Origin of the sequence: Amycolatopsis sp. NPDC049691 (genome assembly GCF_040675005.1) — a bacterium.
Taxonomy (GTDB): domain Bacteria; phylum Actinomycetota; class Actinomycetes; order Mycobacteriales; family Pseudonocardiaceae; genus Amycolatopsis.
Map to the genome: position 1 here is coordinate 444331 of NZ_JBFANX010000002.1, position 57193 is coordinate 501523.

Annotated in this window: 51 protein-coding genes (2 of these 51 running past the window's edge); 32 read left to right on the forward strand and 19 right to left on the reverse strand. The window is 71.4% G+C overall.

Going from position 1 to position 57193, the window contains the following annotated elements:
- The 11 genes from AB0J40_RS06385 to dnaB form a co-directional block, all read left to right on the forward strand.
- Positions 1-707 carry the 3' portion of a hypothetical protein gene (locus AB0J40_RS06385; protein ID WP_364448406.1) on the forward strand. 196 nt of this gene lie to the left of the window's left edge, so 707 of the gene's 903 nt are visible here — the last part of the coding sequence; the start codon falls outside the window, past its left edge; the stop codon is at positions 705-707.
- Between the two features lie 87 nt (positions 708-794).
- Positions 795-1679, forward strand: coding sequence for a hypothetical protein (locus tag AB0J40_RS06390; RefSeq protein ID WP_364448409.1), 885 nt, complete (start codon positions 795-797; stop codon positions 1677-1679).
- Positions 1680-1781: 102 nt separating this feature from the next.
- Positions 1782-2108, forward strand: coding sequence for a 30S ribosomal protein S6 (rpsF, locus tag AB0J40_RS06395; protein WP_200876551.1), 327 nt, complete (start codon positions 1782-1784; stop codon positions 2106-2108).
- A gap of 17 nt (positions 2109-2125) precedes the next feature.
- The gene (locus AB0J40_RS06400; protein WP_364448411.1) at positions 2126-2635 is read left to right on the forward strand and encodes a single-stranded DNA-binding protein; all 510 of its coding nucleotides are present in this window, start codon (positions 2126-2128) and stop codon (positions 2633-2635) included.
- A 43-nt stretch (positions 2636-2678) separates the two neighbouring features.
- The gene (gene rpsR / locus AB0J40_RS06405; RefSeq protein WP_003098744.1) at positions 2679-2927 is read left to right on the forward strand and encodes a 30S ribosomal protein S18; all 249 of its coding nucleotides are present in this window, start codon (positions 2679-2681) and stop codon (positions 2925-2927) included.
- Between the two features lie 15 nt (positions 2928-2942).
- Positions 2943-3401 carry a 50S ribosomal protein L9 gene (gene rplI / locus AB0J40_RS06410; RefSeq protein WP_364448413.1) on the forward strand — a complete coding sequence of 153 codons (459 nt, stop codon included), beginning with the start codon at positions 2943-2945 and terminating at the stop codon, positions 3399-3401.
- Between the two features lie 128 nt (positions 3402-3529).
- Positions 3530-3883, forward strand: coding sequence for a hypothetical protein (locus tag AB0J40_RS06415; protein WP_364448415.1), 354 nt, complete (start codon positions 3530-3532; stop codon positions 3881-3883).
- Complete coding sequence (locus AB0J40_RS06420; RefSeq protein ID WP_364448417.1) at positions 3880-4485, forward strand: DUF3558 domain-containing protein; 606 nt, start codon at positions 3880-3882, stop codon at positions 4483-4485. The genes AB0J40_RS06415 and AB0J40_RS06420 overlap by 4 nt, the downstream gene beginning before the upstream one ends.
- 1 nt (position 4486) lies before the next feature.
- The gene (locus tag AB0J40_RS06425) at positions 4487-5833 is read left to right on the forward strand and encodes a hypothetical protein (protein WP_364448419.1); all 1347 of its coding nucleotides are present in this window, start codon (positions 4487-4489) and stop codon (positions 5831-5833) included.
- Positions 5834-5920: 87 nt separating this feature from the next.
- Complete coding sequence (locus AB0J40_RS06430) at positions 5921-6709, forward strand: ESX secretion-associated protein EspG (RefSeq protein WP_364448421.1); 789 nt, start codon at positions 5921-5923, stop codon at positions 6707-6709.
- A gap of 502 nt (positions 6710-7211) precedes the next feature.
- Positions 7212-8627 (forward strand): replicative DNA helicase, encoded by a 1416-nt coding sequence (gene dnaB / locus AB0J40_RS06435; RefSeq protein WP_364448727.1) that lies wholly within the window; start codon positions 7212-7214, stop codon positions 8625-8627.
- Here dnaB and AB0J40_RS06440 read toward each other — a convergent pair.
- On the reverse strand, positions 8624-9076 hold the full coding sequence (locus tag AB0J40_RS06440) for a MarR family winged helix-turn-helix transcriptional regulator (RefSeq protein ID WP_364448423.1): 453 nt from the start codon (positions 9074-9076) through the stop codon (positions 8624-8626). The two genes, dnaB and AB0J40_RS06440, sit on opposite strands and share 4 nt — an antisense overlap.
- A 66-nt stretch (positions 9077-9142) precedes the next feature.
- Here AB0J40_RS06440 and AB0J40_RS06445 point away from each other — a divergent pair, with 66 nt between their 5' ends.
- Together AB0J40_RS06445 and AB0J40_RS06450 are read left to right on the forward strand one after the other, a co-directional pair.
- Positions 9143-9535: a MarR family transcriptional regulator gene (locus tag AB0J40_RS06445; RefSeq protein ID WP_364448425.1), complete on the forward strand. Its 393-nt coding sequence runs from the start codon at positions 9143-9145 to the stop codon at positions 9533-9535.
- A 64-nt stretch (positions 9536-9599) separates the two neighbouring features.
- Positions 9600-10370 carry a class III extradiol ring-cleavage dioxygenase gene (locus AB0J40_RS06450; protein ID WP_364448426.1) on the forward strand — a complete coding sequence of 257 codons (771 nt, stop codon included), beginning with the start codon at positions 9600-9602 and terminating at the stop codon, positions 10368-10370.
- Positions 10371-10555: 185 nt separating this feature from the next.
- On the opposite strand, the gene AB0J40_RS06455 is transcribed toward AB0J40_RS06450, so the two are convergent.
- Positions 10556-13768 carry a PE-PGRS family protein gene (locus tag AB0J40_RS06455; protein ID WP_364448428.1) on the reverse strand — a complete coding sequence of 1071 codons (3213 nt, stop codon included), beginning with the start codon at positions 13766-13768 and terminating at the stop codon, positions 10556-10558.
- Between the two features lie 207 nt (positions 13769-13975).
- Positions 13976-14944: a hypothetical protein gene (locus AB0J40_RS06460; protein WP_364448431.1), complete on the reverse strand. Its 969-nt coding sequence runs from the start codon at positions 14942-14944 to the stop codon at positions 13976-13978.
- A 236-nt stretch (positions 14945-15180) separates the two neighbouring features.
- Here AB0J40_RS06460 and AB0J40_RS06465 point away from each other — a divergent pair, with 236 nt between their 5' ends.
- From AB0J40_RS06465 to AB0J40_RS06475, 3 genes are read left to right on the forward strand one after another with little or no spacing between them, the layout of a single operon-like run.
- Positions 15181-16380, forward strand: coding sequence for an AI-2E family transporter (locus AB0J40_RS06465; protein ID WP_364448433.1), 1200 nt, complete (start codon positions 15181-15183; stop codon positions 16378-16380).
- On the forward strand, positions 16377-17513 hold the full coding sequence (locus AB0J40_RS06470) for a DUF5931 domain-containing protein (protein WP_364448435.1): 1137 nt from the start codon (positions 16377-16379) through the stop codon (positions 17511-17513). Before AB0J40_RS06465 ends, AB0J40_RS06470 begins: the two co-directional genes overlap by 4 nt.
- Positions 17510-18169 (forward strand): response regulator transcription factor, encoded by a 660-nt coding sequence (locus AB0J40_RS06475; protein WP_364448436.1) that lies wholly within the window; start codon positions 17510-17512, stop codon positions 18167-18169. Before AB0J40_RS06470 ends, AB0J40_RS06475 begins: the two co-directional genes overlap by 4 nt.
- Here the strand turns inward: AB0J40_RS06475 and AB0J40_RS06480 are convergent, their stop codons facing one another.
- Positions 18170-19099: a hypothetical protein gene (locus tag AB0J40_RS06480; protein WP_364448437.1), complete on the reverse strand. Its 930-nt coding sequence runs from the start codon at positions 19097-19099 to the stop codon at positions 18170-18172.
- A 195-nt stretch (positions 19100-19294) separates the two neighbouring features.
- On the opposite strand from AB0J40_RS06480, the gene AB0J40_RS06485 reads away from it, so the two are divergent.
- A complete protein-coding gene (locus AB0J40_RS06485) occupies positions 19295-19960 on the forward strand; it encodes a DUF1707 domain-containing protein (protein ID WP_364448438.1) in 666 nt (221 codons plus the stop codon).
- Between the two features lie 69 nt (positions 19961-20029).
- Here AB0J40_RS06485 and AB0J40_RS06490 read toward each other — a convergent pair whose 3' ends face one another.
- The 10 genes from AB0J40_RS06490 to AB0J40_RS06535 all read right to left on the reverse strand — a co-directional run bounded on the left by AB0J40_RS06490 (position 20030) and on the right by AB0J40_RS06535 (position 30390).
- Complete coding sequence (locus AB0J40_RS06490) at positions 20030-21430, reverse strand: MFS transporter (RefSeq protein ID WP_364448440.1); 1401 nt, start codon at positions 21428-21430, stop codon at positions 20030-20032.
- Positions 21431-21708: 278 nt separating this feature from the next.
- A complete protein-coding gene (ptsP, locus tag AB0J40_RS06495) occupies positions 21709-23337 on the reverse strand; it encodes a phosphoenolpyruvate--protein phosphotransferase (protein WP_364448441.1) in 1629 nt (542 codons plus the stop codon).
- Entirely contained in the window at positions 23330-24067 is a 738-nt protein-coding gene (locus AB0J40_RS06500; RefSeq protein WP_364448443.1) for a hypothetical protein, read from the reverse strand. Before AB0J40_RS06500 ends, ptsP begins: the two co-directional genes overlap by 8 nt.
- A 28-nt stretch (positions 24068-24095) precedes the next feature.
- A complete protein-coding gene (locus AB0J40_RS06505) occupies positions 24096-24965 on the reverse strand; it encodes a ribokinase (protein WP_364448444.1) in 870 nt (289 codons plus the stop codon).
- Between the two features lie 320 nt (positions 24966-25285).
- Positions 25286-26422 (reverse strand): DUF6346 domain-containing protein, encoded by a 1137-nt coding sequence (locus tag AB0J40_RS06510; protein WP_364448445.1) that lies wholly within the window; start codon positions 26420-26422, stop codon positions 25286-25288.
- Between the two features lies 1 nt (position 26423).
- Positions 26424-27488: a hypothetical protein gene (locus AB0J40_RS06515; RefSeq protein ID WP_364448447.1), complete on the reverse strand. Its 1065-nt coding sequence runs from the start codon at positions 27486-27488 to the stop codon at positions 26424-26426.
- Positions 27485-28543, reverse strand: coding sequence for a hypothetical protein (locus AB0J40_RS06520; protein WP_364448448.1), 1059 nt, complete (start codon positions 28541-28543; stop codon positions 27485-27487). The genes AB0J40_RS06515 and AB0J40_RS06520 overlap by 4 nt, the downstream gene beginning before the upstream one ends.
- A gap of 5 nt (positions 28544-28548) precedes the next feature.
- On the reverse strand, positions 28549-29532 hold the full coding sequence (locus AB0J40_RS06525; protein WP_364448449.1) for a hypothetical protein: 984 nt from the start codon (positions 29530-29532) through the stop codon (positions 28549-28551).
- Positions 29525-29848, reverse strand: a complete 324-nt coding sequence (locus tag AB0J40_RS06530) for a hypothetical protein (RefSeq protein WP_364448450.1) — start codon at positions 29846-29848, stop codon at positions 29525-29527. The genes AB0J40_RS06525 and AB0J40_RS06530 overlap by 8 nt, the downstream gene beginning before the upstream one ends.
- 26 nt (positions 29849-29874) lie before the next feature.
- A complete protein-coding gene (locus AB0J40_RS06535; protein ID WP_364448452.1) occupies positions 29875-30390 on the reverse strand; it encodes a YbaB/EbfC family nucleoid-associated protein in 516 nt (171 codons plus the stop codon).
- Positions 30391-30627: 237 nt separating this feature from the next.
- Between AB0J40_RS06535 and AB0J40_RS06540 the strand changes: the two genes are divergently transcribed.
- From AB0J40_RS06540 to AB0J40_RS06560, 5 genes are all read left to right on the forward strand, one after another.
- Entirely contained in the window at positions 30628-32034 is a 1407-nt protein-coding gene (locus tag AB0J40_RS06540; RefSeq protein ID WP_364448454.1) for a hypothetical protein, read from the forward strand.
- Positions 32031-32774, forward strand: coding sequence for an ESX secretion-associated protein EspG (locus tag AB0J40_RS06545; RefSeq protein WP_364448456.1), 744 nt, complete (start codon positions 32031-32033; stop codon positions 32772-32774). Before AB0J40_RS06540 ends, AB0J40_RS06545 begins: the two co-directional genes overlap by 4 nt.
- Positions 32771-33172, forward strand: a complete 402-nt coding sequence (locus tag AB0J40_RS06550; RefSeq protein WP_364448458.1) for a hypothetical protein — start codon at positions 32771-32773, stop codon at positions 33170-33172. The genes AB0J40_RS06545 and AB0J40_RS06550 overlap by 4 nt, the downstream gene beginning before the upstream one ends.
- Positions 33169-33789, forward strand: coding sequence for a DUF3558 domain-containing protein (locus AB0J40_RS06555; protein ID WP_364448459.1), 621 nt, complete (start codon positions 33169-33171; stop codon positions 33787-33789). Before AB0J40_RS06550 ends, AB0J40_RS06555 begins: the two co-directional genes overlap by 4 nt.
- A 71-nt stretch (positions 33790-33860) precedes the next feature.
- Positions 33861-34598: a TetR/AcrR family transcriptional regulator gene (locus AB0J40_RS06560; protein ID WP_364448460.1), complete on the forward strand. Its 738-nt coding sequence runs from the start codon at positions 33861-33863 to the stop codon at positions 34596-34598.
- Here AB0J40_RS06560 and AB0J40_RS06565 read toward each other — a convergent pair.
- The 3 genes from AB0J40_RS06565 to AB0J40_RS06575 form a co-directional block, all read right to left on the reverse strand.
- Positions 34595-35332: an SDR family oxidoreductase gene (locus AB0J40_RS06565; RefSeq protein ID WP_364448461.1), complete on the reverse strand. Its 738-nt coding sequence runs from the start codon at positions 35330-35332 to the stop codon at positions 34595-34597. The genes AB0J40_RS06560 and AB0J40_RS06565 overlap by 4 nt on opposite strands.
- A 90-nt stretch (positions 35333-35422) precedes the next feature.
- The gene (gene leuS / locus AB0J40_RS06570) at positions 35423-38263 is read right to left on the reverse strand and encodes a leucine--tRNA ligase (protein ID WP_364448462.1); all 2841 of its coding nucleotides are present in this window, start codon (positions 38261-38263) and stop codon (positions 35423-35425) included.
- A gap of 153 nt (positions 38264-38416) precedes the next feature.
- Positions 38417-39577, reverse strand: a complete 1161-nt coding sequence (locus AB0J40_RS06575; RefSeq protein ID WP_364448464.1) for an esterase-like activity of phytase family protein — start codon at positions 39575-39577, stop codon at positions 38417-38419.
- A gap of 66 nt (positions 39578-39643) precedes the next feature.
- Between AB0J40_RS06575 and AB0J40_RS06580 the strand changes: the two genes are divergently transcribed.
- Positions 39644-40063 carry an SdpI family protein gene (locus AB0J40_RS06580; protein WP_364448467.1) on the forward strand — a complete coding sequence of 140 codons (420 nt, stop codon included), beginning with the start codon at positions 39644-39646 and terminating at the stop codon, positions 40061-40063.
- On the opposite strand, the gene AB0J40_RS06585 is transcribed toward AB0J40_RS06580, so the two are convergent.
- Positions 40060-40641, reverse strand: a complete 582-nt coding sequence (locus AB0J40_RS06585) for a YqgE/AlgH family protein (RefSeq protein ID WP_364448470.1) — start codon at positions 40639-40641, stop codon at positions 40060-40062. The genes AB0J40_RS06580 and AB0J40_RS06585 overlap by 4 nt on opposite strands.
- A 203-nt stretch (positions 40642-40844) precedes the next feature.
- On the opposite strand from AB0J40_RS06585, the gene AB0J40_RS06590 reads away from it, so the two are divergent.
- From AB0J40_RS06590 to AB0J40_RS06600, 3 genes are all read left to right on the forward strand, one after another.
- A complete protein-coding gene (locus tag AB0J40_RS06590) occupies positions 40845-42137 on the forward strand; it encodes an MFS transporter (RefSeq protein WP_364448473.1) in 1293 nt (430 codons plus the stop codon).
- A 142-nt stretch (positions 42138-42279) separates the two neighbouring features.
- A complete protein-coding gene (locus tag AB0J40_RS06595) occupies positions 42280-42813 on the forward strand; it encodes a YbaB/EbfC family nucleoid-associated protein (RefSeq protein ID WP_364448476.1) in 534 nt (177 codons plus the stop codon).
- Positions 42813-43136, forward strand: coding sequence for a WXG100 family type VII secretion target (locus tag AB0J40_RS06600; RefSeq protein ID WP_364448479.1), 324 nt, complete (start codon positions 42813-42815; stop codon positions 43134-43136). The genes AB0J40_RS06595 and AB0J40_RS06600 overlap by 1 nt, the downstream gene beginning before the upstream one ends.
- A 275-nt stretch (positions 43137-43411) precedes the next feature.
- Here the strand turns inward: AB0J40_RS06600 and AB0J40_RS06605 are convergent, their stop codons facing one another.
- Entirely contained in the window at positions 43412-43705 is a 294-nt protein-coding gene (locus tag AB0J40_RS06605; RefSeq protein WP_364448482.1) for a hypothetical protein, read from the reverse strand.
- Positions 43706-46070: 2365 nt separating this feature from the next.
- Between AB0J40_RS06605 and AB0J40_RS06610 the strand changes: the two genes are divergently transcribed.
- The 6 genes in view from AB0J40_RS06610 to AB0J40_RS06635 are tightly spaced (at most 37 nt apart) and all read left to right on the forward strand, a layout consistent with a single transcriptional unit that may run on beyond the window.
- The gene (locus AB0J40_RS06610) at positions 46071-50183 is read left to right on the forward strand and encodes a toxin glutamine deamidase domain-containing protein (RefSeq protein WP_364448485.1); all 4113 of its coding nucleotides are present in this window, start codon (positions 46071-46073) and stop codon (positions 50181-50183) included.
- Positions 50183-50617, forward strand: a complete 435-nt coding sequence (locus AB0J40_RS06615) for a hypothetical protein (protein ID WP_364448487.1) — start codon at positions 50183-50185, stop codon at positions 50615-50617. The genes AB0J40_RS06610 and AB0J40_RS06615 overlap by 1 nt, the downstream gene beginning before the upstream one ends.
- On the forward strand, positions 50614-52026 hold the full coding sequence (locus AB0J40_RS06620; protein WP_364448490.1) for a TNT domain-containing protein: 1413 nt from the start codon (positions 50614-50616) through the stop codon (positions 52024-52026). Before AB0J40_RS06615 ends, AB0J40_RS06620 begins: the two co-directional genes overlap by 4 nt.
- Positions 52027-54270: an ADP-ribosylglycohydrolase family protein gene (locus tag AB0J40_RS06625; protein WP_364448493.1), complete on the forward strand. Its 2244-nt coding sequence runs from the start codon at positions 52027-52029 to the stop codon at positions 54268-54270.
- A 16-nt stretch (positions 54271-54286) separates the two neighbouring features.
- On the forward strand, positions 54287-57115 hold the full coding sequence (locus AB0J40_RS06630) for an ADP-ribosylglycohydrolase family protein (protein WP_364448499.1): 2829 nt from the start codon (positions 54287-54289) through the stop codon (positions 57113-57115).
- 37 nt (positions 57116-57152) lie between these two features.
- Positions 57153-57193, forward strand: the start of a protein-coding gene (locus AB0J40_RS06635; RefSeq protein ID WP_364448502.1) for a TNT domain-containing protein. Its footprint extends 1867 nt past the window's final position; 41 of the gene's 1908 nt are visible here — the first part of the coding sequence; the start codon lies at positions 57153-57155; its stop codon lies off the right edge, out of view.

Consider the following 57193-nt stretch of genomic DNA (forward strand, 5'->3'; position numbering starts at 1 on the left):
TCGTCGGGCAGGCGACCACCGTGCTGACCAGCGCGGTCGGGGGCCTGCTCAACACGGTCTGCAAGGTCACCGTGAACGTCGTGAACACCGTCGTCTCGCCGGTCCCGGTCGTCGGCGCGCCCGCGGCGAGCGCGATCAACCAGGGCGTCGACGGCGTCAACTCGGCCGCGACCGGCGGCCTCAACACGATCAACGGCGGCGGCAAGCAGTCGTCGCCGCAGCCCGGGGCCGGCGGCAGCCAGCAGCAACCGCCCGCCCAGGGCGGCACCGGCGGCGCACCGCAGGGCGGGACCCCGCAGGGCACCACGCCGATCCCCGAGGCGAACAGCCCGCTCCTGCCCGGCTTCTCCAGCACCCCGGTGTTCGGCGGCTTCCCGTTCACCGTCGGCACCGGCTACGCGCCGATGCGGGACTACAGCGGCATCCCGTTCGCGACGGCCGGGCTGTTCACGCCGTCACCCGCCCTCCGGTACGGCAGCCAGATCCCGGGTTACGCGCCGCAGTACGGGCTCACCGGGCCCGACCAGTCCGCGGCCGGCAACTCCGGCGTCCAGACGGCGGGCCGGGCCGAAGCGCTACCGTCCGCATCCGACGGCTTCACGGACGGGTCGAATCTGCCCCTGTTGATCGCGGTGCTGGCACTCTCCGGAGTCAGCGCGGGCCTCGTGCGGACCTGGGTGCTCCGCCGAATGGCCGCTGCGAATTGACCCGACTGCCGAGTATCTTTCGCGTATCTCCTTCGTTGATCCTGTTGCCTGGAACGACGCCCCCGTAACGCTTTGGAGGACCCGCACGTGCGGAAGATCCTGACCGCCACCGCCATCGCCGCGTTCTTGACCGGCGGCGCATTCCTCGCCACGGGCACGGCTTCCGCCGCCACGACGCTCGCCGGCACCTGCTCCGGCGCGGTGAACGGCAGCATGGGCGACACCGTCGCGATCCAGGGCTCCTCGGTGAAGGAACTGGTCCGCAAGGGCGCGCAGGACTACGTGAACTCCCACCTGTGGACCGCGCTCTCGGTGTGGCCGAACTCCCTCGCCGACACGATCGCCGCCAAGGGCGCGCTGCCCGTCGGCCAGGTCCCGAACGCGGCGGGCGGCACGATCGCGGGCTCCGCGATCGGCGGCGTCGTCGCCACCGCGCTCAAGGGCGCGAACGGACTCGGCGTGCTGGACAGCACCAAGAACGAGGTCCTCAGCTCGATCTCCGCGCACGTCGCACAGGGCTGCGGCCTGACGACGGTCGCCACGAACTACGTCGCACCGGGCCAGCAGGGCACCGGCGGCACCGGCACCGCGCCGGGCGGCACCGCGAACGTCCCCGGCGGCACCTCGGGCAACCTCTCCAACCTGAACCCGGGCACCGCGGGCGGCACGGGCGGCAGCGCGCCCATGCGCGACTACAGCGGCATCCCCACGGCGACCGCCGGCACGGCCGTCGCCCCGGGCGTGCGGTACCCCGCGAACGGGACGCTCCCCGGCGACGCGTCCGCCCCGCAGGCGGGTCAGGGCGACCAGAGCGGCCAGAGCGCCGGCATCCGCGACGCGGGCAACGCGCAGTCGCTCGCCTCGAACAGCGCGTCGAACGACGTCCAGCTGCCGATGCTGCTCGCGGTGATCGTGCTGGCCGGCGTCACGGCGGGGCTCGTCCGCACCTGGGTCCTGCGCCGCGCGAGCTGACCCCGCCGTCGGGGCCCGAAGGCACCCCCAGGTAGCCTTACCTGGACAAACCCTCCTGCCACGGACAGCCCGTGGCCGCGAGCCCATAGGAGGTGAGTGGTTGTGTCACGCCATTACGAGGTAATGGTCATCCTGGACCCCACGCTCGACGAGCGCACGGTCGCCCCCACGCTGGACAACTTCCTCAACGTGATCCGCACTTCGGGCGGTTCCGTGGAGAAGGTCGACGTCTGGGGCCGCCGCCGCCTTTCGTACGAGATCAAGAAGCACGCCGAGGGCATCTACGCGCTGCTCGACCTGAACTCCTCGGCCGACGCGGTCAAGGAGCTCGACCGGCAGCTGTCGCTGCAGGAGACCGTGCTCCGCACCAAGGTCATGCGTCGCGAGGTCAAGCGCGCCGCGGCCAAGCCCGCTGCCGCCAAGGCCTGAGCCCGAGGGGAACCCCGATGGCTGGAGACACCGTCATCACGGTGGTCGGCAACCTGACGTCCGACCCGGAGCTGCGTTTCACCCCGTCCGGTGCGGCGGTCGCGAACTTCACCGTCGCGTCCACCCCGCGCACGCTCGACCGGCAGTCCGGCGAGTGGAAGGACGGCGAGGCGCTGTTCCTGCGCTGCAACATCTGGCGCCAGGCGGCGGAGAACGTCGCCGAGTCCCTGACCCGCGGCGCCCGCGTCGTCGTGCAGGGCCGCCTCAAGCAGCGGTCGTTCGAGACGAAGGAAGGCGAGAAGCGCACCGTCGTCGAGCTCGAGGTCGACGAGATCGGGCCCTCGCTGCGCTACGCCACGGCCAAGGTCAACAAGGTCAGCCGCGGTGGCGGCGGCGGTGGTGACTTCGGCGGCGGCGGTGGCGGCGGCAACCGCGGTGGCGGCGGCGCGCCGGCCGACGACCCGTGGGGCTCGGCCCCGCCGGCCGGCGGCGGTGGCGGCGGCTTCTCGGACGAGCCCCCCTTCTGATCTCGTACACATCCACAAAGATTTGAATTACCAGGAGTAGACAGTGGCCAAGCCACCCATCCGCAAGCCCAAGAAGAAGGTCTGCGTGTTCTGCAAGGCCGAGAAGAAGGGCCGCCCGGAACTGATCGACTACAAGGACACCAACCTGCTGCGGAAGTACATCTCCGACCGCGGCAAGATCCGTGCCCGTCGCGTCACCGGCAACTGCAGCCAGCACCAGCGTGACATCGCCATCGCGGTCAAGAACTCCCGCGAGATGGCGCTGCTGCCCTACACCTCGACCGCGCGCTAAGGGAGGGCAGGAGACATGGCGAAGATCATCCTCACCACGGACGTTGCCAACCTCGGCGGCCCCGGCGACATCGTCGAGGTCAAGGACGGTTACGCACGCAACTACCTGCTCCCGCGGGGCTACGCGATCGTGGCCTCCAAGGGCGCGGAGAAGAACGTCCGCACGATCCAGCGCGCGCAGGAGAGCCGTCGCATCCGCGACCTCGACCACGCGAAGGAGATCAAGGCGACGCTGGAGGGCCTCGGCGCCATCCAGCTCACCGGCAAGGCGGCCGAGGGCTCGAAGAAGCTTTTCGGTTCGATCACCGCCGGCGAGATCGTCGACGCGATCAAGGCGGCCGGTGGCCCGCTGCTCGACAAGCGCGTCATCGAGCTGCGCGAGCACATCAAGACCGTCGGCAAGCACTCGGTCGGCGCCCGGCTGCACCCGGACGTCAAGGTCGACGTGCGCCTCGAGGTCAAGGCCTCGCAGTAAGGCAGTACGCGTGATCAAGGCGGGTCGCTCCCTCGTGGGCGGCCCGCCTTCACGCGTTTCGGGGGAACCCCGGACAGGGGACCGCCGTCGTAGGACAATGGAGCGGGACGCGAAGGGAGCGCACTCGGATGGGTAACGAGGTCAACATGTCCGCGCCGTCCGGCGGAGGGGGATTCACGTTCGACGCCGACAAGATCGACGGCGTGATCAAGAAGTGGCAGGACCTCCAGGCCGACCTCAAGCGCGACTACGACGACGCCAACCTGATGGCGAACGTCAAGGCGCCCGGCAAGGAGTTCGCCAGCGGTGACTGGGAGAAGCTCGCCAACCCGTCCGGCAAGGCGTTCCTCGAGCAGAACTCCAAGATGCAGGAATACGTCAAGAACTACATCGACGCACTGACGGCCGCGAAGCAGAAGATCACCACCAAGGAGTCGGACACGCAGGCCGACCTCTCGAAGACGGGGAACCAGGCCACGTGAACCGACGACTCCTCGCCGTCCCGGCGCTGGTCTTCGCCGTGCTCGCCGTCGCGGGCTGCTCGGGCAAGACCCGCGGCACCGCCAACCCGGCGGCGACCGCCGAGTCGAGCTCGAGCAGCGAGACGTCCCGGTCCGCCGCCGACTCCGCGCCGCGGGTGCCGGAGCCGCTGAACACCGCGAACATCACCGCGGACGCGTGCAACACCATCAACGCGGCCGGCCGCTCCACGCTGAGCCTCGGCGACGGCACGCCGCGCAGCACGGGCAACGGCCCGAGCTGCACCTTCCAGGAAGCCGCCGACCCGGGCAACCAGATCGACGTGACCACGGTGACGGCGAACAAGAACGGGCTCCAGGACGTCTACGACACCAAGGCGAACGACGCCTACTTCGAGGAGTCGCAGGCCTACGGGTACCCGGCCGTCTACGCCGCCGCGCTGGACGACCGCAAGAACGGCAAGTGCGGCCTGTTCGTCGGGGTGACCAACGAGCTGGCGGTCAACATCCTGGTCCAGTACGACCACGGCGCGGGCGCGTCGGACCCGTGCTCGGTCGCGGGGAAGTTCGGCGAAGCGATGATCCAGACCTTGATGGGGGGCTGAGATGCTGGAACTGGTCCTGCTCGGCGGCTTCGCCGCGTACAACATGGCCACCACGCACTCGGACGACCACACGTCGGTGCAGGGTGACCGCAAGATCGACTGCTACGACATCTGGCACCAGATCACCACCGGTCCCGGCACCGGCTCGATCCAGAACGGGCAGGCGGCGGCGAGCCGGCTGAAGGGCGCCTACGCCGACCGGCTCACCACCATCGATGCCCTGGCCAAGGAGATGGACGCGGCCTGGACCGGCGGCGGCTCCGAAGCGGCGCAGAACGCCGGCGCGCACCCGCTGCGCGTGTGGATGGAGGACTCGGGCACCAAGCTCACCGACTCCGACAAGTACCTCGGCGAGCAGAACAACGCGTTCACCACGGTGCACGCGCAGGTGCAGGAGGTCCCGAAGGACCCGCCGAAGAACAACCTGCTCAACGCGATGACGCCGTGGACGACCGACACCGACCGGGCGATCCGCGACTACAACGCCAAGGGCCAGGCCAACGTCGACGCCTTCAACACCTACTACAAGGCGAGCAACGACAACGGCCAGAAGATGCCGACGTACTCCGCGCTGAAGGGGCAGCAGGAGAACGTCAACGTCGACAACGGCAAGGACGGCAAGAAGAAGCCGGGTGACGACGGGAAGGGCACCGGAAACGGGAACGGCAACGGCACTGGGACCGGCACCGGTCCCGGCGGCGTGAACATGCCCGGCCCGGGTGGCGTGCCGTCCTTCCCCGGCCAGCCGAACGTCCCCGGCGGCAGCTTCGACCCGGGCAAGCCGCCGGGCTTCGATCCCACCAAGCCTCCCGGCTTCGACCCGACCAAGCCCCCGGGGTTCGACCCGGCCAACCCGCCGGGCGGCACCTACACGCCGCCGAACTTCAACGACGGCACCCACTCCTCGGGCTACACGCCCCCGAAGATCCCGGGGGCCGGCGGCTTCGGCCCCGGCGGTGCGGGCGGCGCGGGCGACTTCTCGGTCCCCGGCGGTGGCTTCGGCCCCGGCGGGTCGGGCGGGATCGGCGACCCGACGGCCGGCTTCGGCCCGGGCGCCGGCGCGGGCTTCGGGCCCGGCGGCTCGAGCGGCGCGGGGTTGCCGGGTGGCGCGGGCGCGGCCGGCGCGGGCCGGGGCGGCATGGGGGCCGGCGGCGCGATGGGCGCGGGCGGCGCGGCGGCCGGGCGCACGGGTTCCACCGGGATGGGTGGCATGGGCGGCATGGGCCACGGCGCCAAGGGCCAGGGCGGCGGCGACGAGGAACGCACGTCGAAGTACCTGCTCGGCGACGACCCGAACGACATCTTCGGGACCGACGAGCTGACGGCCCCGCCGGTCATCGGCGAGTAGCGCACGCGGGACGGCCGGGCGCGTGCCAAGATGGGCGCGCCCGGCTCCTGAAGCTGCACCGGGTTCGGATTCCTACTGGGGGAAAGCGTGCTGGACAGGCAGGTCACCATCACGACCGGCACCTTGATCAACCTGATCAGGCGCCGGGGCGGCGAGCCGCACACGGTGCTGTCCGAGACGCCGACCTGGTACAGCGACGAGGCCCAGCGCGCCGAGGACGAGCGGGCCAACGCCGAGCTCGCCAAGGCGGGGCTGTTCGGCCCGCGCGGCATGCACCCCGGGTTCGTCGCGACGGTCGAAGCGATCGCGCGGCCACAGCTGGAGTACTACGGCTGGGTCGACGGCGGGTTCCAGGGCAAGCCGGTCAGCTACCGATTGCTGGCCGGCAGCGCCGGCGGTGAGGCGTTCGTGCTGGCCAAGCACGAAGAGCTGGACGTCGTCGTGCTCGAGTCGACCCGGCCGGGTGAGCTGCTCGACGACTTCCTGGGCCAGATCCCGAAACTGGCGCCGGGGCGTGGCACGCCGCTCGCGGTGCCGAAGAGCCAGCTAGAGGGGACCGCCCGCGGGGACGACGGCGGGTTCGCGGTGCTGCGCAACGACCGCCCGGCCGAGGGCTCGCAGGAGGTCGAGGAGCTCCGGCGGATCCTGGCGCTACGCCGAATGGGGAGCGGCAGCCTGTACGTGGCGGCCCGCAGCCGCACCGGCGCCCGGCACCGGATCGAACGCCCGGTGAACTACATCGATACCTCGGAAGGCCGATGGCTGACCGAAGAGGTTCCGGGCCGCGGGGAGAACCGGATCGCCTTCACCCCGGCCGACCAGCGCGTTCTCGCTGACCGGTTACGCAGCGCACAGGGCAGGCTCACCGCGACCTGATCCGCCGGCCGTTCAGCCCTCCGGGTTACCGCTCTACCCTCCGTGATATTCATCCACAGGCTGCGTGACCCAATGGTCTCCGGCTGGTCCACGACACGCCGAACAACGGGTTTCACGCGACACGCCGAACGAGTTTCCGGGAAGTTCTCCACACCTTGTTCACAGGGCTTGACCTGCGGGTTTGTCGAAGCCGATCAACCTTGTCCCCAACTTGTCCACAGCTCTCGCGCCACCTGTGACTGGTTACCCCCATTCATCCCCAGGTTGTCCACAGAAGGGTCCCCATCCTGAATTGCCATCCGCCTTCCGGGGGATCTAGCGTGCCCGCTCGGGCCTGTACTCACGGTGGCGCTAGGCGTGTCTGCGACAGCTGACGGACGTCGTCGCCGATCATCGGGGAGGGGCCCGGGGACGGGTGACGCGGATCGAGCCGCGTGCTTCGAGAGCGAAGATCCGGCATACTCGAACGGGTGTTCGACACGATGAGGAGGTGTCCGGGGCGGTGGCGCTGACCGACGACCGCAGTCCGATGTACGCGGAGTCCGACCCGGGGCCGAGCGACCCCGGTCCCGGGGGTGGCGGTGGCGGGTTCGACCGCCAGCCGCCGCAGGACATCGCGGCCGAGCAGTCCGTGCTCGGCGGCATGCTGCTGTCGAAGGACGCGGTCGCCGACGTCATCGAGGCGCTCGGCCCCGACGACTTCTACCGGCCCGCGCACCAGGCGATCTACGACTGCATCCTCGACCTCTACGGCCGCGGCGAGCCCGCCGACCCGATCACGGTGTCGGCGGAGCTGGAGCGGCGCGGCGAACTGGGCCGCGTCGGCGGCGCGCCCTACCTGCACACGCTGATCGCGACCGTGCCGACCGCGGCGAACGCGGGCTACTACGCGGAGATCGTCGCGGAGAAGGCGGTGCTGCGCCGGCTGGTCGAGGCGGGCACCCGGATCGTGCAGTACGGCTACGGCGCGGCCGCGGCCGACGGCGCGAACATCGACGAGGTGGTCGACCGCGCGCAGGCCGCGATCTACGACGTCACCGAGCGCCGGACCAGCGAGGACTACGTCGCGCTGGAAGAGCTGCTGCAGCCGACGATGGACGAGATCGACGCGATCGCCTCGCGCGGCGGCCAGTCCCAGGGCATCCCGACCGGGTTCACCGACTTCGACGAGCTGACCAACGGGCTGCACCCGGGCCAGATGATCATCGTCGCCGCCCGGCCCGGTGTCGGCAAGTCGACACTGGGCCTGGACTTCGCGCGGTCGGCGTCGATCCGGCACGGCATGACCAGCGTCATCTTCTCGCTGGAGATGAGCCGGACCGAGATCGTCATGCGCATGCTCTCGGCCGAAGCGAAGATCCGCCTCGCCGACATGCGCGGCGGCAAGATGTCCGACGACGACTGGACGCGGCTGGCCCGCCGGATGAGCGAGGTGTCCGAGGCGCCGCTGTTCGTCGACGACTCGCCGAACATGACGATGATGGAGATCCGCGCGAAGGCCCGGCGGCTGAAGCAGCGCAACGACCTCAAGCTCGTCGTCCTCGACTACCTCCAGCTGATGACGTCCGGCAAGCGCGTCGAGTCGCGGCAGCAGGAGGTCTCGGAGTTCTCGCGGCAGATGAAGCTGCTGGCGAAGGAGATCGAGGTCCCGGTGATCGCGATCAGCCAGCTGAACCGTGGTCCGGAACAGCGGACCGACAAGCGCCCGATGCTGTCGGACCTGCGTGAGTCCGGCTCACTGGAGCAGGACGCCGACCTCGTCATCCTGGTCAACCGCCCGGACGCCTGGGAGCGCGACGACCCGCGCGCGGGCGAGGCGGACCTGATCATCGCGAAGCACCGGGCCGGCCCGACGGCGACGATCACGGTCGCCCACCAGCTGCACTACAGCCGGTTCGTCGACCTCTCCCACGACTAGCCGAGCGCGCTGTACCCGCGGACGAAGGCCGTGAGGAGCCTGCCGAAGTTTTGGCGGTCCTCCTCCGGCCAGTCCGCCATGACCTCGGCGAACACCGAGCGCCGGAACGCGTGCAGCTGGTCGAGGTGCGCCTGGCCGGCCTCGGTCGGCACGAGCACCGCACGCCGTCCGTCGCGCTGATCGGCTTCGCGGCGGAGCAGGCCCTGCTCGACCGCGCGCGCCACCAGCCGGCTCGCGCGCGGCTGGTCGACGCCCATCGCCGCGCTCAACGCGGTCACCGTGCCGGCCTCGCCGCGTTCGGTGAGCTCTTCGACGACGTCGAGCAGTTCGTGCACCGGATCGTGCGCGCCCTGGCCGCGCGCCTTGCCGATCCGGCTCAGCGCCCGCCGCTGCTGGCTGCGGCGGATCGCGATCATGGCGCGCTCGACGTCGGCCACCGCGTCGTTCATGGTTGCCCCACCTCCAAACTACATGTACTTTTACATGTAGTTGTTCCCAAGCATTCAGGAGTCTCCATGAAACCCCTCGGCTGGTGGCTGCGCCACCTCCACGAGCTTCTCGAATCCTCCATGGGCCGGATCCTCGACGCGGAGTCGTTGACCCGGCGGCATTGGCAGGTACTCAACACGATCGCCCTCGGCGCCCGCACGCCGGAGGAGGTCGACTCGGTCATGGCGCCGTTCGTCGCCGCGGAGGGGTCGATGGCCCCGAAGGTGGCCGACCTGCGCGAGCGTGGCTGGGTCGCCGGGAACGGCGAGCTCACCGACGCCGGCCGCGAAGCCCACGCGCGCGTCGAGGAGCGCGTCAAAGCCTTCCGGGCGTCGGCGATCGACGGCATCAGCGACGACGACTACCGCACGACGATCCGCACCCTGGAACGTTGCGCGGCGAACCTCGAAGCCGCCTGAGGAATATCCGGAGGCGCGCCGGCGTCGTCTCTAGTAGTTGAACTTTCAAACACTGGAGCCGTCGATGACCCGCACCCCGGTCCTCTACCTCAGCCACGGAGCGCCGCCGCTCGCCGACGACACCACGTGGACCCGCCAGCTCGCCGCCTGGTCGGCCGACCTGCCCAAGCCCCGCGCGATCCTGGTCGTGTCGGCGCACTGGGAGGAGGCCCCGCTGACCATCGCGGCCACGACGACCGTGCCGCTCGTCTACGACTTCTGGGGCTTCCTGGAGCGCTACTACCAGGTGAAGTACGCGGCGCCGGGCGCCCCGGAGCTGGCGGAGAAGGTGCGGAAGCTGCTTCGCTCGACCGAGACGCCGGTGCACGACGCACCAGAGCGCGGCCTCGACCACGGCGCCTACGTGCCGCTGGTGGAGATGTACCCGGACGCCGACGTGCCGGTGCTGCAGGTGTCGATGCCGTCGCTCGACCCGCAGGAGCTGTTCGACCTCGGCCGCAAGCTCGCGCCGCTGCGCGACGAAGGCGTGCTGATCATCGGCAGCGGCTTCTTCACCCACAACCTGAGCGGGATGGCCCGCGCGACCGACGGGACGCCGCCCGCGTGGTCGGCCGAGTTCGACCACTGGGGCGACGAGGTCGTGCGCAGCGGCGACGTCGACGCGCTGCTCGACTTCCGGCACAAGGCGCCGGCCGCGACCCTCGCGCACCCGCGGATCGAGCACTTCGCGCCGCTGTTCGTCTCCCTCGGCGCGACCGCGGAGGAGAAGTCCGGCCGCACGGTGATCGACGGCTTCTGGCACGGGCTGGCGAAGCGGTCCCTGCAGTTCTCCTGACCTTCCCCCGAACACGAACGAGCCCCAGGAACCTGATCGGTTCCTGGGGCTCGCCGTCTCCAGGGAAGGAGCGTTCCATCGGATGTCAGGCGCTCCGTGCGAGGAGACCTCGCGGCGCGGTGGAGCGCCTGCCGGGGGTCGGGGGCCGGGTGGGTTCTGGCTGAACCCCACCCGGCGTCACCGAACTACTTGCGCTTCACCAGCCCCAGCAGCTTCGCGAGGAAACCGGTGGAGTCCAGGCCCGACATCGCCGGGACCTGCGCGGCCGGGGCGGCGCTGTCCAGCACCGGCAGCTTGGCGTTCACCGGCAGGGCCGGGGCGGCCGGCAGCGCCGGGGCAGCCGGCAGGGCCGGGGTCACCGGGAGGGCGACCGGCAGGGCCGGGACGCCACCCAGGGCGGGCAGCGCCGGCAGCGCGACGGGCAGCTTGCCGGTCGGCAGGTCCGCACGCGCGGAGCCGGGCAGGGCACCCAGGGCAGGCACGGCCGGCAGGGCCGGGGCCGCGATCGGCAGGCCCGCGGTCGGCAGGTCCGCCCGCTGGGTGTGGCCCGGCAGGGCACCACCCAGCGCCGACAGCCCGGTCACGGCGGGCAGCGCCGCGGTGTTGGGCAGGGCCGGCTTCGGCATCGCGGCGACGCTGCCGAGGTGCGACAGCTGGGTCAGCCCGGACAGCGGGTTCCCGCCACCGGTCGGCAGGTCGGCGCGCTCACCGAGCGGCGCGGCGGTCGGCAGCGCGGTGGGCAGCGCGGGCAGGCCCTGGGTGGGCAGCCCCGCCGTCGGCAGGCCGCTGGCGAGACCGGTCAGCGAGGGCAGCTCGCTCGCGCCCAGCTCCGAACCTTCGACCGGGTTCGCGATCGCGTCGGCCGCCTCCGCGGCTTCCCCGTCGATGCTCGTCATGTCGGTCGCTTCCGCGGTCGCGACCCCGAGCAGCTCGAGGGGCACGCCGAAGATCTGCACCGGCAGCGCGAACGCGTGGTAGAAGTTGTACCCCGACAGGGCCGACCCGTCACCCGCGGTGACCGGCTCGCCGCCGTTCTCCGTGGTCAGCGAGTTGTCGCCGACCGCGTGCGCCACGCCGCCCACGGTCACCGCGTCGCCGAACAGCTGCGCGATCGCCGTGGCCGGGATGTCGAGGATGTTGCCGGAGATGGCGCCCTCGACACCCGAGGTGGTGTCGTCGCCCGCGTTCTGCACGGACGTCGTGTTGATTCCGGTGCCGGTGGCGACACCCGCCACGCTGACGGCGTCCCCGAAGACCTGCGCGACCGGCAGCGCGTCCGCGCCGACGATGTTGCCGGCCACGGCGCCACCGTCACCGTTGGTGGTGGCGTCGCCGCCCGCCTGCGACATGGTGTCGCTGGTGCCCAGGCCGTGGCCCAGGGCCGCACCCGCGACGCCGTCGCTGAAGACCTGCGCGACACCCGCGATCGGGGCCTTCACGATGTTGCCGGTCAGCGCACCGTCGCGGCCGTCGGTGAGGGCGTCGCCGCCCGCCGAGGAGTCGGTGATGTTGTCGTTCTCACCGGTGCCGATGCCCGCGAGGGCGGCACCGCTGCCGGCGGCCAGCACCGGGAGCGAGACCGGGGCCTCGATGATGTTGCCGGCGCCGGCGCCCGCGGGGCCGTTCGCCGTGACGTCGCCGCCCGCGTTGGACGTCGTGTCGGTCGAGCCCTTGCCGTGGCCCTGGCCGACGAACGCGCCGCCGATGTTGGCGACCTGCACCGGCAGCGACGCCGGCACGGTGCCCAGGTTCGAGCTCAGGAAGCCGTTGTCGTCGTGCGTGCTGCCACCGCCGCCGCCGGAGACGACCTTGGTCTCGTCGGCCGAGCCGGAGCCCTGGCCGATGAACGAGCCGCCCACGCCGAAGACCTCGGCGGGCAGGCCGACCGGCACCTGCACGACGTTGCCCGAGCCGGACGAGTTGTCGCCCTGGGTGCCGTCGTACGCCCCGGCGGTGACCGTCTTGTCCTCGGTCGCCGTGCCGGACGCGTTGCCGATGTGGCTGCCGCCGATGCCGAAGACCTCGGGCGCGCCCGCGGTCTGGGTGTTGACGATGTTGCCGCCGAGGACGGAGCCGTTGCCCTTGGTGTAGCTGCCGTTGCCCGCGTTGGCGTCGGTGGTGTTGTCGTGCGCCGCGTTCGCCTGGCCGATGTAGGTGCCACCGATGCCGAAGGCCTCGACCGGCAGCGCGACCGACGGGTTCAGGACGTTGCCCGAGCCGCTGGCGTTGTCGCCCGCGGTCTTGACGAAGCCACCCGAGTCGACGGTGCTGGAGGAGCTGCCGGCGTCGGGGATGCCCGCCGTGGCGTTGCCGATCCACGAGCCCGCGACACCCGCGACGTTCGCGATCGGGGACAGCGAGACCGCCCCGCCGTTGCCGGACAGGAACGAGTCGTTGCCGGACGTCTCGAGGTAGGTCGGGATGCCCAGGCTGCCTTCGCGGGTGTCCCCGGCGGTGGCGTCGGCCGAGGTGTCGCAGCCGTCGGAGTTCGACAGCGAGCCCCACACGGCGCCCGAGTTGCAGTTGAACTTGACCGGCAGGGCGATCGGCGCGCCGACCACGTTGCCGGAGCCGCTGGCCTGGTCGCCGGAGCTGAACAGCGAGCCGCCGGAGGTCGCGACGGTGTCGGCGGTGTAGCCGTGGCTCTGCCCGTTGCCGAGCAGGTAGGAAGCGGCGTTGCCGGTCACCTGCACCGGGGTGGCGAACTGGCCCGCGACCACGTTGCCGGAGAGGGCCGAGCCGTCGCCGTTCGTGTCGACGTCACCGGTCTCGGTGGTGCTCTGGCTGGCCGACCCACCGGTCACGCGCCCGGTGCCGCCGGCGACACCGCCGCCGTTCCCGGCGATCTGGACGGGGAGCGCCCAGTCGAGGGCGACCGCGTTGCCCGCCAGGCTCGAGTCCTGCCCGGTCGTCGCGATGTCCTGGTTGTGGTCCCAGGTCTGGGTGTGGTTGCCACCCTGGACGGTCGCGTCGCCGAGCACGCCGACCGCGTTGTCCACGATCTGGATCGGGACGACGACGTCGCCGGTGACCTTGTTGCCCTTGAGGTTGTTGTGGCTCGGGGTGAACGCGCCCGCGCCGTCGGCCTTGGTGACACCGCCGAGGGTGCTCTGGCTGATCGGGCTGGCTTCGTCGAGCTGCTGGGCAGCCTGGTTCGCCGCCTGGGTGACCGGCTTGGCGCTCAGCTCCGTCTGCCCGGCGGGCAGGTCCAGCTGGCCGAAGGGGGTGCCGACCGCGTTGTTGGCTTCCTGGATCGGAACCGTCACGTTCAGGTCGAGCGGCGAGGCAGGGGTGTCGGGGTTGACGTTCTCGTCAGCCGAGGCGATGCCGGTACCCAGCATCAGCAACCCACCCGTGACAAGTGCGGTCTGGAGTCCGCGCTTTGCCCACGTCTGCATGGGGTTTTTCTCCTTTATTTCGGGTTCCCTTGCGGGCTTGTGGAGGTGCGCTCGTCGAAAGGGGGATGGCGTCCGAGCCGCACCAGAGGGGGAAGGACTTTCTGCGGGCGCGCGAAGGCGCACCGCCGTGTCACGGGTTTTCGCGGACGCGGGTGCCGTCAGCTGAAGACGGGCATGGGCGCGTCAGCGACCCGTGCAGGGAGGTGTTCAGTCAGGAGTGACGCCGGGCTGCTCGCCCGGGGTGCGCATCGTGGTGCGCAGGCCGGCGCGGCTCATCGCCGCGACGGCGGAATCGACGGCTTCGGTCGTCCAGAACGGGACGCCGAAGTTGGGGCCGTCGACGTGTCCACCGGGGGCAGTGCTGCCACCCGGGGCGGTGGGGACGGACGGCGCGACCGGAAGCTGCGCCGGGGTCAGCGGGGACGGCAGGTCACGGTGCCCGTCGCGGGACTGGCCCGCGGCACCGGTGCCGTCGGCGTGCGCGGCGGCCTTCGCCATCGCGAGGGCGGCGCGCACGGATTCGGGGAGTTCGACGGTCGTGACGGCGGCCGGCCCGGCCACCGGGACGACATCGGGCGTCACCGCCTGCTGCTCGACCGGGGCGATGGCCGGGAGCTCGGTGAGCAGGTCACCGCGGCCGGCCGGGTCGAGCAGCTGCCACACCTGGTGGCCGAAGTCCTGCGCCGGCGCCGGGGCGACGGTCTCCTCGAGGACCTGGCGGGTGTCCTGCGGCTGGCGGGCGATGTGCTCGGCCGCGCCGAGGGTGCGCTCCACCGGGCTCAGCACCGCGTCGTCGGCGAGGTCCGACACCGAGTCGCTGACGCGCTCGGAGACCTCGTGCTCGAGGGTGCGGGCGTCGGTGCGGCAGGGGCGCTGCGGCTCGCTCCACGTCGTCGCGTCCTGGTGGCAGCTCGCCGCGTCGGCGAGACCGCCGGCGGCCTCGCCCGCCAGGTTCGCGGTGCCGTGGTTCACGTCGCCGAGGCTGCCTGCCGTGGCGTCGGTGACCGGGGTGACGGAGGAGGTGCCGACCTCGACGGTGTCCGCGGAGGCGGCCGCGCCGGAGACGAGCCACGCGGCGGCGGTGCCGGCCACGGCACCACCGAGCACGAGCAGCGCACGCGACACGAGCCGGCCGACGCGCTTCGCGCCCTGCCCCTCGTTCGTCGCGTGGTCCACCACTGGTGCGTCTCCTTCGAAACCGGGTGATCGTTCGGCGATTGCCGTTGCGGAAGCGACCTAATCAAATCCGCGACACGGCTCGCATCCTCGACACGACTTGATGCCCCCATCGTGTGAAGAACACAGCGTGCAACCGGGCCTGACACCGGGTGATCACGCCTGGCTGCCGAGCGTGTCGGACTCGGCCCGCGGAAAGCGGCCGAATCGGGCGGTGTTGCCAGTACGGTGATCCGGTGAGCCACGCGCGACGCGAAGACCCGTTCCTGCCGGAGCACGAGGACATCACCGGGCTGATCCCCCGGGGCCTGCGCATCAGCGCGGCGCTGGCGTGGCGGTTCATCGTCGTGATCGCGGCGCTGTACGCCGTGGTGTGGGTGATCGGCTACCTGTCCGTCGTCATCATCCCGCTGTCCATCGCCCTGCTGCTGTCGGCACTGCTCGCGCCCGCGGTGCAGAAGCTGGTCGCGGTGAAGTTCCCGCGCGGGCTGGCGACGGCGATCGTGCTGGTCGCGGGCCTGGCGGTGCTGGGCGGGCTGCTGACGTTCGTCATCACGCAGTTCTCCTCCGGCCTGCCGCAGCTGCAGCAGCAGCTGAACGACAGCCTCAACCAGATCAAGGAGTGGCTGCTCAACGGTCCGCCGCACCTGCGCCAGGAGCAGATCCAGGACTTCATCAACCAGGCGATCGGCTTCATCCAGAACAACCAGGCGTCCATCACGACGACCGCGCTGACGACGGCGAGCACCGTCGGCGAGATCCTCACCGGCTTCCTGCTGACGCTGTTCATCACGATCTTCTTCCTCAGCGGCGGCGACGGCATCTGGACGTTCCTCGTGCGCGCCGTGCCGCGGCGGGTCCGCAACCGGGTCGACGTCGCCGGGCGCCGCGGGTTCGCGTCGTTGGTCAGCTACGTGCGGGCGACGGCCGCGGTGGCCGTGGTCGACGCGGTCGGCATCGGCGTCGGGCTGTGGATCATGGGCGTGCCGCTGGTGATCCCGCTGGCGACGCTGGTGTTCATCGGCGCGTTCATCCCGATCATCGGCGCGGTCATCACCGGCGGTGTCGCGGTGCTGATCGCGCTGGTGACGAACGGGTTCATCGGCGCGGTGATCGTGCTGGCCATCGTGATCGGCGTGATGCAGCTGGAAAGCCACATCCTGCAGCCGCTGCTGCTCGGGCGGGCGGTGAAGCTGCACCCGCTCGCGGTGGTGCTCGCCATCACCGCCGGCCTGGTCGCGGGCGGGATCGCCGGCGCGCTGCTGGCCGTGCCGCTGCTGGCGGTGCTCAACGCCGGCGTCCGGTCGCTGCTGCACGAGACCGACCCGGACCCGGCCGAGGTGGACGTCCTCAAGGACCAGGCCGCGCAGCCGAACGACGCCGAGCCGGGCTCGCCGAAGGCGGAGGTCCCCACGCGCGGCGACGAAGACGAATGACCACCGCGCGGACGCCCGACCCGATCACGCCGATGTGGCGCGGCGTGCTCGCGTTCCGCGTGCTCACCTGGGCGTTCGCCTGCGGCACCGTGATCGTCCAGAGCGGGCACTACCAGCGCGAGTGGCTGGCCTGGACGGTCCTCGGCGTGATGGCCGCGTGGTCGGTGGTGAGCAGCTTCCTCTACTTGCGGGAGCGGACGCGGCCACCGGCGCTGGTCGTCTTCGACCTCGTGCTGACGACCGCGCTGCTGCTGACCTCGCCGTGGGTGCTCAGCGACGCGCAGTTCGCGCTGAACGTCCCGCTCATCACGACGGTGTGGGCGGCCGTCCCGCCGGTCGCCGCGGGCGCGCGCTTCGGCGCGGGCGGCGGGGTGCTGGCCGGACTGGTCGTCGGGGTGGCGACCGGGCTGGCCCGGGAGAAGTTCGACCTCGACGTCGCCCGCGACGGCGTCCTGCTCGCCGCGGCCGGGCTGCTGGTCGGCATGGCCGCGACGATGGGCCGCCGGTCCGCGGCGCGGCTGGAGCAGGCGCTGCGGAAGGAAGCGGCGACTGCCGAACGGGAACGGCTCGCGCGGTCGATCCACGACAGCGTGCTGCAGGTGCTGGCCCGCGTCCGCAAGCGCGGCAACGAGGTCGGCGGCGAAGCGGCCGAGCTGGCGAAGCTGGCCGGCGAGCAGGAAATCGCGCTGCGGTCACTGGTGACGACCGAGCCGCCGGCGCCGAACGACCGCGGCACGGCCAGCCTGCGCGCCGCGCTGCAGCTGCTCGCGACGTCGTCGGTGCAGGTCTCGACCCCGGCGGACGACGTCGAGCTGCCCGCCCACGTCACCGGCGAACTGGTCGCCATCACCCGCGAAGCGCTCTCGAACGTCGAGAAGCACGCGGGCCCCGAAGCGCGGGCGTGGGTGCTGCTGGAGGACCTCGGCGGCGAGGTCGTGGTCAGCATCCGCGACGACGGACCGGGCATTCCGGACGGCGTTCTCGAGCGAGCGGCCGCGGACGGGCACCTCGGCGTGGTGGAATCCATCCGGGGGAGGGTCCGCGACCTCGGCGGGAGCGCGACTCTCGACACCGGGCCCGGCCGGGGCACGGAGTGGGAGGTCAGGGTGCCGAGCACGAGGGGTGCGAGATGAGCGACGAGCCGCGGATCTCCGTGATGGTGGTCGACGACCACCCGATCTGGCGCGACGGGGTGGCCCGCGACCTGACCGAGCACGGCTTCGACGTGAAGGCGACGGCGCCGGACGCCGACGCGGCGCTGCGCATCGCCCGGACCGTCCGGCCGGACGTCGTGCTGATGGACCTGAACCTGGGCAGCACGTCCGGGGTGGACGCGACCCGCGAGATCACCTCGGCGCTGCCGTCGACGAAGGTGCTGGTGCTGTCCGCGAGCGGCGAGCACAAGGACGTCCTGGAAGCGGTGAAGGCCGGCGCGTCCGGCTACCTGGTCAAGTCGGCGTCCGCGGCCGAGCTGGTGGACGCCGTGCACCGGACCGCGGCGGGCGACCCGGTGTTCACGGCGGGCCTGGCCGGGCTGGTGCTCGGGGAGTACCGGCGGATGGCCGACGCGCCCGCGGAAGGCGCCGAGCCGCCGCGGCTCACCGAGCGCGAGACCGACGTTCTGCGCCTGGTCGCGAAGGGACTGACCGCGCGGCAGATCGCCGAGCGGCTCGTGCTGTCGCACCGCACGGTCGAGAACCACGTGCAGTCGACGCTGCGGAAGCTCCAGCTGCACAACCGCGTCGAGCTGGCCCGGTACGCGATCGAGCACGGCCTCGACGAGGAGTAGTCAGGGCAGCACGGCGAAGCCAGACCAGTCGCTCGCCGGCAGCGCCGCCTTGCCCAGCCGCCACTGGGGCTCGCCCGGGTGCCAGGCGGCGAGGACGCCGTCGGCCAGCACGAGGTCGCCGTCTCCGGACCAGTCGAACCCGCCGCCGCGCTTGAGGTGCTCGGTGATGAACGGCATGGCCGCGGCGTGCTCCCAGGTCAGCGTGTCCGGGTGGAGCAGCCACAGGTCGCGGGTCTGCGTGCTGGTGTTGCGGTAGGCGGGGTCGGCGAAGTCGACGGCCCAGACGCTGCCGTCGCGGGACGGGACGACGGTGGGCGTCCGCGCGACCACCGGCCGGCTGAGCTGCTTGCGGCTGCCGTCCCGCAGGTCGACGAGGGTGAGCTCGGTCAGCCCGTCCAGGAGCATCCGGTCACCGGCGACGCCGAAGATGCGCGGCGCCTGCCGGACCGTGCGGCCGGTCTCGGGGTCGATCAGCGCGTCGGTCGATTCGGCGGCGCCGGCGTTGATGGTGATCAGCAGGCCGTGGGCGGTCCCGGCCCGGACCTGGGTGCGGCAGCTGGCGGACTGGCCGTGGCCGAACTCGCCGCCGGAGAGGGAAACGTGCTGCAGGCGGCAGGTGTCGGGCGCGTCCTGCCGGATGAGCCAGACGCTGTCGCCGTCGACGGCGGGGGCCACCGACCAGGCGCGGCCGAGGGAGCGCGGCGGGCTCGCGGGGCCGGTGTAGACGAGGACATCGAAGGGGTCGTCGCTGCCGGCGTCCGTCGGGTAGGCGGTCAGCACGGCGTGCGTGCCGACCCGGACGACGCTCAGCTTCCGGTCGCCGCCCGGGTAGCCGGGCGGGGTGGCCGTGGGGCCGCGGTCGGCGTCGAACAGGGTCGGGCCGGCGGTGGGGACCAGGGCGGTGATGCCGATGCCGCCGGTGGTCGGCACGCCTCGGAGCCCCTCCGGCGGCGCGGTCGGCGTGGGGTTCGGGGCGCTGGTGCTCGGTGGTGGCGGCGGAGACGGATCACCGGTGCACCCGGACAGCAGAACCAGCGCCACGCCGAGGGCGGCGCTGCGGATTACGGGTCCGTTCAGGGTTTTCCCCCGATCTCCCTGGTGAAATCCGGTTCTACCATCGGGGGCATGGGCGAGGAAGAGACCGCGGCGGCGGAACCGGTGACCGAAACCAAGCCGTTGAGCGAGCGCGATCTTCGGGTGTCCGACGACGAGCGCGAGCACGTCGTCGGGGTGCTGCAGAAGGCGATCGGCCGGGGGATGATCGACCTCGACGAGTTCACCGAGCGCACCGACCGCGCGCTGGCGTCGCGGACCCGGGGCGAGCTCAACGCCGTGCTGGCCGACCTCGCCGGGCTCTACCACCCGGCGGCCGCGATGGCCGCCGCGCCGTCGTACGCGCCCCCTCCGGCGAGCTACGGCGGCTACTCGCCGGGGCGTCGCATCGAGCTCAACGCGAAGTACTCGTCGCTGGTCCGCAGCGGGCCGTGGGTCGTGCCGCCCGAGATGGTCGTGCGCAACAAGTACGGCTCGACGAAGCTCGACTTCACCGAGGCCCAGGTGCAGTCGCCGGTGGTGCACATCGAGCTGGACGCCAAGTGGGGTTCGGTCGAGGTGATCATCCCGGAGCACGCGGCGGTCGACGTCAACTCGATCACCGACGTCAAGTTCGGCTCGCTCGAGGACAAGACGCACAGCAACGGGCACATGGGGAACCCGCGGTTCGTGCTGAGCGGCCGGGTCCACGGCGGTTCGCTGGTCATCCGGCACCCGCGGCGCGGGTTGTTCGGCTAGCCGGGGCCCCTCTGCCCCCGGCGTCAAGAAGGCCTCCCCACCCAGGCATCGGGTGGGGAGGCCTTCGCTTTACGCGGCCCGGAGGTTCTTCGCGACGAAGCCGACGAGGACGGCGAACGCGACGGCGGCGAGCCCGGCGACGACGTGCAGGCCGGCGGCGAAGCCGTACCCGCGGACGACGGCGTTGCCCAGCGTCCCGACGGTCGCGATGCCGATGGCGTAGCCGAACTCGTTGACGGTCTGCGCCAGCGACGCGGCGGCGCCCGCCTTGCGTTCCGGGACCGAGCCGACGACGAGATCGGTCCCGAGCGCGACCATCGGCCCGACGCCCAGCGACGTCACGGCGAACCCGAGCGCGGGCCACGCCGGCCCGGCGGCGGGGTCGGCGAGCGCGAGGATCGCCATGCCGGCCGCGGCGAGAGCGACGCCGCCGGCGATCAGGACGTTCGCCTTGACCCGGCGAGCGAGGTGCGGCGCGGCGAGGAAGCTGACGGTGGAGGCGGCCATCCCGGGCAGCAGCCCGAGCGCGGCCCCCACCGGCGAGAGGTGCTGTGCGACCTGCAGGAACTGCGCGGTGAACAGCATCGTGGTGCCGCCGAGCATGCTGAACACGAGCATCCCGCCGAGCGTGGTCCGGAAGGCCTTCGCGGCGAAGAGGCTGAAGTCGACGAGCGGGTCCTTCAGGGCGCGTTGCCGCTTGTAGAAGACGTATCCGACGGCCAGGCCGGTGATGAGGGCGGCCGTGGGAACGGGATGGAAGCCGTCGCGGGCGAGCTCCTTGACGCCGTAGACGGCGGGCAGGATGGCGGCGAGCGAGAGGGCGACGCTGGGGACGTCGAGCCGGCCGGCCTGCTCGTCGCGGTACTCGGGCAGCAGCTTCGGGCCGATGACCAGCAGCAGGACCATGGCGGGAACGCCGAGCAGGAAGACCGAGCCCCACCAGAAGTGCTCGAGCAGCAGCCCGCCGACCATCGGCCCGATGATGGCGCCGACGGTGAAGCAGCCGGCCCAGATCCCGATGGCTTGAGCGCGTTGCTGCGGGTTCTTGAAGAGGGTCCCGATGAGGGAGAGGGTCGAGGGGGCGAGGGTGGCACCGGAGATCCCGAGCACGGCCCGCGCGGCGATGAGCATGCCGGCACTGGTGGCGAAGGCGGCCCCGACGGAGGCGAGCCCGAAGGCGGCGGCCCCGATGAGCAGCAGCTTCCGCCGCCCGATCCGGTCACCGAGGGTCCCCATGGTGACCATGAACCCGGCGACCATGAAGCCGTAGGTGTCCATGATCCAGAGCTGCTGGGTGCCATCGGCGTGCAGCCCGGCGGCGATCTTCGGCAGCGCGAGGACGAGGACGAAGACGTCGAGCGAGACGAGCAGGGTGGGCAGGGCCAGCACGGCCAGCCCGATCCACTCCCGGCGCCCGGCCTTCGCCGTCTCGGCCGGCGCTCCGGCCGGTGCTTCGGCGGTGATGGTCATGGCTGCGTCCTCTCGGCTCGGTGGTGCTTCCACCACTGCGTCGAGCGGGCGCGGCCGAAATCGACAGCTTCTTCGTCGGAAAGCCGTGAAGGCCACCTCGCGTTCGAGGCGGCCTTCACGGGGTTGTGTCAGGTTGTCCACACCCCTCGTGCATTGGGGACAACTCCGCGCATCCAGGGTCGCACAATCCGGCACTGTCGGTCACGACCGATAGACTGAAAGTGGGGGGCGCCCCCGGGGAGCGGCGGATCGCGCCGGAATCCGCCGTTCGCGTTCGGTCAGGGGCGGGCCGCCGCGCGAGCCGCGGCCGGGTCCGACGTCGCCAGTGCCGCTTCCGCCAGCGCCTCGCACTCCGCGAGTGTCGCCGATGCCAGGCTGGCACCCACCGAACGGACCGCCGGGGCGTTCATCGACAAGCTCGTCAGGCCGAGGCCGGCCAGGACCAGCGCCAGCCGCGGGTCCGCCGCCGCTTCGCCGCAGACGCCCGCCGGCTTGCCCGTGGCCTTGGCCGCGTCGCCGATCAGCTTCAGCAGGCGCAGGAGCGCCGGCTGCCACGGGTCGTTGAGCTTCGCGACCGCGCCCAGCTGGCGGTCCGCCGCGAACGTGTACTGGGCCAGGTCGTTCGTGCCGACCGAGACGAAGTCGACGACGTCGAGGATCTCGCGGGCGCTCAGCGCCGCCGCCGGGATCTCGATCATCACGCCCGCCCGGGCGATGCCCGCCGCGCGGACGCGCTCGGCGAACCAGGCGGCTTCCTCGACCGTCGCGACCATCGGGGCCATCACCGAAACCTCGGCGCCCGAGTCCGCCGCCGCGCCGGCGATCGCCTCGAGCTGGCGGTCCAGCACCTCGGGGCGGTCGAACGCCACGCGCAGCCCGCGCACGCCGAGCGCCGGGTTCGGCTCGGCTTCCGGCGAGAGGAACGCCAGCGGCTTGTCGGCGCCCGCGTCGAGCGTCCGCACGATCACCGGCTTGCCGCGGAACGGCGAGAGCACCGCCGTGTACGCGGCGCGCTGCTCGGCGACCGACGGTTCGTCCGAGGCGTCCAGGTAGCAGAACTCGGTGCGGAAGAGGCCGACGCCCTCGGCGCCCGCGTCGGCCGCGGCCTGCGCGTCGGCCGGGGAGCCGACGTTGCCGTAGACCTTCACGCGGTGGCCGTCGGCCGTCGCGCCGGTGCCGTTCCAGTCGGCGAGCTGCGCGACCGTCGCCGCGACGACCGGCGCCGACGGGTCGGCGACCTCGACCGTCCCCGCGTCGCCGTCGACCGCAAGCGCTTGCGCGTCCAGGGCCAGCAGGCCGCGCACGGCGACGACGGCCGGGATGCCCAGCGCCCGCGCGAGGATCGCGGTGTGGCTCGTCGGACCGCCCTCTTCGGTGACCAGGGCGAGCACCTTCGCCGGGTCGAGGCCCGCGGTGTCGGCCGGGGCGAGGTCGCGCGCGACCAGCACGCTCGGCGACGCCAGCTCGGGCACCCCCGGCGGCGCGATGCCGAGCAGCTCGGCGATCAGCCGGTCGCGCACGTCCCGAACGTCGCGGACGCGCTCGGCCATGTACCCGCCCGCGGCGGCCAGCGCTTCGGCGAAGCCCTCGGCGGCCTGGTAGACGGCGCGCGCGGCGGGCAGCCCCTGCGTCTTGACCAGCGTTTCGGCCTGGGCCGCGAGCGCCGGGTCGGCCGCCATCGCGGCGGTGGTGATGAGGATCGTCGCGGCCTCGCCGGTGGCCGTCTCGGCCTGCTTCTCGAGCCGCGCGGCGACGACCGCGGCGGCGGGCGTGATCCGGGCGGCTTCGGCGGCGGGGTCGGCGGGGGCCGGAGTGGCGGCGGGCTCGCCGAGCGGCTCCGCGACGCGGACGACGGGACCACTGGCACGGCCGGGGCTGACGGCGACCCCGGACAGGGACTCAGACATGGTCTAGACCATAGCTCAAATACGTCTGGATATCTCGTGGTGGCGGGCACAAGCCTCGCTGACGCACCTGTTCGAGCACCGGCCGGACCTCCTCGTGCCACCAGGCTTCGGCCAGCTCGCCGCGGCTGCGCACCGGCCGTCCGGCCAGCATACGGCGGAAACCCCAGGCCTCGGCCGAGTCGGCGAGCCGGAACCAGTCGGCCGGGTCGTCGAGCCACAACCCGAGCCGGACGTCGTCGGGCAGCGGGACACGTTCGAGGAACATCCGCTCGGCGGTCTTCGACGGCAGGTCGGCGAGCGTCAGGCAGCGCAGCGCGCAGGCGACGGTGCTGATCCAGCGGACCCGCGCGCGGATGGTCGTGGCGCCGCGGGCGCGCGCGATGGCGACGCGGTGGTGGCCGTCGTCGACGAAGAACATGTCGGAGAGGCGCACGAGCCGCACCGGCGGGAGGTCGGCGGTCGTCCGCGTCAGCCGTTCCCAGCGGTCGCGCAGCGCGCGGTTGCGCGGCCGGAACTGGCGGTCGAAGTCGCCGGCGCGGGCGACCGTGCCGACGATGCCCTCCAGCGGGACGTCGTAGACGCCTTCGTCGACCTCGGTCTGCTTGCCGAGCGCCTGCAGGGTCTCGTCGAGCGGCATGATCGCGAGGTCGTCGGGCCGGCGCGCCTCCGCGATCGCCCTCAGCTGTGCGGCGTAGCCGCGCCACCAGGCCGAACCGAACGAATCGCCCATGTGATGGGCAACATGGTCCGCCGGACGATCATTCCCCCAGGTCGGCGGCGGTCGGGTAGGACGGTTGCGCGCCGGCCCGCGTCACGCTGAAGGCCGCGACGCGCACCGCGCGCTTCGCCGCGGAAACTAGGTCGACGCCCTCGGCGAGCGACGCGGCGAGCGCACCCGCGAAGGCGTCTCCGGCGCCGGTGGTGTCGACGGCCTCGACCTTCGGCGATTCGACCTCGGTCGTGGCGTCCCTTTCCACCACGACGGCACCGGCCGCCCCGAGCGTGACGACGGCGGCCCGCGGGCCGAGATCCAGCAGCTTCCGGAAGTCGGCGCCGGGCCCGGTCAGCCAGGCGGCTTCGTGCTCGTTGACGAGCAGGACGTCGAGCTTGGCGAGCGTTTCGGGGGAGAGCTTGGCCGCGGGCGACAGGTTCAGCAGGACTTTGACGCCGTTTTCGGCGGCCCGCGCGACGGCGTGTTCGACGGTCGGCAGCGGTACTTCGAGTGAAGCGACCATGACCTCGACCCCGTCGAAGACGGCGTCGACGTCGGCGGGTTCCAGGCTCGAGTTGGCGCCGGGCGAGACGAGGATGGCGTTCTCGCCGTCGGGGGTGACGGTGATGTAGGCGATGCCGGTCGGCCGGTCGCTGGTCCGGACGAGCCCGGTGTCTACGCCGGCGGCACGCAGCGAGTCGAGCAGCAGCCTGCCGTAGGGATCGTCCCCGACGGCGCCGAGGAGGGCGACGTCCGCCCCGAGCCGCCCGGCCGCGACCGCCGTGTTGGCTCCCTTGCCACCCGGTGCGAGGACGGTGTCCCCACCCAGTACGGTCTCACCACCCGCCGGCCGCCGGTCCACGGCGACGAGGAGGTCGGCGTTGGCGGATCCCACAACGAGCACGTCGGAGTTCATACCGAACTGTCCCACGAAAGCCGTCCGACCAGGTCGGGAAGGGTGACGAAGAGGAAAGTGAAGGTTTTTGTAACTTATCCGGCGTTGAGTGCGACAATCATGCGAGCAGCGGATACCCGTCACTCGATCGGGGGATGTCCGTCCCCCGGCCGTCACTTCCCGGACCGGTCCCGCTCTCCAGGTGCGTCATCACGCAAGCCGTGGTGACGGTGTCCCGACCGGCGAGAGCCGGAGAGGGCATCAGGTCGCCGGCGCCGATCACGTAGCCCCCCGAGTGATCGGCGTCGGCGGCGCCCCCACCCCGCGCCCGAGGGCGTTAGTCACGCGGTCACCAGCGTTTCATCGATTTCGGCGGTGAACACGCGGAACCGCTCCGGCTGGTAGCCGGCCATTGCCTCGCGCACCTGATTCGCGGCGGCGTCGCTGAACGCCTCCGGCAGCCGGTACGCGCCTTTCTCGCCCGGCAACCGGTGCGTTCCCAGCTCGGCGCCGAGCTGCCACAGACCTCGCAGTTCACCGCGGCGCCCGACGGCCGCGTCCGTGAGGAAGAAGTCGATCACGCGGAGCACGAGGCCGTCGTGTTCGACCGTGGTGAGCCTGACCTCGGCGACCTCGGTCCAGCCGAGCATGAACGTGGTCTGGCCGCGGCGATACCAGCCGAACCCGTCGGCTGAGATCGTCACCGCCGTCGCGTACTCGCTCGTGCGGTACCACCGCGGGGTGAACGCCACGAGCCAGATCGGAGCCGCGAGGCACATGAAACCGAGAACAGCCAGGATTTCTCGCGCGTCAGCGGAGCCGGCGAACACTCCGACGGTCGCGAAGATCGCGCCCGGCACCATGATCGAACCGGCGAGGCGCCAGTACCGCGGCCCCGACCATTCGGTGGGTGCGATCTTCCGGCTTCCCCGCCCAGTGCCCGGCCCGGCGCCGGCGGCCAGGACACAGCTCGCGGCGGTGAGCCGCACGGTCGCCTGCCAACGCTCGGTGCGATGCCGCAACCGCTTCCGCCGGTGCAGTTCGGCCCAGGCGGCGAGCCCGACGACAAAGGCGATCCCTGGCGCGACGGACCACCACACCACCGGTTTGCCGGCGGCGCGGCGGAAGGTCCTCGAGCCTTCCACCGGGACCGGCTTGCCGATGTCCGCCGGGGTGAGCTCGTTCAGCCGAAACCGCGCCGATCGGACTTCGCCCTCTTGGGTCGTCACATCCGCAGTGCAGAACCAGTAGCTGCCGATGCCGCCCCGGCTGAGCGGACCGACCTGTTCGCAGGACGTGACCCGGGCGAACCCGTCCGCGTCGCCGGGCCGATCCGGTCCGTACTGGACCATGCCGCGGGCCGTGACGCTCCACAGCGCGAGGACCACGCCCAGGAAGACCAGCGCCCGGACGGCGATCTTCCCCCACTGCGGACGGCGAACGCGGGGAACCGACTCAAAACCGGTCGTCTTGATCAACTCATCCCGTCCAAGCGATGCCACCGGGCAACACCTCGCGGATGCGCGCCTCGAATTCCTTCGACGCCGTCGCGCTCAGCGTGGCCGGCAGGCGGTACCAGCCGTCGGCCTGGCGGAGTTCCTGCAGTTCGGGGCGGCGGAGCGGGAAGTCGTCGCTCGCCGGGCGGAACTCGAGGAGCCGCGTTGGCGTCCGCAGCTCGGCGATTTCCGGCCAGGAGACCACGATCTGCCGGTAGTAGGACTTCCAGCGGAGGCCGGTGGCCGACAGCTCCAGCATGATCCGGACCTTCCGGGAATGGTTTTGCTGCCAGCCGACCTCCCGCCAGGACATGCCGACGAAGACCGCGGCGAACACCACCTTGCATGCGGTGCGGAACCCGTTGTGCGGTCCGAACTCGATCACGGCACCGAGGCCCAGCTCGATCGCGAGGACGAAGAACCGGAGCCACCACTGCGTTGCCCGGTTCCAGCCGTTCACGTGGATCTCGACGACCGAACCAGACGGTCGCAGCGGCGGCGGCATCAGCTCGGGCACCGCGGCCGCGACCGGTGGTGGCGCGAGAACCGGAGCGACACGCTCCGCCCGGACGCCGACGTGCTCGGCCAACGCTTCGCGTACCCGCGGAACTTCTCGCTCGTACAGCCCGATCCCGGCCACCAGGAAGTCACCGCCACCGATGCGGACCAGGCTCCGGTGGTGGCTTTCGAAATCGTCCCGAGCGGCGCCCAGCACGACCTGGTGACGCTCGTGCTTCTGTCCGCTCTCGACGACCGAAGCGGCAGCGAGTTCGTCCCACCGCAGGGCCCAGACGACGCTGCCGATCACCCGCGAGATGCCGGTCGCGTCGATGATCAGCTCGTTCCGGACCGGCTTGCGCACCGACCGCCGGACCAGGTTCAGCCCGAGCAGCCCGACGGCGCCGCCGAAAACCCAGCCCATGACGGCAGGGCTCCGCTGCGTCGAAGCCAGCGCCAGCCACACGAATCCGCCGGCGACGAGAAGCAGCACCCCGGCGAGGATCCAGTGCCGCCCCTCCGTCCGCGAGATGACGACGCTTTCGTTCACGCGGTCACCAGCCGCAGCACTTCCTTGGCAGCGCCCGTGGAGACTTTTGCCGCCAACGGCCGATCCTCGCCGCGTCGGAGGATCGCGTGGACCGAGACGTAGCGGCGCGTAGCCTTCTTCGCTGAGGGCGCGGCAGTCAGCCGGGCGAGGTCGGCTCGCCGCACCCGGACCGGGTCGCCCTCCTTGGGCCGCCAGGTGATGGCGTCGGCGGTCAGGACGAATTCGCCGAAGTCGCCTCGGTAGCGCGTCAGGTAGAGCAGCACCCAGATCGCCAGGGCGACCGGCAACGGGATGCCCGGCGGGATGTCGTAGAAGGCCGGCGTCACGAAGTCGGCGATGACGGCCAGCCAAGCCGCCCACAGGACGAACAACCGGCCGGCGGAAGCGCGCTCGGCGTGGACGAGCGTGCGCGCCTGGTCCGCGTCCCAGCGTTTGACCAGCCGCCGCACCGGGTTCGGCACGCCGAAGCCGCCGCGCCGAACGTTCTTCGACGTCCATCGACCGAGGCCGGGGCGGTACCGCTCGATCGCCGCCGACGCCTTTTCGGCCTCTTCCCTGGCCATCGCCGACGACAAGATGAAGCCGTCTTCGGACTTGTGCCGGCAGTCGGGGTTCAGGTTTCGGATCGCGTCGTCGTCCACGAGCGAAACGGCCAGCGCGACGCGGTCGTTCGGTTGCCCTTCGCGGAAGTCGAACCGGCGGACGTCGTCCCAGGGCAGGACCAGCGTCGTTTTGTCTTCGAGCGGTTGCCGGAATCCGTCGGGGCCGAATTCGACCCTCGCCGTCACCAGCGCGCCCTTGTTACGGATGTACCGCCGCAAGATCGGCCTGAAGCAGAAGCACAGCAACGCCAGCACGCCGAGGACGGGCGAGACCAGGTACATGACCGGGTCCCCGCTCCGCACCCACGCCAGGGCGCAGGCCGAGGCAGCGAGCACGACGCCGAAGAACGCCATACACCCGACGGCCGTCCTCAGTTCGGACGGCGGGTTGTGGATCGGCAGCCGGACCCGGACCGCGTCGGTTTCCGGCTCGCCGGGAGTCGTGGAGACCACGTCGGCTAGATCGACCCGGAGATGCGCTGGCCGCCCTGCTGCTGGAAGACCGGCTCGGCGGCCGCGGGCTTCTTCTCGTTGTAGTGGTTCTCGCGGTAGTTCTTGTCGGCCTCGTCGTAAGCGCCCGCGGTCTTCTTCCCCGCTTCCTTGCCGGCTTCTTCGCCGAGTGCCTTGGGCAGTTCCTTGAGCCCGTCCTTGAAGATGCCCGGCGCCGCGTGTGCCGCGTCCCTAAGTGCGGCGAGCAGCTTCTGACCGACGGTCCGGAAGAGCCCGCTCAGGTGGTTGAACTGGCTGATGCCCTTCTGGAAGGCACGCATGAGCTTCTGCAGCCACTCCGACATCCGCGTGCCGCAGCTGACGATCTCGGCCGTGCCTTCACCGGCCAGGCCCGCCGGCGCGGCCGGGCCCGGGTACCGCATGAGGATGCTGATCAGCTTCCCGATGCACTCGGTGAGCAGGTCACGCAGCACGCTGCGCACGACGTTCAGGATGCTCTTGCAGACGTCGATGAGGACGGAGATGGCCTTCGCGCCGCCCGCGACTCCGGAGTACATGTCGCCGAGCTCGGCGACGAACGCGCGATACGCGTCCGCACCTTGCCCCTGCCACTCCGCGCTGTCGGCCTTCACGGTCTCCAGGAGCTCTTTGGCGATGGCGTCGATCTCGTCGCTGATCCCGCTCCACGTCTCCTGCATGACGTCGAGCTGCTCCTGGTTCCCGGTCACCCAGTCGAGCGGTGCGCGCAGGAACTCGACGTGCTCGATCAGCCAGCCGAGTCCCATGCTGGCCAGGCCGGCGATCGGGTCTCGGAGGAAGTCCATCACGCCCATCGCGCCGAAGCCGAGGTTGAGCAGGCCTTCGGTCCAGTCGCCGTCGGCCGCCTTCGTCGCGGCGTCCCAGAAGTCCTGCGCCATCCCCGCGCCTTCGAGCGCCGAGGACCCTTCGTCGACCTTCTTCTTGGCTTCCGCCACCAACGCGTTCTCAGTCAAGGTCGATGCCTTCCAAGCTCGCCTTGACGTCCTGCTCGCGCCAGTCGACGTGCTGGGACCAGGTGCGGACGCGGTCGATCTGTTCCTGGGCCACGTTCTTGGCGTGGCCGATGGAGTCGCTGCCCAGGGTCTGGGCGACGCCGCACAGCGCGCCGAGGCCGCAGGCCTGGCCGATGAGGCCGAAGGCCATCGGGTCGACGACCTGGGCCGCCGCGTCCAGCGTCTTCGCGAACCGGTCGACGAACGGTTCGAGCTTCTTCGCATGGGACAGCAACTGCTCCGGTTTGATCCGGATGTCCGGCTGCGGGTTGTTCACGGTGTTCCCCTCCCTCGTTGCCCTGGTCAGCGCAGGTAGTCGCCGTCGCTGAAGTAGTCGTCGTCGGTGCCGGCCTCGGGAGCGGGACGCGGCGGCGCAGGTTTCGGCTTCGGCGGCGACGGCGGCTCTTCCTCGGCGATGAAGCGCGCCCCGTCGTTCGCGGGCGCCGCGGGGCCGCCGTCCACGAAACCCTCCGGCTCCGGCTTCGGGAATTCCCGGTGGAGCTGGTCGACCAGCTCGTTCATGGTTTCGGTGCCCGCGATCGACGGCATCCCCGCCTGCACGGCACCCGCCAGCCTGCTCTGGGCGCGCTGGACGGTCCGCAGGATCTCGTCGGCGAGGTTCGCCTTCTCCCGCACCGCGTGCCCGATCTCCAGCCCCACGAGGTTGCCGAGGTGGTTGACCTTGACCGCGATCTGGCCGTCCTGGCTGCGCTCGGACACGGAGACCGCCGCCATCTCGGCCTGCATGCGGTCGCCCCGCTGCTTGGCCTCGGCGATCTTGGCGTCGAAGCTCGCCAGCAGTTGTTCAGGGTTCGACACGCGAACCTCCCCTGTTCACGTCAGTAGCCGTACGGCGACCGAGTGTGGCACATCGGTCCGACAGTTTCGGGGGAGTTCGGTTTTTCCCCACCCGTCCGGGCGGTCAGTCTGATGCTCGCGCTGTTCAGGGGCCCACAGCAGGCCCCCGACCTGGGCGATTCTTCGCACAGCCGGTAACCGGTGGGGTATTGTGCGTGACGCAAGAGGGGGAATCGAACGCGAGGGGAGCGCGGTTCGGTGGGGTTGTTCGGCGACATGCTCGACGCTGCCAAGCACGTCGGGTCCGAGATCGCGCACGCCGTCCATTCGGGGGGTGAGCGGCTCGGCAACGTCCTGACCGGCGCGGGCGTCGGCCTGCTCGCGGGCGGGATTCCCGGCGCCGTCGCGGGGGCTTACGTCGGCTCGCAGACCGGCACCGGGGCGGCGAACCCGCAGGCTTCCGGGCTGTCACCCGGTCAGCTGGTCCAGGCCGTGGAGAACGGTCGCGGCACCGGGTCTCTGGAGGACGTGCGCCAGGCGGGGGCCAAGCAGTCGGAGTACCAGCGCCAGCTCGAGAACGGCACGCGTGAACTGACCTCCGGCCTGGAGTCCGCGTGGACCGGCGGCGCCTCGGACGCGGCCCGGGAGCGGCTCCAGCCGTTGACGGCGTCGGCGGTTTCGGCGTCCACGGCCCTGGACCGCAACTCGACGCTGGCCCAGACGCAGATCGACCAGTTCCACCAGATGAAGAACTCGCTGCACAAGGACGTCACCGACCAGCCGCCGACACGCAGCGCCTGGGACGTCGTGACGCCGTGGGACACCGACACCGAAGACCAGATCAACCAGTACAACCAGAAGGCCCAGGAGAACGTCGAGCGGTACAACGCGTACTCGCAGCAGTCCAGCTCGAACACCGCGGCCCGGACGATCGACTACGGCCAGCTCCGCGAGTACACCGGCGGAGACTTCAAGGTGCAGGACCCGAAGAAGCCCGTCGAGCCGCCGGCCCGGAAGCGGACGACGACCGGTGGCGACGACGACCGGTCGATCGGCGCGCAGGTGCAGCCACCGCCGGCGGTGCACCCGCCGGTCGTGTCGCCGCCACCTCCGCCGGCCCAGGTCACGCCGCCAGGACAGGTCACGCCACTGGGGTCGCACCCGCCCGGCGTGGACGACAGCGTTCGCGCGCAGAGTTACGCGCCGCCGTCGACGCAATATCCGCCGGGCTACCAGCCACCGGGGACGGGCTTCGGCCCCGGCTCGGGGCCCGGCGGTGGGTCCGGTCCCGGCTTCGGGCCCGGTTTCGGCCCTGGTGGCGGTTTCGGCCCGGGTGGCGGTTTCGGCCCGGGTGGCGGCGGCTTCGGCCCGGGTTCGTCGTCCGGCGCGAGCGGCGGCACCGGCGCGGGTGCCCGCGGCCCGGGCGCGGCGACCGGCGCCGGCGTCCCGGGCGAAGGACGTCCCGGCGCGGCCGGCGGGATCCGTGGCGGCGCGGCGGGCAAGCCGGGTTCGCCGGGGATGGGCGGCATGGGCCACGGAGCCAAGGGTGGCAAGGGTGAGGAGGACGCGGAGCACCAGCGCGCGTCCTACCTGGTGGAAGCGGATCCGGAGAGCATCTTCGGCGGCTCCGACGAGCGGACGGTCCCGCCGGTGATCGGGCTGTGATCTTCCTGCCCAAGGCGGCCCTGCTCACCGCGTGGGAGTGGGAACGGCACGGCCCGCCGCCCGCGGTCCTCGGCGCCGACAACCTCTGGCTCGGCGACGAAACCCGCAAGCGGTTCGAAGAAACCGTCCTCGACGTCCTGGCCTCGCTCCGCCTCGCGTCGGGCGGCACGCTGACGCGGGAGTTCCGCGACGTCCTGCGCGTCCTTGCGAAGGGCGCCCACCAGTTCACGGGCTGGCTGGGCGACATCGAAGCGGACGAGTCGGGCGCGGTGCTCGTCTCCGCAGCTGGCTCGGACGCGCTCCGGCTGATCCGGAAGGACGACACGGTCCGGATCGACGTCGTGGAGCCGTCGCGGATCGCGGAGTCGCTGGTGGACGTGCTGCCACCGGTGCCGCCAGCGCGGATTTCGCCGGTTTCGATCCCGGAGGCGCGGTTCTCGGGCCGGGCGGTGGAGGAGTCCTACGACCTCGACGACCCGACCGCCGACCGGGGGCGGGACCCGTTGCCGTGGGCCCGTCGGCTGATGGCGGCCCGGCGGACAGGGCTGCACCAGTGCTACGCCGTGAACAGGGGTTCTCGCAGTGCGCCGATCACCGTGGTGGACGTGGCTGGGACCGGGCGCGTGCTGACGTACGTGTACCCGGGGCGTGAGCGGATGGTCAGCTTCCAGCCGGGGACCCGGGGTGCACTGACCGAGGTGCTGTACGCGACCCTGAACGGGTTAGGGGGAGGACGATGACGAGCTCGTTTTTCAGCGGGATCGGCTTCTGGGCCACGGACCTGCCGAGCGCGGGGGCGGCGCCTGCCGGTGGGCAGGGGTTCGCGATGAGCAGCTCGGAAATGCGGGCGATGCTCGCGAAGGCGGAGGACCAGCACAAAGAGCTCAGCAAGCAGATGCGGGCCGCCGAATCACTGACCAGGGCAGTGCCCCCGGCTGAGGAGCCAGTCAGTCAAGCAGCCGTACTCGGACCGAACGGGGTGAACGAGACCGGCGCGTATTACCAAGGGCACCTGCAGTACCAGTACAACTACTACTCCGAACTGATCCGCCGATTGCGGCAGGCACTCGGCATCACCGAGGCCGCAGACCAGCAAGCAGCGGATTCGACCAAGACGATCAAGGGGTCGCTCGAATGACGTATCGGATTCGTGTCATCGCGGCGGTGTTCGCTGCCGGGACGACGCTGCTGACTTCTTGTAGCGGCAAAGAGGCGCTATCCGGCACGCCGACGCCAGCACTCGCCAGCACTCCTGTGCTTCCGAACAGCGGGGCCCCGAAGGTCGACAACCCGCTACCGGCCAAGGTGCTGAACGGGAATCCGTGCGATTCAGGACTCACCGCCGAACAGGTCCAAGGCTACCTCGGCCGAACGGATCCTCCCGATCCGAAGGACTCCGAACTGGGGCCGACGTGCGATTGGGCCAGCGACTCGGGGAGTTCGGCCGGGATCTTCCTCGTCTACGAGACGAAGACTGGCCAAGGTATTAGCCTCACTTACAAGAACGAGAAGCCCAAGGCCAAGCGCTGGGTCGACGACCTCGAGCCGATCCAGGGTTACCCCGCGGTCGGATACGTGGACGTCGGGACGACCGACAACCGGACCTGTGTAGTAGTCGTCGGTATCTCCGATGAGCTGTCGTATTCGGTCTCGCTGAGCATCGGTGACTCCGCGGTCCAGGCCGGCAAGGACGCCTGCCAGCTCGGGCGGGGCGTGGCCGACACCGTGTTGACCAACCTCAAGGCGCGCGCCTGAGCTGCGCCTTTCGTTACGGGCGAGATCGCGTTAATGCAAGATTTGTCGTAGTAAGCACCTAGACTGTTCGGATGAGCCACCCCACGCGGAGGGGTCGCGCGCGTGCGGCTACCGAACAGGACATCCGGCGGACCGCCCGGAAACTGCTCGTCGAGCAGGGGCCGGAGGCGGTTACCCTGCGCGCCATCGCGCGGGAGCTGGGGATCACCGCGCCCGCGCTCTACCGGTACTACGAATCCCGGGACGACCTCGTCGAGAACCTGCGGCTGGACGTCTGCGCCGACCTGGCCGACGACCTCGCCGAGGAGATCGCCGAGCTGCCCGATGACGGCATGCTGCAGCTGTTCGCCATCTGCAAGGGCTTCCGGCGCTGGGCGCTCACCCACACGAAGGAATTCACGCTCGTCTTCGCGTCCCCGACCGGCGGGGTCGGGTCCACCGCCGGCTCCGCGCTGAGCCGGGTCGACGAGCCCTTCGGGCGCATCTTCCTGGCCGCGGCCGGGCGGGTGCTCGCGCGGCACGACATCGTGCTGCCCTCTGCCAGCGGGGTGCCCGACGAGCTACGCGACGACCTGAAGACCTTCCAGGAGTCCCTGGTCGCCGTGCTCGTCGAGTCCGACCAAGGCGTGCCCGTCGAAAAGATCGACCTCGGCGTGACGTACCTGATGATCCAGTTCTGGGCCCGGCTCTACGGGCACGTCACGCTCGAGGTCTTCGGCAACTACCCGATCCCCATGTCCAAGCCGGACGTCCTGTTCGAGGCGATGCTCATCGACCTCGCCCGGGAGATCGGGCTCTACTCCAGCTAGGCCGCGTGGCCGCCGTCCACCGACAGCACCGCCGCCGTGACGTACGCGCTCGCCGGGGCCGCCAGGTAGGACACCGCCGCGGCCACCTCGGACGGCGAACCGTAGCGGTCAACCGCCGTCATCGCGGCCTGGTCCGCCGCATACGGGCCGTCGGCCGGATTCATGTCCGTGTCCGTCGGGCCCGGGTGGACCAGGTTGACGGTGATGCCGCGCGGCCCCAGCTCACGCGCCAACGCCTTGGTCAGGCCCACCATCGCCGCCTTGCTCGTCGCGTACAGCGCCATGCCCGGGCCGGGCACGCGGTCCGTGACGCAGCTGCCGATCGTGATCACGCGGCCGCCGTCGCCCAGGACGCCGGCCGCGGCCTGGGTCGCCGCGAACACGCCGCGGACGTTCACCGCCAGCACTCGGTCGACGTCTTCCAGCGAGGTTTCGCCGAATGCGCCCACGAATCCGACGCCCGCGTTGTTCACCAGCACGTCCAGCCGGCCGAACTCCGCCACCGCAGCCGAAACGGCGGCCGAAACCGCCGCGGCGTCCGCCGAATCCGCCTGGATCGCCAGCGCGCGACGGCCGAGGTTCTTGATCTTCTCGACCACCTCGGCCGCCCGCGCGCCGTTGTTCACATACGTCAGCGCGACGTCCGCACCGTCCTCGGCGAGCCGCAGTGCCGTGGCCGCGCCGATGCCGCGGCTGCCGCCCGTCACCAGCGCCACCTTGCCGTCGAGGGTCATCCCCGGTTCTCCTTCGATCAAGCCGTTTTCGTTGACAGCTCAATCAAATCGGGAATGACCGCCGACTACCGGCGGCTTTCCGACAGCGCGCTACAGGACGATGTTGACCAGCCGGCCCGGCACCACGATCACCTTGCGGGGCGAGCCGTCGCCGACCATCGCCGCGACCTTCTCGTCCGCCAGTGCCGCCGCCTGGACCTCGTCCTGCGACGCGGAAGCCGCGACCGTCACCCGGGACCGGACCTTGCCGTTGACCTGGATCGGGTACTCGACCGAGTCCTCGACCAGGTACTTCTCGTCCACCACCGGGAACGGGCCCTGCACCAGCGAGTCCACGTGGCCCAGCCGGTGCCACAGCTCTTCGGCCAGGTGCGGGGCCAGCGGCGCCAGCATCAGCACCAGCGGCTCGGCCAGCTCACGCGGCGTCGACGCGGCCGCGCCGTACACCTTGGTGACGTGGTTGTTCAGCTCGATCAGCTTCGCGCCGGCCGTGTTGAACCGCATCTCCGCGTAGTCCTCGCGGACGCCCGCGATGGTCTTGTGCAGCACCTTGCGGTCCGCCTCGGAAGCGTCCTCATTGGACACTCGCAGCTCGCCGGTCGTCTCGTCGACGACCAGGCGCCACAGCCGCTGCAGGAACCGGTGCGCACCCACGACGTCCTTGGTCGCCCAGGGGCGCGACATGGCCAGCGGGCCCATCGCCATCTCGTAGAACCGGAACGTGTCGGCGCCGTAGTTCTCGGCCATCTCGTCCGGCGTGACGACGTTCTTCAGGCTCTTGCCCATCTTGCCGTACTCCTGGGTGACTTCCTCACCGTTGTAGAAGTACTTGCCGTCGCGCTCCTCGACCTGCTCCGCCGGGACGTAGACACCGCGCGAGTCGGTGTACGCGTACGCCTCGATGTAGCCCTGGTTGAACAGCTTCCGGTACGGCTCCTTGGACGTCACGTGCCCCAGGTCGAACAGCACCTTGTGCCAGAACCGCGAGTACAGCAGGTGCAGCACCGCGTGCTCGACGCCGCCGACGTACAGGTCGACGCCGCCGGTGTCGTCCGCGCCGTATTCGCCCGGCCGCGGGCCCATCCAGTACTGCTCGTTCTCCGGCGCGCAGAACGTCTCGGAGTTGGTCGGGTCCAGGTAGCGCAGCTGGTACCAGCAGGAACCCGCCCAGTTCGGCATCGTGTTGATGTCGCGGCGGTACTTCTTCGGGCCGTCGCCCAGGTCCAGCTCGACCTCGACCCACTCGGTCGCGCGTGCCAGCGGCGACGACGGCGTCGAGTCGCGGTCCTCCGGGTCGAACGTCACCGGCGAATAGTCGGCGACCTCCGGCAGCTCGATCGGCAGCATCGACTCGGGAACGGCGTGCACTTCACCGGCCTCGTCGTAGACCACCGGGAACGGCTCGCCCCAGTACCGCTGACGCGAGAACAGCCAGTCGCGCAGCTTGTACTGCACGGTCCCGGTGCCGGCGCCCTTCTCCGACAGCCAGTCGATGATCGTCTTCTTGGCCTCGGCGACGTCCATGCCGTCCAGGAAGCCCGAGTTGATCGCCGGGCCGTCGCCGGTGAACGCCTTGCCGTCGAAGCCCTCGGACGGCTGGACGGTCCGGATGATGTCCAGCCCGAACTTCTCGGCGAACTCCCAGTCGCGGACGTCCTGGCCGGGGACGGCCATGATCGCGCCGGTGCCGTAGCCCATCAGCACGTAGTCGGCGACGAAGATCGGGATCTTCTTGTCGTTGACCGGGTTCGTCGCGTACGCGCCGGTGAAGACGCCGGTCTTCTCCTTGTTCTCCTGCCGGTCCAGCTCGGACTTCCGCGACGCGGCGACGCGGTACTCCTTGATCGCCTCGGCGGGCGTCGCGGCGCCACCGGTCCAGCGCTCGTCGACGTCTTCGGGCCACGCCGGCGTGACCAGCTCGTCGACCAGCGGGTGTTCCGGCGCCAGCACCATGTAGGTGGCGCCGAACAGGGTGTCCGGCCGGGTCGTGAATACCTCGATGCCGTGGTCACCGGAGGTGAACGTGACGCGGGCGCCGTGCGAGCGGCCGATCCAGTTCCGCTGCATGGACTTGACCTTCTCCGGCCAGTCCAGCAGGTCCAGGTCGTCGACCAGGCGATCGGCGTACGCGGTGATCCGCATCATCCACTGCCGCAGGTTGCGGCGGAAGACGGGGAAGTTGCCGCGCTCGCTGCGGCCGTCGGCGGTGACCTCTTCGTTCGACAGGACCGTGCCCAGGCCCGGGCACCAGTTGACCGGCGCTTCGGAGATGTACACCAGCCGGTGGTCGTCGATCACCTTCTTCCGCTCGGACGCGCTCAGCGCCGCCCAGTCACGGCCGTCCGGCGTCGGGCGCGAGCCGTCCGCGAACGCGGCCTCCAGCTCGGCGATCGGGCGCGCCTTGCCCGCCTCGGTGTCGTACCAGGAGTTGAAGATCTGCAGGAAGATCCACTGGGTCCAGCGGTAGTACTCCGGGTCGATCGTGGAGATGCGACGGCGTTCGTCGTGGCCCAGGCCCAGGCGCCGGATCTGGCGCAGGTAGGTCCGGATGTTCTCCTCGGTCGTCTTGCGCGGGTGCTGCCCGGTCTGGACGGCGTACTGCTCGGCCGGCAGGCCGAACGCGTCGAAGCCCATCGTGTGCAGCACGTTGCGCCCGATCATCCGGTGGTACCGGGCGAAGACGTCGGTGCTGATGAAGCCCAGCGGGTGCCCGACGTGCAGGCCGGAGCCCGACGGGTACGGGAACATGTCCTGGACGAACAGCTTGTCGCTGGGCACCGGCTGCCCCTCGACGGCGAGCGGCCCGACGGGGTTGGGCGCGTGGAAGGTGCCCTGGTCGGCCCAGTGGTCCTGCCAGCGCTGCTCGATCTGACCCGCCAGCGCGGCCGTGTAGCGGTGCGCCGGGACGTCGGTCCCTGTCGCCTCAGTCATGACGTCTTCCTCCGTCGGAGCCACTCCAGAAACAACTCGACCCCTCAGCCACCAGGGCATGAGGGGTCGCCGCGCCGGCCGGGCCGGGCCCGGTCAGCGCGGCAGGCTAAGGAGCAGCCGAGCCGTGTTCATATGCACATCGTAACTTGCTGGTCAAAGCCGTTCGGAGGGGACCGCCAGTGCGACGAACTGGGTGACCTGGGTCGCGGAGAAGTTGTTGTCGCTGACCAAGATCAAACTGCGCTCGCCGTTCGGCAGCTTCGGCCCCCACGTCATGCCCTCGAGATTGTCTACAGTGGACAACCCGAGGTCGGCAGCGTCGAACAGGAACCGCTTCTTCACCGGCTTCACGTTCTTGGCGTCGGCCAGGGACTTGACGTTCAGGACGTTCGTCGCGCCCTTCGTGTCGATCTCGTAGACGCGCACCTTGTTGCCGACGCCGGTGCTGAACGAGCGCTCCATCATGAGGAACTTCGTCGGGTCGGCCTGGTCGACGGCCAGCATCGAGGACACGCCCGTGGTGGCGAACGCCGTGGGCGGCACCGGCGCGGCGAACAGCGGCTCCTGCGGGTAGGCGTACTGCGCCAGGACCGGCCCGAAGCGCGACTGCAGGGTGATCCGCGAAAGCGCGCCGGACGTCGTGGTCGGCTCCGGGCCGTCCTGCAGCAGCGGGCCCTCGACCTCGCTGGCCAGCAGCGCGCCGAAGCCGGTGAACGTGATGCCCTCGAGCACGAGGTTCTGCCGCGGGCCGGCCGTCGGCGTCATCTTCTCGTTCGCGGGGATCGGCAGGTCGCGGACGTATTTTCCGTCGCGGCGCGCCTCGCGGATCGACGGGTCGATCAACGTCGTCGCGGTCCGCTCGCCCTCCTGCGACCAGTAGTAGTCGCCGGTCCACGGGTCGACGCGCAGCTCTTCCGGGTCGATCGTCTGCTCGTTCTGCGGCTTCGAGGGGTCGTTCTGGGTGAGCGGCGGGTACGGCGTGCCGTCGGGGCGCAGGAGCGGCTTCGTGCCGGTGAGGGTGACCGGGCCGACGCCGTTCGCCGACACCGGGAACGTCGCCGTGTAGAAGCGTGCGGGGTTGATCGCCGACCGGTCGTCGCAGATCAGCGCGTAGCCGCCGGTCCGCGGGTCGTAGTCGATGCTGGACAGGCCGCCGACCGTAGTGCCCTGGAACTGCAGGGCGTTGGGCACGATCTGCTCGCCGAGCAGCCGGATGGGCCGCTGGTGACTCTCGGTGGCACTCGCCGGCGCCGCGGCGAGGATTCCCCCGATCAGGGCAGCGGTCAGGACGGTGGGCAGTACACGCGGTGACATGGCCTGTAGCACAGTCGATCAGGGTATCCGGCAGGTTGCCGGGACGTCACGCTTATCCTTGACCCCGTGTTCGCTATCGCGCTGGTTCCGGTCGTGCTGGGTCTGCTCGTCGGCTTTGGTGGGTTTCTCGGGTTCCGTGAGCGCTTGACGCGCGAGGGTGGCACCGGCGTGCGCACCCAAGCGGCGTTGCGCAGCGAAGAGGCGTTCAAGCTGGCCAACCGCGTCGCGGGGCTGCCGACCATGGCCGGGGGCGCGATCTCCGTGCTCACCGGGCTGGCCGGCCTGGCCATGCCGACGACCGCCGGTCTCGTCTCGGCCGCGCTCGCGGGCGTGCTCGCGATGCTGGTGCTGGTCATGGGCGGCGGGGTGCTGGGCAACCGGGCCGCGCTGACCGTGCCCGCGCCGGCTCCGACGGCGCCCGCCGGCTGCAGCGGCTGCGCGTGTGGTGCCGGCGGCTGCGGCGTCTTCAAGAAGGAAGACGCTTAATTCCGCTGGAGGTCGCCCGGGTGGGTGGCCAGTAGCGCGAGCGGGATGCCCTGGCGGCGCAGCACCTGGCTCCACAGGTCGCCGTCGGGCGAGGCGAGGATGTCGCTCGGCAGCGCGGGCACGATGACCCAGTCGTCGCGTTCGATCTCGCCGGCCAGCTGACCGGAGTCCCAGCCCGCGTACCCGGCGAAGACGCGCACGCCGCGGACCTTCGGCACCAGCACCTCGGGATCGGTGTCCAGGTCGACCAGCGCGACCGGCCCGCGGACCGCGATCACGCCCGGCACGCTCGCCGCCGTCTCGCCGGTGCGCAGCGCGGCCAGGCACAGCGCCGTCTTCTTCTCGACCGGCCCGCCGACGAACACCGCCTGCGGCTCGGCGACGTGCCCGCCCCAGTTCGGCAGGACGTCGTGCACGGCGACGTCGCTCGGCCGGTTCAGGACGACGCCGAGGGTGCCCTCGTCGCGGTGATCGATGACGAACACGACGGTCCGCTTGAAGTTGGGGTCGACCATCGTGGGGGCGGCGACCAGGAGCGTTCCCGGTTCAACCTCGGCGTCCGCTGGCACGCGACCCATGATCCCACCCCTGGCCCGGCGAATTACTTCGGCTCGGGAACAATCGCCCCAAGAGCCTCGTTTGAAACATGTGGCCGGCGCACTCAGTGTCCCCCGGGCTCACTGAAGAACCGCCTTTGTGGAATACCGTCCGGCTGGAGCCACACTGCGCATAGCCGCCGAGAGGCGACCTTAGTGCGTCGGCCACCCTTTACCCTGGCTTCGTGACGATCAGCGCTCGAACGGCGACAACGCGAAGAGGGCCGCGCGAGCTGCTCAAGGATCCGGACTTCCGCCGGCTGCTCTTCACGCGCTTCGCCGCCAGCTGGGGCGACGGCGTCTTCCGCGCCGGCCTCGCCGGAGCCGTCCTGTTCAACCCCGAGCGCGCCGCCGATCCGCTGGCCATCGCGGGCGGGTTCGCCGCGCTGCTGCTGCCGTACTCCGTCGTCGGGCCGTTCGCCGGCGCCCTGCTGGACCGCTGGGACCGGCGTCGCGTGCTGATCTTCGCGAACCTCCTGCGCGGCCTGGCGATCGTCGCCGCGGCGGCCGCCGTCGGCTTCGGGCTGGGCGGGCTCGGCCTGTTCACGCTGGCACTTGCCGCGGAGGGGATCTCGCGCTTCATCGGTTCCGGCCTCTCGGCGTCGCTGCCGCACGTCGTCGAAGAAGAGAGCGTCGTGACGGCGAACGCCTTCGCCACGACACTCGGTTCGGCGGTCGCCGTCGTCGGCGGCGGCTGCGCGATCGGCCTGCGCGCGCTCTTCGGCAGCAACGACCTCGGATCGGCCGAGACCACGGTGTTCGCGGTGCTCGGCACGCTGGTGTCGGCCTTCATCGCGCGTGGCTTCGCGCGGGGGGTGCTCGGGCCGTCGGTGGTCGACGAGCCACCCAACCCCGTGGTGGCCGTCGCGCGCGGGCTGGCGGACGGTGCGCGGCACGCGTGGCGCGCCCCCAGCGTCACGGCCGGGTTCATCGCGCTGTTCGCGCACCGGGCGTCGTTCGGTGCGTCGCTGCTGGTCACCGTGCTGCTGATGCGGAACTACTTCACCGACCACGGCGTGTTCCGCGCCGGTCTGGCCGGGCTCGGGCAGATGGCCGCGCTCGCCGGCGCCGGCATCCTGCTCGCGGGGCTGCTGACCGCGCGGCTGCTCCGGAAGTTCGGCAGGGTGCGCGCGGTGCTCGGTTCGCTGCTGCTCGCCGCGATCGCGCAGTCCGCGCTGGGCCTGCCGATGCTGTTGCCGCTGGCGCTGCTCGCGTCGTTCGTCATCACCGGCGCGGGCCAGGTGCTGAAGCTCTGCGTCGATTCGTCGATCCAGCTCGACGTCGCCGACGAAGCCCGCGGCCGGGTCTTCGCGCTGTACGACACGCTGTTCAACATCACCCAGGTGGCGGCGGTGTCGCTGGGCGCGCTCGTCGTGCCGGACGACGGCCGCTCGCCGGGCCTGCTGATCGCGGCGACCGTCTGCTACCTGGTCGGCGGAGCCGGCTACGTGCTGGCGCGGCGCCGCGCGATTCGCTGAGGCAAACACCCGAACCGGTCACGGTGACTGCTCCATTGGCATTAAGGTGACGGCAAGTCATTAGTAGGTTCGAGGGACACCGGGGGCACCTGTGACCACCGCGGGCGACGACCGTGCACGGCTCGAAGCACGCAATGCCGCGATGAAGGACCAGATGGACACCCTCCTGGAGAACTTCGAGCGGCAGACGGCGCAGCTGCGGGACGCCCAGTCCGCGGCGGCCCAGACCACCGCGCAGGTGAATTCCCCCGACGGCCTGGTCCGCGCGACGATCGACGCCGGCGGCAACCTCGCGAAGCTCGAGATCGCGCCGAACGCGTTCGAACGCACGACGCCGGCGCAGCTCGCGAACACCGTCCAGACGGTCGTGCGCCAGGGAACGCTGCAGGTCAAGCAGAAGATCGCGGACCTGATGGCGCCGATCACCGAGGGCCTGCCCGACCTCGCGGACCTCGTCGAGGGCGCGCCGTCGCTGGCCGGGTTGGTGCCGCAGATCCCCGACTTCGTCGAGGCGCCGGCGCCGCAACCCGCGCCCTTCGAAGATGGCGGCTCGATCCTGCGCAACGAGGCCGCGCCGCCGCCGATGCCCGCGCCCAAGCCCGCTCCCAAGCGCGTCCGCCCGCCGCGCGACGAGGACGAGGAGCCGCCGTCGTCCTGGATGACGAGGGGCGACTGATGCCAGAAGGGGGCTCCGGGTTCACCGCGGAACCCGACGCCGTCCTGCGCGCGTCGAACGGTTTCACGACGGCGGCGGACGCGCTGGAGAGCGCGCTGAAGACGTTGCAAGGTGCCCTCGACGCGCAGGGCGAGTGCTGGGGCGGCGACGACTCCGGCAAGGAGTTCGCGAAGGACTACGTGCCGGGTTCGCAGGGGGCCGTCGAGGGGTTCACCAACCTCGTGCAGGGGTTGCGCGGCATGCAGCAGAACGTCGCCAAGTCGATGAAGGCGCTGTCCGGCGCCGACGAAGACGTGACTTCGCAGCTCGGCAAGGGGCAATGACCCGTGGGTATGGAGATGCCCGACGCGGTCAAGTGGCTGCTGCCGATCGTCGTCGGCGAGAGCTGGCCGGAGGGCGACGAGACGAAGCTTCGGGCGCTGCGCGACGCGTGGCACGCGGCGTCGTCGGCGGTCGGGCCGGTTTCGGAGACGGGTAACCAGGCGGCATCGGGCGTCCGCGACAACTGGACGGGCGACGGCGCGGACGCGTTCGTCGAGCAGTGGAAGAAGTTCGTCGAGGGCGACGAGGCGTACTTCAAGCAGCTGGCCGACGCCGCTCAGGCACTGGGCGATTCGTGTGACCAGACGGCGCTGGACGTCGAGTACACGAAGTACATGATCATCATTTCGCTGATCGTGCTGGCGGCGCAGATCGCGGCGATGATCGCGGCGGCGGCGGTGACGTTCGGCGGCTCGACGGCGGGCATCGCGCCGGCCCAGGTCGCGACCCGGATGACCGTGCAGATGCTGTTCCGGCAGCTGCTCGAGAAGCTGGCACAGCAGGGGTTCAAGCAGGTCGCGAAGGAGCTGCTGGAGAAGCTGCTCAAGCAGGGTCTCAAGAAGATCGGCATGGAGGTCCTCAAGAACGAGGCCATCAACCTGGGGATGGACGCGGGGATCCAGGGTTTGCAGATGGCGAAGGGGGACCGCCAGAGCTGGGACTGGTCGAAGACCTCGGACGCGGCGATCTCCGGCGCGGTCGGTGGGGTCGTCGGGGCGGCGTCGGGGTCCATCGGGCGGGGGGCCACCGAGGGGCTTTCGCATTCGGCTGGGGGACAGGTCGCGGACGCGGCTCTGCGAGCGGGGGCTCGGGGGGCGGTGGAGGGAGTCGCGCAGACCGTCGGGCAGGCGGCGGTCACCGGGGATTTGGGGTCTTTGACTCCGGAGCAGTTGCTGACCGGGGCTTCCAGTGGGGCTGTGGGTGGGGCTGTCGGGGGCGCCAAGGAGCAGATGCACGCTGTTCACGAGGCGAACATCCCGCGGGATGCTGGGGGGTCGGGGGAATCTGGGGAGTCGTCTTCGGGCGACGGTTCGTCGGAGCCCGAGTCCCGGGATGGGGGTTCTTCGGAGTCGTCTTCCGAACCAGAGTCGCGACGAGAGCCGTCGTCCGAGTCGGAATCCGGCGGGGGCGAACCGCGGGGTGAGGGTTCTTCCGAGCCCGAGTCGCGCGGGGAGGAACCGCGGCGAGAGGCTTCTTCGGAACCGGAGGCGCGGCGGGAGCCGTCATCCGAGCCTGAGTCGCGACGTGAGGAACCGGCGTTCCGAGGCGAGGCCTCGCCCGCATCAGAGCCGCGGGCGGAGAGCGCGCCGAGCCGGGAGGCGGAGCGTCAAACGGCCGACGTACCCGACGGGCCGCGCCCAAGTTCCGACCACGTCCAGCAGCAACCCGAGGTACGGGCGGCGGCCGGCAGTCCGGCACCCCCGCAGCAGCCAGAGCCGAGGGTGGCCGACGCTCCAGCACCCCCACACGCACCGGCACCGAGCCAGCCGGTGGGCGGGTCGGTCGGCGGTGCGTCGTCGAGCGGCGGCTACGGCATGGCCCCGCCGGGCTTCGGCCCGGAACCAGGACGTCAGACGATGGGACGTCCCCAGGACAACGTCGGAGCGGCGGGCTTCACCGGCGGCACGAATCAGCCGTTCGCGGCGGATGGGGGGCCGGCGCCGTTCCAGAACGGACCGTCGGGACAGCAGGCGCCGCCTCCCGGCGGATTCGCACCGCCGCCCGCGCCGGCCGGTGGCGGCCAAGGCCCGCGTACGGGCGGGCCGGTTGCCCAGGGCCCGACCCCGTCGCGTGGCGGGCAGCCAGGGCACGAACAGCCGCGACGGATGCCTCCGCAGGACCCGCGCCGGATGCCGCCGGGTGGGTGGCAGGCCTCGCCCACCGCACCGCAGGGTGGACAGCCGCCTCGAAATGGGCAGCCACAAGGCGGGCCGCCACCCCACGGCGGCCAACCCTTCCGCAGCGGTCAGCCGCACGGCGGGCCCGCGCCGCAAAGGGGTCCGTCCGCTCACGGCGGGCAAGCGCAGCCGCACGGCAGACCGCCGCAGAGCAGTCAGGCACCGTACGCGGCTCAGCCGCAAGGAGGCCGAGCACCGCACACAGGAATGTCCCAAGGTCGGCCAGCACAGAGTGACCCGCGCGGCCTGCCGCACGGCGGGCAAGCGCAGAACGGGCTGCCCCAGGGCGGCCAAGCGCAGGTCGGCCTCCCGCCGAACGGCGGGCAGCCACCGCATGGCGGGCAAGCAGCGGTCGGCGGACAGCCACACAACGGACAGGTGCCGGGCGGCCAAGTTCCTCACAGCGGACAGCCGCAGGGTGGTCAGCCGCCGCACGGGGGACAGCCACACGGCGGGCAGGTGCCTGGCCAAGCTCCTCATGGCGGGCTGCCGCAAGGTGGCCCGCCGCCGCATGGTGGGCAGCCCGTTCATGGGCAGTGGCCGCCGATGTCTGGTGGGTATTCGGTGCAGGGGGGTCCGCAGGATCCGCGGCGGATGCCGGCGCAGCGGCCGCCCGCGGGTGGGGCTCCGCATTCTGGTGGGCAACGGCCGGCTGGGTATCCGAACCAGACTCGGGGGCCGCAGGGGCCGGGGCCGCATCCGGGTGGGCGGCCGCCTGTTCCGCCTCCTCCTGGTGGGCGGCCGCCGGTTGATCCGCGGTTGGGGTTCGCGCGGCCGCCTCAGGTTTCGCCTCCTCGGTTTGGGCCGTCGCCTGAGCAGCTTGGCCGTGGGCAGGGTCCCTTTGAGCCGCGTTCGGGTGAGCCGCCGCGGGCTGGCGAGCTGCCTCCGACCGCTCCGGAACGGCCGGGAGCGCCGGCTGAGCAGCACGCCGCCGCGGGAGACCGGGCGCTTGCTGAGCCTGCGCCCGGGCGGTCGGCGGAGCAGCCCGGGACGCCCGCGGGTGAGCCGTCCGCAGAGCGGGCGGCTGTCCAGGAACGGGTGCCCGAGCCCGCCGCTCAGCAGCACGCCGAGCAGCCGCCCGGTGCCGCGGAAACGGACCGGCACGAGCCGTCCGGACCACAGCACTCCGGGGCCGACGAAACCGACCACCCGGGGGAACAGCAGCCCGCCGCCGGGGAACCCGGCGACCAGTACGTACACCCCGACGAGCCCTACCTCGCCGATCCCGCCTTTCACACCGATGACCCCGCCGGGGTTCGGCGGATCGAGGACACCTTCATGGACTCCGGGCGGCAAAGCCCGGAGACCGGCGAGTGGCGGCACGAACAGGTCCGCCGGGAGGCGCTCGCCAAGCGGGACGAGTTCCATCCCGGCATGTCCGACGACGGCGCCTTCGCCGTGCACGCCTACACGCGCCACGAGATGGTCGGGCCGCTCAACCGGGCCTTGCGGCTCGGGGGTCCCGAACTCCTCGACCTCGCTCCTCAGGCCGCTGCGCTCGTCTCCGGGCTGAACGAGCTGCCGCCGCACGTCGGGACCGTTTCGCGGCGCGTGGACTTCCACGGTGATCCCTCGCGGCTTCAGGCCTTCCTCGGGCGGTTCCACGAAGGCGCGCACATCGTCGAGCCCTCCTTCCTCAGCTCGTCGAAGGTCGACGCGGAGCATCCGCGCAGTACCTTCGCCGGTGAGGTCGAGATGCGGATCGAGTCCAGGACCGGGCGGGACGTCGAGTCCATGGCCAGCATCGGGCGCGAACGCGAGGTCCTCTTCAAGGCCGGGTCGCAGTTCGAGGTCACCCGGGTCGAAATGGGGCCCGGGCACCCCGAGAACCCGGACTTCCGGAACGGCCCTGGGGCCCGGGACAAGCCGCAGTGGATCGTGCACGCCGAAGAGGTCGCGCCCGGTGATCCGCGGTATCGGACCGACCAGCAAGACGCGATCGAGCAGCGGCGGGCCCAGGAACGCGCCGACGAGGAGCGGTTCCAGCGCGAAGCCGATGCCGAGCTCGAGCAGTTCTACGCCGAGCATCCCCACCTCAAGCCGTCCAATGACCTCTTCAGCCTGCTCGGCGGGGACGAAGACGCGCCGCCGCCGGCCGTCAAGCCCGCGCTCGCCACGACCGCTCCCGAAGGGGGCTGGTCGCAGCTCGCCGAACCGCTGACGCCGGGTGGGACGCCCGTGCTGCACGCCGGGTCCGTCGAGACGCCGCAGCAGCACGCTCGCCTGGTCCGCGACGCCGTTCCCGAACTCGCCGCGGTCAACACCCGCAACCACTACAGCCCCGGCGAGCACGGCTTCCGGACCAACGCCGCCGAGTCCATGACGGCCTTCGACCGGCGGATGAACGGCGAGGACGTCGTTGCCGGGCCGGCTCGCGGCGAACCGCTCGACGGGCCGTGGAGCAGCAGGAACAGCTTCGACGACGTCGCCCGCGACCTGCACGAACGTCCGGTCGGCGCGCGCTCCGCCGTCGCCTTCGACCACGGCGGCCGGGAGCACCTGGTCGCCGCCGTGCACACCGAGCACGGGGTGCTCTTCGCCGATCCCGTCACCGGGCGGCTCGCCGAGCTGCCACACGATGCCCTCGGCATCCGCGAACTACCACTCGGCCATCAAGAAAGCATCGCCGACCGCCTCGGCCCGGCGACCGAACGGCCGCCGCACGACGACGGTTACCTCTTCGACGACGACCACCGCGCGACCCCGGCCGACCACGAGAGCATCCGCCGCGCGGTCGGTGACGAGCACGTCTACCAGGACATCCACGACCGCGCACTGGCCCGCCGGGACGCCGCCGGGCTGCCGCTGACCGACGACGCCGCCGTCGCGGTGCACGGCTACACCCGCGGCGAGTACGCCTACGACGTCAACGAGGCACTCCGCCGCGGTCCCGGCCACCCCGGCTTCGACCTCGCGCAGGCGAACGCCCGCGCCATCGTCGACGGCCTCAACCAGGTGCCGCGCACGTCCGGTGAGACCATCCGCGCCTTCGACGTCGGCGGCGACCCGCGGCTCGCCGAGCTCGTCGCCGGGCCGTACCACCCGGGCGACGTCGTCGTCGAGCCGGCGTTCTCCAGCGCGTCGATCAAGACCGACGAGTTCTCGACCAGCAAGTTCGGCGACGACGTCGAGCTGCACGTCCGCTCGGACAACCTCCGCGACATCTCGAAGCTCGCCGAAAACCCGTCCGAGCGCGAATCGCTGTCGCCGCCCGGGACGCAGCTGCTGGTGCACGAACGGCGCCTCGAGATCACGCCCGAAGGCCGCCGCAAGTGGGTCATCGAGGCCGAGGAGATCGGGCCCGGCCACCCGCGTTACCTCGACCCCGAGGCCGCGCAGCGGAAGATGGCCGAGCGGCGTGCCGAGAACGACCACAACGCGGCGGAGTTCGAACGGCGCCGGCGGGCCGCGCTGGTGGAACGCCTCGGCGGCTTCGGCGAGCCGGAGCAGCATCACCAGCCGGAACCTCCCAAGGTCAGCGACGTCTTGGACGGCCCGGCCGAGCCGCTGCCCGTCCCCGAGCCGGGGCCCGACTACTCGCGGCTGGCGCGTTCGACGAACCCGCCCGCCGAACCGGCCATCCACGCCGGCGGGACGACGCCGAGCGAGCGCGCGGCCTACGTCCAGGACCGGCACCCGCACCTGCGCGAGGTCAACCCGGGCTTCCACCAGCCGGGCGCGCTCGAGAACGGGTACATGTCCAACTGCACCCGCGGGCCCGGCGCGTACTGGGACCGGCTGCACGGCGGCACCGCGACGGCCGAGCCCGTCCTCTTCCACGAGATGGGCACGCGCGGCACGCTCGAGCACATCGAAGGCCGGTTCGGCGAGACGTTCTCCGAGCGCGGCAGCTACGACGACGTCATCCGCGAGATGCGGGACAGGCCGGTCGACCACCACGCCGTGGTCGCGGTGAAGTACGCGGGCCCGAACGGCGTCGAGTACGGGCATGTGGCGATGGTCGTGCACACCCGCGAGGGCGTCGCGTTCATCGACCCGCAGTCCGGCGACCTCATGCACCTGCCGCAGCCGCCGAAGGGCATCAAGCTGCTGCACATCGGCACCCCGGGCACGGAACACGTCCAGACCGAGCACGTCGAAAGCGCGGAACACGGCGGCTACGGCCACGCCCCGCAGAGCCGGCTAGACGAACTCCTCGCGCAGCCGCGCGTCGCCGAGGCGCTCGACGGCGCCACCACCGACCTCGTCGTCAAGGACCACGAGGGGAACCCGCAGAACCTCGGGCCGGTCGGCGAGTTCGTCCGGACGCGGCTGGCCGAGCACCCGGAGCTGGTCGAACTCCTCCACGACCCGGCAAACGAGTTCCTGACGCGGTCGCTGCTGCGCAAGCCGGAGACGATCGCGAGCCTGCTGGTGCACGACGAGGCCATCCCGATCCTGGCCGACGCCGTGCACGAAGTGCACCACCCGGCCCCGGACGCCGAACCGGTGGCGCCGCACGCGGACCCGACGCCGCTCACGCCCGAGCAGGCCGAGACGTCGCGCGAAGTGGTCGGCCAGGCGGACGACCACCCTGACGAGCACCGCGCACAAGCGCCGTTCGACCAGAGCAAGCGCGGGGACGAGGCGTACACCCGGGAGTACCTCGCCGAGCGCTATCGAGAAGCGGCTCGAGCCGATCTCAAGCTGAAGGAGATCCTGCCTCCGCTGGCGGAGGAGACCGGCGGCCACGCCGGGTTCCGGCCCGGACCGAAGTCCGAAGGCCGGGCGATGGACAAGATCAACACGAACTACAACGGCGACGCTTCGCTGCTGGTCGACCTGGCGGGCGCGATGATCCAGTTCGAGCGCGTGCAGGACGCCTACGCCGCGTTGGCGCAGATCGCGGATCACCCGGACTTGGAGATCGTCGACTTCGACGACCGGTTCGCGAACCCGGCCCCGGCGGGTTACCGCGATCTGCAGATGAGCGTGCGCATCGACGGACACGTCGCCGAACTGCGCCTGCACCTGAAGTCACTGGACGACGTATCGGCATACGAGCACTCGCTGTACGAGGTCCGCCGTGATCTCAAGGCGCTCGCGAAGGCCGAGGGCCGCAGTTACACCAACGAGGAACAAGCCCTGATCGACGGGCTGGTCAAGCGCGAACGGGAGCTGTTCTGGGACGCGCTGCAGGGGAGTCTCTAATGGTCCAGACGCCGTCCTATTTCTTGTACTTCGCCCACAGCTACGTGGTGGACAGCACGCCCGACGGCGGGTTGACCGGTCACATCCTGAACTGGGAGACCGGAGCGTTCGAGGAAAACCCGGAACACGTCACCGACGTGCTCTTCGACCACAGCCCGGACATCCGGAGCCTCGACCGGGAGCGGTTCATCCGCCGGACCGAAGAGCAACGGCAGCGCTACCTCCGCGGCGACGGACCGATCTTCGCGCTCTACCAGACCATCGACGCGATCTGGGCCGGGGTGAAAGAGGAGAACCGCAAGATCACCAAGGAGGAACGCGCCTTGATCGAATCGCTGTACCGGCGCACCTTCAAGATGTGGGAGGACGAGTTCGCCCGCCGCGACGCGGGCGAAGCCCCGACCTTCACCTTCACCTCGGTGTTCGAGCGATGATTCACGTGGAACATCGGCTTTCGCCCGAAGAGCAGCGCACCCTCTTGGTGCAGCTGGGAAAGCTCGTCCGCGAGCTCCGGACCGGCGCCACCGGGCCGGCCGCCGTCGACTTCCGGCAGGTCGGCGGGCACACCGAACTCGACGGCCACAACGCGACGACGTCCGACGCCGTCGCCGAGCTGTTCTCCGAGCTGCGCAAGGGAATGGCCGCCGAGGGCCGCGGCACCTGGCTGCAGGCGCGGTTCACGCTGAACCCGGACGGCACCTTCGACTTCGACTTCGCGCTCGACGACGATCCGGTGTGGACGGACCCGCCGCCCGCGGCCGCCTACCCCGCCGAGCTGGCCGCGTTCCCGCGCGCCGACGAGCACATCCCGGACTGGTGGCGGCTGCGCGCGCAGCTGCCGCTGGGCGTGGTGTTCCGGCACGCAAAGGCCGGCCCGGACACCGAACGCCCGCCGCTGACCGACACCGAGGTGCCGCTCGTGCTGCAGTACCTCGAGCGCGAAGCCGTCGTGCACGAAGACGGCGACGTGCGCTTCCACACCGACGGCGCCTGGATCTGGCCGTCGTCGGTGGCCGATCTGCTGGCCGAACAAGGCATTCCGCCCGAGCCGGACCTGGTCGCCCACATCCGGCGCCACCACTTCCAGCCGCCGTACGTCGAGCCGCTGGTGCGCCGGACCGCCGCGGCCGACCTGCGGGGCGAGCCGCGGCCGAAACCGAGCCGCGCCGACGTGAAGAAGACCGGCGGGGACGTCGTCGCCGAGCTGGAGACGACGCCGGACCCGCGGCTCGCCGACGACGAGCTGCTGATCGTGCTGGTCCAGCGCCTGGGCGAGCACGGCGTCTGGCCGGAGGCGTACCGCGTCGGCGACCGGGCCGACGGCACGTGGTGCCTCAACTTCACCCCCGACGGCTGGGAAGTCGCCGCCTACGCCGGTGGAAAGCCGCGGGAGCCGAAGTACTTCGACCGGCTCGAGGACGCCGCCCAGCAGCTGCTCGGCGCGTTGCTGCTGCACCCCGCCCGGATGACCGCCGGCCACGAAACCCCGCTGGAGACGGCCAAGGAGCTCGACGACTGGCCGGTCCACCCGGCGCCGGGTGAGCCTCCCCTCACCCTGCTCCGCAACAAGCGCATCACGCGGCTGGTGGCGGGTACGGTCGTCCTGCGCTTCGGCGAGGAACCCGGCAACCTCGTCCACCACGGGGAGGTACGGTTCGCCACGACGTCGCTGCCGCTCGAACGGGAGCGGGTGCGGCGGAGCTACCGGCTCAGACGCCCGCTGCACGTGATCACCGGCATCACGGTTCCGTGGGCGAACCTGCCGGGTGGCGCGGTGGCCTTCGTGCTGCCGAAGACGATCGCCGAGCACGAGTCCGACGGAAGCCTGGAGAGGATCGAGTAGGTGGAAGCGGCGGAAGCGATTGCCAAGGTCGGTCAGTGGCTGCGCGCGGTGCACGGTCCGGACGTCTCCGGCCCCGCGGGCCTCCGGGTGGACACCGAGAAGGTCCTGCGCATCCCCGAGGGCTGGTCGGTGCCCTACAACACCATCGCGTTCCTCGACGAGGGACGGCCGGAGAAGGAGATCTTCCCGCCGCCGTCGGTCGTCGTCCGCGAGCCGGACGGCGAGCTGCGCCAGGCGCACCCGCACCCGGGCGGGCTGTCGGTGCCGGTGGCGTTCCCCGGCCAGGAGAACTGGCGCGAGGTCGTCGACCCCGAGTACGTGAAGGCCGGGCTCGGCGAGCTGGGCGTGCCGCTGCAGGCCGTCGCGGGCTGGGTGAAGGTCGACGCCGAGGGCAACCAGACCGGCGAAGAGCGGGAGAACCCGGAGTACAAGGCCGGGCCGATCCGCCGCGGCTACCCGAAGCCGGAGAACACCCTGGAGACGCTGCTGTCGTTCGGCAGCGTGGGCTGGCTGACCCGGGAGCTGCTGCTCATCGGGCTGATCCGGTGCGAGGTGTACGTCCCGCTCGACCTGGAGACGGGCAAGACCGACCGGTTCTACTTCGCCGAGGAGCGCAACGAACTCAAGGTGTTCAGCTCGACCCGGCACCTGCCTTCGCGCGAGCACGGCTGGTGGAAGGTCGACGTCGCCACGCTCGCCGAGTTCGAGCACCCGCCGAACCTGGTGATCAACGGCGGCCCGACGACCATCGAGGACGTCTCCAGCGGCGAGCTCGCCGAGATCGTCCAGCGGTTCCCGCGGCACGAGCCGCGCATCGACGTGCACGGCCGCTGCCCGGAGGCCGAGGAGGACCTGATCCGGGTCGCCACCGAGACCGCGGCCCGGATGGGCCTGCCGGACCCGGTGAAACCGCCGCTCCTGGCGGCCGAGAAGGCGCGCCGGCGGGGCTTCGAGCTGACCGCCGAGGAGTGCGCGAAGACCGTGCTCGGCGAGTCCTGGCTGAAGCGGCTCGCCATGCCGGAACCACCGCGCAGCAAGCCCAACGACCTGCGCGCGAACGGCCTGGCCCCGACGTACGACAACGCCGGCCGCACGACCCCGCGGCTGGACACGTTCGGCAAGTACTTCGAGCGTGACCTCGACGGTTTCCGCTACGGCTGGCAGCGCGTCACGGGCGCGTACGTCGGCTTCGCGCTCGGGGAGGCCCTCGGCGCGGCCGTCGACCGGATGATGCTGCACGACATCCACGCGAAGTACGGCATCGAAGGCGTCACCGACCTGGTGCCGGCGTTCGACCAGCCGGGCCGGATCGGCTCGCTGACGCAACGGCTGCTCTTCTACACCGAGGCCACCATCCGCAGCCCGCACCGCGAGCAGCCGGAGTCGCGCGAGGCCGAGCAGCTCTTCCCCGGCGTCGTCCGCGGGGCGCTGCAGCGCTGGCTGCGCACGCAGGGCGCGCCGATGGAGAACGCGGACGGCTGGCTCGTCCAGGTCGCGGACCTGCACGCCCGCCGGGACGCCGACGACACCGAGCTCAACGCCTACCACCAGCTCGCAACCGAGGCCGCTGGTGCGCCACCGATGACCGGCCCGGCCGCGCTGATCCCGGCGCTGCCGGCCGCGCTGACCATGGCCGGACCCGGCAGCGGGTTGTCCGGCGGCGCGCGCCAGGCGGTACGCGAGCTGGCCGGCGTCACCCACCCGACCGAGCCCGACCTGGCCGCGGCGACCTACCTGACCTGGCTGTTCGAGCACGCGCTGACCAAGGACGCGTTCAGCTTCCCGATCTGGAACACCAGCCGCGAGGTGCTCAACCCGGACAACCAGTACCAGCAGGGTCCGGAGTGGACGGCGATCGCGGAGATGGTGGCCGAGTCGGTGCCGTTCTTCGGCGAGCACGGCCTGCCCGACCTGCGGATGCCCGAGCTGATCGGCGACGGCAAGTCGACGCTCTCGGTCCTCGGCCGCGCCTTCGCCGCGTTGTCCGGCTTCGAGAACTACCCGGAGCAGGCGCTGCTTCGCGCCGTCAACCACTCCGGCCGCAGCGCGCTCACCGGCGCGATCGCCGGCGCCCTGCTCGGCGCGCGCACCGGGATCCCGGGGCTGCCGCAGAAGTGGGTCGACCAGCTGGAGCTGCGGTACCTGGTGGAGAACGTCGCTTCGGACGCCTACTGGCACTTCGACCGCCACTCGGCGCTGAGCGCGCTCGGCGACCAGTGGATCGAGCGGTACCCGCGGCGGTAGCCCGAGGATGGGGAGCATGACTGAACGCGACGACGGCTTCGTCGAGTGGCGGCCCGACGTCGACCCGGAATTCGACGAGAAGGCGTTTCCCGACCTCGGTCTGCCGGTGCGCGCCATCCGCGGCTGGGCGCAGTACACGCTCTTCGGGGAGCCGACCGGCCCGCGCCGCGCCAACGAGCAGTACACCCCCGGCCCGGTCTGGCGCGGTTTCCCGGTGCCGTCGACGGACGCCGGGAAGCTGCTGAACTACCTGGGCGCGAACTGGATCAGCCGCGCCGAGTTCACCCGCGCGCTACTGGATTGCGAAGTGCTGGTGCCGGTGCAGGACGGCGAACCGCTGGTCCGCCCGGTGTCCGGCGGCCGGGAGGTCATCGCCTACAGCTCGTCGGCGAAGGTGCCCGGGCGCTACCCGAAGCGGTGGCGGATGACCGTCCGCGACCTGCTGGCGGACCTGCCGTCGACCGGCCTGACGCTCGACCCCGGCACCGGCATGGTCCGCAGCCTGTCCGCGGCGGAACTGGCCGTCACCGGTCCCGCCGAACGGCGCCCCAAGGTCGACGAGCCCGCGCCGGAAGCCGGCCCCCAGGTCGCCGAGGCGCTGCCCGGGCTGGTCGCGGAGTTCGGCGTCGAGCCTCCGGACCTGCTGGAACGGCACCTGCGGTACGCCGTCGACCACGCCCGTGACCACCACTTCGAGCTGACGCCGGAGGAGTGCGTCCGGTACTTGCGCGGGTTCGCCTGGCAGTACCGCAACGGCGTCCGGCGGCGGGCGGGCCACGCCCCGGAATGGCCCGCCGACCTGGGCGCGAACGGCCTGATCGCACACGTCGACGAGAACGCGCAGCCGCGGCCGGTGCCGTGGACGTTCGGGAAGTTCTCCGCGTTCGGCACGCCGGCCGCGCGCTTCGCGTGGCACCGGATCGTCGGCGCGTATGTCGGCTTCGCCATCGGAGACGCGCTGGGCGGCGGCGCCACCGCTCCGCTGCCGATGGGCGGGCTGACGCGGCACCTGCTGTTCCACACCGACATCGTCTTGCGCGGATTGCCGCCGGTCCCGACCGGCGAGGTGCCTTCCCCGCTGCCCTTTCCCGACCCGGTCGGCTGGCTGGCGGTCGCGACGCGGCACGCCGGGTTCGCCCCCGACGACCCCTCGGCGTTGCTGGCCACGGCGTTGGCCGCGACCCCGGCCAGTGCGGTCGCCATCGATGGCGTCGACGGCGAGCAGTACGCCAAGGACGTCGCCCGCGAGCTGGCCGGTGGCGCCGCCACCGAGGGCGTGGACCTGCTGATCGCGCTGTTCCAGGCCCTGCTCACCCGGGACGCGTTCGCGGTGCCGGTGCACCTGCGGCTGCGGGAAATCGGCGGCGAACTCGCGACGCAGGTGCTGGCGTTGCGCGAAGACCGCGATGCCGATGACGTGACGCAGCTCGAATCCCTCGGCGACGGCCGCGGCGTGCGCTCGGTGCTGAGCCGGGCGCTGTTCGCCGCCGCCAAGCGCGGCCACGACCCCGAAGCGGCCATCACGCTCGCCGCGCGGTCCGGCCCGGTCGCCGGTGCCATCGCGGGCGCGCTCGTCGGCGCCCGGGTCGGCGTGCCCGGCCTGCCGTGGGTCACGGCACTGCCCGACCTCGGGCTCCTCGAGGACGTCGCCAGCGACGTCTTCTGGTACTTCAACCGCAACGGCCTCCAGACGGAGACCGCGGAGCACGCCCGCTGGGAGCGCCGGTACCCGAGTGGCCGGTTCACCCCGAAACCGAAGGGACCGGACTTGCGATCGCGACTGCGGGGGAGCCTGCTGGCCGGGGCGATCGGCGACGCGCTGGGCGCGAAGACCGAGTTCGACTCGATCGACCGGATCCGGGAAATCGCCGGGCCGGCCGGGATCACCGACTTCATCCCCGCGTACGGCGGCGTCGGCCGGATCACCGACGACACGCAGATGACGCTCTTCACGCTCGAAGCGCTGATCCGGGCACACGCCCAGCAGCGGAAGACCGGGTCCGCGGACGTCGTCCACTCGCTGCAGATGGCCTACCAGCGCTGGCTGCACACGCAGGGCGTCGCGTGGGAGCGGGCGCGCGGGCCGCAGTCGACGGTCGAGGCGCCGGACGGCTGGCTGATCACGCACCAGGAGCTGTTCAGCCGCCGCGCGCCGGGGTTGACCTGCTTCGGCGAGCTGGAGGCCTACGGCCGCGCGGGCGTCCGGGGCAGCGTCGAACGGCCGGTGAACAACTCGAAGGGCTGCGGCGGCGTGATGCGCGCGGCCCCGATCGCGCTGTGGTCCGACGACCTCGCCGAGGTGTTCCGGCTCGGTGCCGAAAGCGCGGCACTGACCCACGGTCACCCGAGCGGGTATTTGTCCTCGGGCTGCTTCGCGGTGCTCGTCCACGGGCTCCTGCACGGGAAACCGCTGCTCGACGCCCTCGCGGCCGCGCGAGCGGAGCTGGTCAAGCACGCGGGGCACGAGGAGCAGAGCGCGGCGCTCGACGCGGCACTGGCGCTGGCGGAGCAAGGACCGCCGACGCCGGAGAAGCTGGAGACGCTCGGCCAGGGCAACGTCGGCGAGACCGCGTTGTCGATGTCCGTGTACGTCGCGCTGACCGCCACCGACGCCGACACGGCGTTGCTCGCGGCGGTCAACCACAGCGGGGACAGCGACTCGACCGGCTCGGTCTGCGGCAACCTCGTCGGCGCGATGTACGGCGAGGAAGCCCTGCGCACGAGCTGGCTGGAGCAGCTGGAGCTCCGCGACGTCATCGTCGGCCTGGCGGACGACGCGCTCACCGAGTTCGGCCCGGACGCACCGGGTGACGACCGGTGGTTCGCGCGGTACCCGGTCGACTAAGTTTCGGGGTGTCACTGGGGTCAGGGGAGGACGAAACGTGCGTTACCGGGTAGAGGTGGCCGAACGCCCGGACGGCCT

Excerpts from the sequence above, each read along its gene's own strand:
- AB0J40_RS06400 (WP_364448411.1), top strand. The coding sequence starts at position 2,126 with ATGGCTGGAGACACCGTCATCACGGTGGTCGGCAACCTGACGTCCGAC.
- AB0J40_RS06630 (WP_364448499.1), top strand. The coding sequence starts at position 54,287 with ATGACTGAACGCGACGACGGCTTCGTCGAGTGGCGGCCCGACGTCGAC.
- AB0J40_RS06440 (WP_364448423.1), bottom strand. The coding sequence starts at position 9,076 with ATGAACGACGCGGTGGCCGACGTCGAGCGCGCCATGATCGCGATCCGC.
- AB0J40_RS06500 (WP_364448443.1), bottom strand. The coding sequence starts at position 24,067 with ATGGGCGATTCGTTCGGTTCGGCCTGGTGGCGCGGCTACGCCGCACAG.
- AB0J40_RS06605 (WP_364448482.1), bottom strand. The coding sequence starts at position 43,705 with ATGCCGATCTTCTTGAGACCCTGCTTGAGCAGCTTCTCCAGCAGCTCC.
- AB0J40_RS06415 (WP_364448415.1), top strand. The coding sequence starts at position 3,530 with ATGGGTAACGAGGTCAACATGTCCGCGCCGTCCGGCGGAGGGGGATTC.
- AB0J40_RS06425 (WP_364448419.1), top strand. The coding sequence starts at position 4,487 with ATGCTGGAACTGGTCCTGCTCGGCGGCTTCGCCGCGTACAACATGGCC.
- AB0J40_RS06550 (WP_364448458.1), top strand. The coding sequence starts at position 32,771 with ATGACGAGCTCGTTTTTCAGCGGGATCGGCTTCTGGGCCACGGACCTG.
- AB0J40_RS06445 (WP_364448425.1), top strand. The coding sequence starts at position 9,143 with ATGAAACCCCTCGGCTGGTGGCTGCGCCACCTCCACGAGCTTCTCGAA.
- AB0J40_RS06555 (WP_364448459.1), top strand. The coding sequence starts at position 33,169 with ATGACGTATCGGATTCGTGTCATCGCGGCGGTGTTCGCTGCCGGGACG.
- rplI (WP_364448413.1), top strand. The coding sequence starts at position 2,943 with ATGGCGAAGATCATCCTCACCACGGACGTTGCCAACCTCGGCGGCCCC.
- AB0J40_RS06475 (WP_364448436.1), top strand. The coding sequence starts at position 17,510 with ATGAGCGACGAGCCGCGGATCTCCGTGATGGTGGTCGACGACCACCCG.
- AB0J40_RS06560 (WP_364448460.1), top strand. The coding sequence starts at position 33,861 with ATGAGCCACCCCACGCGGAGGGGTCGCGCGCGTGCGGCTACCGAACAG.
- AB0J40_RS06595 (WP_364448476.1), top strand. The coding sequence starts at position 42,280 with ATGAAGGACCAGATGGACACCCTCCTGGAGAACTTCGAGCGGCAGACG.
- AB0J40_RS06485 (WP_364448438.1), top strand. The coding sequence starts at position 19,295 with ATGGGCGAGGAAGAGACCGCGGCGGCGGAACCGGTGACCGAAACCAAG.
- AB0J40_RS06450 (WP_364448426.1), top strand. The coding sequence starts at position 9,600 with ATGACCCGCACCCCGGTCCTCTACCTCAGCCACGGAGCGCCGCCGCTC.
- AB0J40_RS06585 (WP_364448470.1), bottom strand. The coding sequence starts at position 40,641 with ATGGGTCGCGTGCCAGCGGACGCCGAGGTTGAACCGGGAACGCTCCTG.
- AB0J40_RS06455 (WP_364448428.1), bottom strand. The coding sequence starts at position 13,768 with ATGCAGACGTGGGCAAAGCGCGGACTCCAGACCGCACTTGTCACGGGT.
- AB0J40_RS06620 (WP_364448490.1), top strand. The coding sequence starts at position 50,614 with ATGATTCACGTGGAACATCGGCTTTCGCCCGAAGAGCAGCGCACCCTC.
- AB0J40_RS06615 (WP_364448487.1), top strand. The coding sequence starts at position 50,183 with ATGGTCCAGACGCCGTCCTATTTCTTGTACTTCGCCCACAGCTACGTG.
- AB0J40_RS06600 (WP_364448479.1), top strand. The coding sequence starts at position 42,813 with ATGCCAGAAGGGGGCTCCGGGTTCACCGCGGAACCCGACGCCGTCCTG.
- AB0J40_RS06470 (WP_364448435.1), top strand. The coding sequence starts at position 16,377 with ATGACCACCGCGCGGACGCCCGACCCGATCACGCCGATGTGGCGCGGC.
- AB0J40_RS06575 (WP_364448464.1), bottom strand. The coding sequence starts at position 39,577 with ATGTCACCGCGTGTACTGCCCACCGTCCTGACCGCTGCCCTGATCGGG.
- ptsP (WP_364448441.1), bottom strand. The coding sequence starts at position 23,337 with ATGTCTGAGTCCCTGTCCGGGGTCGCCGTCAGCCCCGGCCGTGCCAGT.
- leuS (WP_364448462.1), bottom strand. The coding sequence starts at position 38,263 with ATGACTGAGGCGACAGGGACCGACGTCCCGGCGCACCGCTACACGGCC.
- AB0J40_RS06505 (WP_364448444.1), bottom strand. The coding sequence starts at position 24,965 with ATGAACTCCGACGTGCTCGTTGTGGGATCCGCCAACGCCGACCTCCTC.
- AB0J40_RS06565 (WP_364448461.1), bottom strand. The coding sequence starts at position 35,332 with ATGACCCTCGACGGCAAGGTGGCGCTGGTGACGGGCGGCAGCCGCGGC.
- AB0J40_RS06490 (WP_364448440.1), bottom strand. The coding sequence starts at position 21,430 with ATGACCATCACCGCCGAAGCACCGGCCGGAGCGCCGGCCGAGACGGCG.